Raw genomic sequence first — 55,997 nt, 5'->3', positions numbered from 1 at the left:
TGCCGAATTTGATTTATCCGCAGTTCGCCACCCACAACGCCCATACTCTGGCCGCTATCTATCAACTGGCGGGGCAAAACTACTATCCGGGTCAATACGAGTTCCAGTGTCTGCACGGCATGGGCGAGCCGCTCTACGAGCAGGTGGTCGGTAAAATCTCTGACGGCAAGCTGAACCGCCCTTGCCGCATCTACGCTCCGGTGGGCACCCACGAAACCTTGCTGGCTTATCTGGTGCGTCGCCTGCTGGAAAACGGCGCCAATACCTCCTTTGTGAACCGTATTGCCGATACATCGCTGCCGCTCGATGAACTGGTGGCCGACCCGGTGCTGGCGGTAGAGAAACTGGCGACACAAGAAGGCCATGTTGGCCTGCCGCATCCGAAAATCCCGCTGCCACGCTGGCTGTACGGACAGGGGCGTATCAACTCAGCAGGGCTGGATCTGGCCAATGAACATCGACTGGCCTCCCTCTCCTCTTCCCTGCTCAACAGCACGACGCAGAAATGGCAGGCCAAACCGTTGCTGGAAACCCCGGTAGCGGAAGGTGAAATGGAGCCCGTGCTCAACCCGGCAGAGCCGAAAGATGTTGTTGGCTATGTTCGGGAAGCCTCCGGCAGTGAAGTGGCGCGCGCGCTGGAAAGTGCGGTGAATAACGCGCCTATCTGGTTTGCCACCCCGCCCCAGGAGCGCGCGGCGATCCTCGAACGTGCGGCGGTACTGATGGAAGATCAGATGCAGACACTGCTCGGCATCCTGGTACGCGAAGCAGGCAAAACATTCAGCAATGCGATTGCCGAAGTCCGTGAAGCGGTCGATTTCCTGCGCTATTACGCAGGCCAGGTACGGGAAGATTTTGCTAACGAAACCCACCGCCCGCTGGGTCCGGTGGTCTGTATCAGCCCGTGGAACTTCCCACTGGCGATTTTCACCGGGCAAATCGCGGCGGCGCTGGCGGCCGGTAACACCGTGCTGGCAAAACCGGCAGAACAGACACCGCTGATTGCCGCACAGGGCGTCGCTATTCTGCGAGAAGCGGGCGTCCCGTCGGGTGTGCTGCAACTGCTACCAGGCCGGGGCGAAACCGTAGGCGCGCAGTTGACGTCAGATAACCGCGTACGCGGCGTGATGTTCACCGGTTCTACGGAAGTGGCAAGCCTGTTACAGCGCAATATTGCCACAAGACTGGATGCACAAGGGCGTCCGACGCCGCTTATCGCCGAAACAGGCGGGCTGAATGCAATGATTGTCGACTCTTCTGCGTTGACCGAGCAGGTGGTGGTCGATGTGCTCGCCTCGGCCTTTGATAGCGCCGGACAGCGCTGTTCGGCACTGCGCGTACTCTGCCTGCAGGAAGAGATTGCCGAACATACCCTCACCATGCTGCGCGGCGCGATGGCGGAATGTCGCATGGGAAATCCAGGACGCCTGACAACGGATATCGGTCCGGTGATTGACCGCGAAGCCAAAGAGAATATTGAGAAACATATTCAGGCAATGCGCGAGAAAGGTCGCCCGGTGTTCCAGACGGCCCATGAAAACACCCTTGATGCCCGTGAATGGCGAACCGGCACCTTTGTAATGCCAACGCTGATTGAGCTGGAGAGTGTGGACGAGCTGAAAAAAGAGGTCTTTGGTCCGGTGCTGCACGTGGTGCGCTACCGCCGCAACGATCTCGACAAACTGGTAAGTCAGATTAATGCCGCAGGTTATGGCCTGACGCTGGGTGTTCACACCCGCATTGATGAGACTATCGCTCAGGTGACCGGCAGCGCGCATGTCGGCAACCTGTACGTAAACCGCAACATGGTCGGCGCGGTCGTGGGTGTACAGCCCTTCGGCGGCGAGGGGCTATCTGGCACCGGGCCTAAAGCTGGCGGACCGCTGTACCTTTATCGCCTGCTCGCCAGCCGCCCGGAAACGGCCATCAAGCAGACGCTGTCGCGTCACGATGCCCGCTTCCCGCTTGATGCACAGCTTAAACCGAGCCTGATCCAGCCGCTGGATGCGCTGACACAATGGGCAGAGGATAAACCGGCATTGCAGGCTATTTGCCAGCGGTTTGGCGAACTGGCCCAGACCGGGATCCAGCGCGTACTCCCCGGCCCTACCGGTGAACGCAATACCTGGACGCTGCTGCCCCGCGAGTCGGTTCTTTGCATGGCCGACAACGCAGAAGATAGCCTGACACAGCTTGCGGCAGCCCTCGCCAGCGGCTGTCGGGTATTGTGGCCAGATGATGAGCTTCACCGCACCCTGCATAACGCGTTACCAGAGAGTGTCAGCGCCAGGATCACGCTGGCCGCGCTCGATAACCTGCTTTCACAGCCATTTGATGCGGTTATCTATCACGGTGACTCCGATCAGCTACGCGAGCTGTGCGGACATATCGCGACGCGCGATGGCGCCATCATCTCGGTACAGGGTTTTGCCCGTGGTGAGAGCAACATTTTGCTGGAGCGTTTATGGCTGGAGCGTTCGCTGAGTATCAACACCGCGGCCGCAGGCGGCAATGCCAGCCTGATGACCATCGGCTAAGGGCGCAAAACTCGCTGATAATGTACTGAATGTCGGGGCTACAATTCAGCGCGAAGCCGTAGTACCGTATGCCGGATATGCACAATGCTATCCGGCATTTTTTTATACGGAGAAAATATGAAACGTTTATTGATTGCAGGGGTGGTTTTGCTGGTCAGCGCCAGCGCACTGGCGGAGGACTGCGACAACGCTATCTCGCAGACAGAAATGAACATGTGTAGCGCCGATCAATACGACAAGGCGGACAAAAAGCTCAACCAGACCTGGCAGACGGCACTCAAACGTGCCACGCCACAACAGCGTGACTTACTGAAAAAAGCGCAGAAAAACTGGATTGCCCTGCGCGATGCCGACTGTGCGTTTATCGGCTCCGGCTCCGAACAAGGCAGCGCGCAGCCTATGGTCATCAACCAGTGCATGACCGATAAAACGAACGAGCGCGAAGCCTGGCTTTCGTCTCTCCTGCAGTGCGGTGAGGGTGATCTGAGCTGCCCTTTCCCGACCGCCAACTAACGCACGCGGATGCCTTCGGTCACCATCCGCTGCACGTTTTCTACCGTGCGCTGAAAAAAGGCCTCATCCTGTAATGTTGTGCCGGTCACCGCCTCTACCTGAGTGGCGAAATCGGCATAATGCTGGGTTGAGGCCCAAATCATAAAAATAAGATGATGCGGGTCGACAGGTGCCAGTTTGCCGCTGGCTACCCAACTGGCAATAATGGCCGATTTCTCTTCCACCAGCGCTTTCAGCGATCCTTGCAGCTCTTCTTTCAGCACCGGCGCGCCTTGCAGCATCTCCATGCAGAACAACCGTGACGCCTGCGGATTATCACGCGAAACTTCAAGCTTTAAGCGAATGTACTCCCCAATCGCCACCAGCGGGGTCAGGTCCTCACGAAACGCTTTTAACGGCGCCAGCCAGATAGCAAGGATGTGGCGCAACACGGCAAGGTAGAGCGCCTCTTTGGAAGGGTAATAGTAGAGAAGATTGGTTTTTGACACCCCCGCTCGCTCCGCCACCTTTTCAATGCGCGTACCGTGAATGCCATACAGGGAAAAGGTCTCAAGCGCCGCAGCCAGAATGGCCTCTTTTTTCTCGTTCACCGCCTGCGTCCGCTTGCCCGCTTTTTTCGCCATATCCTGCGCCATCTTTTTCTCCTTATTGATTTTTCTCAGCATATCAAATGGCGCGAGCCGACTCGACCCCTGCACAGCCATGGCGCAAGAGCGCCTGTTTTTTGTGCACTGTTTTTGACCATTTAGTCCACTTTTTTAATCTGCATTTCGTCAACTTTTGTTTAACACACTAATAACAATGCAGTTTTCAAAACTGGCATCTCCTTTGCTAAATCGTTGATGCGAGGCTCACAGGAGAGTGCAGGATGCAACGCCACGCCCGACGTTCAACCGACAACGCGAGGTACGAGATGAAAATTGGTGTTTTCGTTCCGATTGGCAACAACGGCTGGCTGATTTCCACCCATGCGCCGCAATACAAACCGACCTTTGAACTCAATAAGGCGATTGTGCAAAAGGCCGAGCATTATCACTTCGACTTTGCTCTGTCGATGATCAAGCTGCGGGGTTTTGGCGGCAAAACAGAATTCTGGGATCACAATCTGGAATCCTTCACCCTGATGGCCGGACTGGCTGCGGTGACATCGCGGATTCAGATCTACGCCACCGCCGCTACCTTAACGCTGCCGCCCGCCATCGTGGCGCGCATGGCCTCCACCATCGACTCCATTTCCGGCGGTCGTTTCGGCGTCAACCTGGTCACCGGCTGGCAAAAGCCGGAATACGACCAGATGGGCATCTGGCCCGGCGATGAGTACTTTTCACGCCGTTATGACTACCTGACCGAATATGTCCAGGTACTGCGCGATTTATGGGGCACCGGGAAAAGCGATTTCAAAGGTGAGTTTTTCACCATGAATGACTGTCGCGTCAGCCCGCAGCCGTCGCAGCCCATGAAAGTGATCTGCGCCGGGCAAAGCGATGCCGGGATGGCGTTTTCAGCGCAATACGCTGATTACAACTTCTGCTTCGGCAAAGGGGTCAACACCCCAACGGCATTTGCGCCTACCGCTGAAAGGATGCGCGAGGCGGCACAAAAAACCGGGCGCGACGTGGGCTCGTACGTGCTGTTTATGGTTATCGCCGATGAAACCGATGAAGCCGCACGCGCTAAATGGGAACACTACAAGGCAGGCGCGGATGACGAAGCGCTGGCGTGGCTGACCGAGCAAAGCCAGAAAGATACCCGCTCCGGCAGCGATACCAACGTGCGCCAGATGGCTGACCCCACCTCCGCCGTCAATATCAATATGGGAACGCTGGTCGGCTCGTATGCCACCGTCGCGCGTCTGCTTGATGAGGTGGCTACTGTTCCCGGTACCGATGGCGTGCTGCTGACATTTGATGATTTTCTGACTGGCATTGAGGCCTTCGGTGAGCGTATCCAGCCACTGATGAACTGCCGCAGCCAGATCCCTGCCCCTACCCGTGAGGTCGCCTGATGATAACGCTTGACGCCCGTCCCGATTCGCTGCGCTTCGACCCGGCGCAGAGCGCGCTGATTGTGGTAGATATGCAAAACGCCTATGCCACAAAAGGAGGATACCTCGACCTGGCGGGGTTTGATGTCTCCGCCACCGCGCCGGTGATAGAGAAGATTCAGACCGCCGTTGCCGCCGCGCGCGAAGCGGGCATGCTCATTATCTGGTTCCAGAATGGCTGGGATGAGCAGTATGTGGAAGCCGGCGGTCCGGGCTCGCCGAACTGGCACAAGTCCAACGCGCTTAAGACCATGCGCAAACGTCCTGAGTTACAGGGCAAGCTGCTGGCGAAAGGCGGCTGGGATTACCAGTTAGTGGATGAGCTGGTGCCGCAGGACGGCGATATTGTGCTGCCGAAGCCCCGCTACAGCGGCTTTTTCAACACCCCGCTGGACAGCATTTTGCGCAGCCGTGGCATCCGCCATCTGGTGTTTACCGGTATAGCCACCAATGTTTGCGTGGAGTCGACACTGCGCGACGGCTTTTTCCTCGAATATTTCGGCGTGGTTCTGGAAGACGCCACCCATCAGGCTGGCCCGGCTTTCGCACAACAGGCCGCGCTTTTTAACATCGAAACGTTCTTTGGCTGGGTCAGCGATGTCGGGACATTCTGCAACGCCCTTTCCCCTCAGCCTCGGGTCAAAATTGCATAAGGAGAACACCATGCCAAAGCAGGTCATTATTCCACCCGGAACCACCACCCCGATTGCGCCGTTTGTGCCAGGTACGCTGGCAGATGGCGTGGTCTATGTCTCCGGGACGCTACCCTTTGATAAGCAAAATAATGTGGTCTACCCCGGCGACCCAAAGGCGCAAACCCGTCACGTGCTGGAGACGATCCGCACCGTTATCGAAACGGCGGGCGGCTCGATGGAGGACGTGACGTTCAACAGTATTTTTATCACCGACTGGAAAAATTACGCCGCGATTAATGAAGTTTATGCGGAGTTCTTCCCCGGCGATAAACCCGCCCGTTTTTGTATCCAGTGCGGGTTGGTCAAGCCGGAGGCACTGGTCGAAATCGCCACCGTCGCGCATATCGCAAAGTGAGGTTTGCATGAAACTGATCCTCAGTGAACCGCCCTTTGCGGGCGCACCCGTGGTGGTGTTGATTGCCGGACTTGGCGGCAATGCCAGCTACTGGCTGGCGCAAACGGCGGCCCTGCAAACCCGGTATCAGGTGGTCAGCTACGATCAATGCGGCACCGGCAATAACCCGGCGACACTGCCGGATGGCTACCGTATCGCCGATATGGCCGCAGAACTGCTGAGCGCCCTGCAACAGGCGGGCATTGACCGTTTTTGCGTGGTTGGCCACGCGCTGGGAGCACTGGTCGGGTTACAAATGGCGCAGGATTACCCGCATAGCATTAGCGCGCTGGTCCTGGTCAATGGCTGGCTGCAACTGAGTGATCACACCCGCCGCTGTTTTCACGTCCGCGAGCGCTTATTGCAGGCCGGCGGCGCACAGGCATGGATTGAGGCGCAGCCGCTGTTTCTCTACCCCGCTGACTGGCTGGAGGAGCACGCGCCGCGCATGGAGGCGGAGGAAGCCCTCGCCCTCGCCCATTTTCAGGGCGAGCATAACCTGCTGCGACGCCTGAACGCCCTGAAACGCGCCGATTTTAGCGCCACGGCAGCGCAGATCCGCTGCCCTGTATTGATTATCTGTTCACGGGACGATCTGCTGGTGCCCTGGACCTGTTCGCAAACGCTACACGACGCGTTACCCCATAGTGAAATCCGGCTGATGGAACGCGGTGGGCACGCCTGTAATGTCACCGACAGTGACGCCTTTAATACCCTGTTACTCAGCGGGCTGGAAACCTTACTGCCCATTGCCGAAAAGGAGTTGTTATGAGTGAAGCCGTGAGCCAAAGCGCGCTGAATACCCTGTTTTATGACGCCCGCACCCACAACGGCTGGCAGGACAGACCGGTAAGCGATGCGACACTCGCCGAAATTTATGAACTGGTCAAAATGGGACCGACGTCGGCCAACTGTAGCCCGGCGCGTTTTGTGTTTATCCGCAGCGAGGAAGGCAAAGAGCGGCTGCGTCCGGCATTATCGAGTGGAAATCTGGCCAAAACGCTCAGCGCGCCCGTAACCGCAATTGTCGCCTGGGACGCCGAATTCTATGAGCGACTGCCGGAACTCTTTCCTCATGGCGACGCGCGAAGCTGGTTTACGTCAAGCCCGCAACTGGCAGAAGAGACCGCGTTTCGTAACAGCAGCATGCAGGCCGCTTATCTTATCGCTGCCTGTCGGGCCTTAGGGCTGGATACCGGACCGATGTCCGGCTTCGACCGCGCGCTGGTGGATAAGACATTTTTCAGCGATACCCCCTGGCGCAGTAATCTGCTGGTCAATATTGGCTATGGCGATGCCAGCAAGCTGTATGGCCGCCTGCCGCGACTGGCGTTCAACGACGCTTGCCAGCTTATTTGAGAGGTGATGATGGCGATTAATCAACAGACATTCCGCGACGCCATGGCCTGTGTAGGGGCAGCGGTCAATATTATCACCACCGATGGCGAAGCCGGCCAGGCGGGGTTTACCGCCAGTGCCGTGTGCAGCGTCACCGATTCACCGCCTACGCTTCTGGTCTGCCTGAATCGCGCGGCATCGGTCTGGCCGGTGTTTAATCATAACCGGGCGTTGTGCGTAAATACGCTGGCAGCAGGTCAGGAGGGACTATCGAACTTATTTGGCGGGAAGACGGCGATGGCGGAGCGCTTTGCCGCAGCGCAATGGCAAACCGGTGAAACCGGCTGCCCACGGCTGGAGGGGGCGCTGGCCTCATTTGACTGCCATATCAATCAGGTGGTGAGTGTGGGGACGCACGATATTCTTTTTTGCGAGATTAAAGCTATCATCCACCACCCTGCCCCGGAGGGCCTGGTGTGGTTTAATCGTCATTACCATACGCTGATGCGCCCGGCCTGCTGATCAGGACTCCGATTCAGCCGTCGTTTCCGGCGCTTTCATCGGCGCCGTTTTCTTTTTTAATTTCAGCTCGCTGACTAACACGCCGACGACAATAAACACGCCCCCCAGAATAGCCAGCAGCGGCAAGCGTTCTCCCGCCATACGGCCAAATATACCCGCCCACACCGGTTCCCCGGTATAAATAACCGTAGCGCGGGTTGGCGAGACGCTGCGCTGTGCCCAGTTCATGGTGACCTGAATAATCGCGCTGAAAATGCCCAGCCCCGCTGCCAGCCCCAGTAGCGCAGGCGAGATATCCGGAAGGGATTCTCCGGCCGGCGCCATGGCCGCGAACGCCACCAGCGAAGCTGTCAGCAGTTGCACAACGGTGACGCGACGCACATCCACTTTCCCGGCCCAGGCGCTAATCAAAATGATCTCAGCGGCAATCGCCACCGCGCCCACCAGCGTAATGATTTCGCCTTTCCCCAACGCCAGCATGTTGCCGTCCGGCCCGGCCAACAAAATCAGACCAATAAAAGCGAGCAGAATGCCAATGCAGGACATCAGCCCCGGTATACGTCCCAGACATAACCACTGCAACAACGGCACCAGCGGGACGTACATGGCGGTAATAAACGCCGATTTACTGCTGGGAATAGACTGTAGCCCCCAGGTTTGCAGGCTGTAGCCCAGCGCAATCGCCACACCGATGGCGACACCGGCCTTAACTTCAAGCCAGGTGATACCTTTGAGGACATTAAAGGAGAGTAACGCCACCGCCAGCGCGGCCGTCGCGAAACGCAGGCCGACAAAAAAGAACGGGCCGCTCATTGTGACTGCATATTGCACAGCAAGGAATGTCCCACCCCAGAACATGGTGATGAGGATCAGGAGCGCTTCCTGAGGTTTAACGGAGAACTGGAATCGCGAGGTACGCATGTTACAAACCGGTTAACGGAAACCGCCTAGTTTGCGACCTGCGGCCAGTTTCTTCAACTCAAAAAAAAACCGCCGGGCAAAACCCGGCGGCGAGCAGACGGCAACAGTCAAAAGGATTAACCGTTACCACAACACCTGAGTACTAGCTGCTGCGGCTACCGTGACTGCTTTTGCCCCCTTTCTTACCAGCTTCCGAGGCACGTTGTGGGTCATTTTTAAAATTACCCCCACTATGCTGGCCACCTTTACGACCTGCTTCTGATGCTCTTTCACGGTCTTCAGCGAAATTACCTGAACCACCACGATGGTTTGCCATTTCTGACCTCCGGTTGTGTGAAACATTAGACATCATACTGCATTCAGTAAAAGAGGATTCTTTCACCGCGCGGCGACACCATTGTACCGATGTCTTCGCCACGTGAAACTAAGCTTAGTAGAGCAAGGTTAATCAGCCAGTGAATCGTAATATCCTGCAACAGGAAATCGGGCAAATCGTTGATTTTTTAAGCAGCACAATGATAAGCCGCTCTTATGCTTTAAAAAAACGGCTGCGTTTAAAATGTGTCAAATTGCAACAGGCAAAGTATCTTTAATTAATGTGATAATAATCAAGGATATACATCCCCTCCACTGTCTCCCGCAGATATAAACGCAATGCCACGCCAACCGATACTGTTCAGCTATCCAGAGCGTGGTAAAGACAGCAAACGTTCCGGTGATACCGCAGATTAAGCACACCCTTTCAACCTAATGACTTAATCAAGACTTTAAATGACAACAAAAATAAGCAGTAAAAAGACTTGACCAAATAAAAGACAAGTCTAAAATGCACGACATAAAAAGACATATTAATGACTTTAAAAACGTAAAACTGTTTTCTCATGAACAAACATTCAACTGCCGATAAGCGCCATTTCGCTGACTTTCTTCGCGGCGCCAGTACTGAACGTTGCGCATGCTGAACGATTACAGGCGCAGGCACTCCGTAATAGTGCTGCGACAAAACCCTGGCGGATATCGCAACACAAAAATGAACACCGCCACCCTTTAATATGATTAGCAAGGCTATTGATTATAATGAATAAAAAGTTACTTTTACTTGTTCCGGTGGCTTTGCTGGCAGGATGCACAAGCGCTGCGCAACGTATGAATGATTGCGAGGCCCAGGGCATTTCACGCGATGCATGCTATGTCGCTGAACAGAACCGTCAAAACGGCATCAACGCCCAGGCGCAAGCGCAGGCGATGCGTAATGCTCAGGCGCTCTACCCTGTCGAACCGGCGGCGGGATATAAACATCATCGTGATTCAACGCAATTCGCCCAGGCGGCACATAAAAACCGGGACACTATTTCCTGCGACGATCTGCGGCGTTTTATCGACGCAGGCATAGCCCTCACCCCCGGTCAGCAAAAACAGATCCCCAACTGCCATATCAATACCGCACCTGCGACTCGGACCGTTAAAGGATATGGGGTCACCGTCAGGATCGATGGTCAGCAAGTTTATATTGATGATAAACCCGCAGCGCGGGATGAACATGGCGAAACAAGTGATGTTTATTCTCAGGGGTTTTATCAGGTGGTGTTGTACAAATCGGGTAAGGTTGCCCTTCTGAAAAATCGTGTGGTTCAGGGATATTTGCATTAAATCGTTCCCTGTACCTGGAGGCTGCTTTTTTGCAGCCTTTTTATTTGTCGGAATGCGCAAAAAAATAACCGGCATTTATCCATTCAGAGTATTGAAGAATGCGCGGCAAAACCAGAACCACAGTGACGAATCCCGCTTACGCCGAGTCATGTAAGACATTTAAAGCCTTTTGCGTCATCATCACCATATTGGTTGTTCTGAGCTGGTTATCCTGACTTTATAGATGTCTGCTAACAGAGATGAATGTGTGAAACAGAAAATCGCGAATGAGATTGCAGCCTTCATTAAACTCAAACCGCTAATCCGATACGATGCTGAACAAGGCCGCGTATTTTGGGCCGTCAGCCCGGGTAAACGCGTAAAAATCGGCGATGAAATAGGCGTATTGGTACATAACGGCTATCGACGCTTTCGATTCCAGAAGAACCTATATCGCACGCATCGCCTGATATGGTGGCTGGAGAAAGGCGTATTACCTGATTTGATTGACCACTGTTGTGCAATATTAAATGAGCGTGGCGAAAGAGATAACCGGATAGCCAATCTGCGCGAGTCTACTGGCGCAGCCAGTCAGGCTTACCGCCAGCATCGAAAAAGAAACAAATTAGGTGTGAAAGGGGTAACTCAGCGAGGTTCTCGTTTTCGGGCGCATATTCAGGTTAATGGCAAATTAAAAGCGCTGGGCACCTTTGACACCATTGAGGAAGCAGCCAGCGCTTACAACGAAGCTGCCAGCCAAAAGTGGCAGTAAAAATGTGTAATGAAAAGACGTTTGTTTGAGTTCCATTGTGGTGACTTTCTTTAATCTTGGCTCATCACTTTTTTGTGGAAAACGAGACGTAATCTTTTTTCACAATTTCCAGGCTTACCCTTCACTGGTCGAAAAGTAACATCTTTGTTATAGTGGCCTGGTAAACCTACAAGGAACTTATAAAATGGCACACATCTTTCTTGAAATTTCGGGTATTGACCCAGGCTTAAAAACGCCAGCCGATCTTAGTCATGTTTTGCGTGATTCAAAAGAGACAACCTACTCAATCACCCCTGAGTTGGTTCACTGGATTAAAGGCGCCATTGCTTTTCGCGATGGTCAGTTAATGCCCGATTTCAAAAACTGCTGTTTTGCGTTTGGTGATGGTAAAGAGTTCATCGAATTTGATGGCAAAGGCAAGATTAAGCCTCCTCTCACGAAGACACCTGACTGGTACCCGGAGCCAGGTGAGTTTATGCGTGAAACATGGCTTAAAAACAAAGAAATGCACGACCAGACGATTGTGCAGTTTATTAAAGAGTTCCTCGAAAGATTTACCGATGTCAACGAGCGAAGAGTTCACTGTGATCTGCTGTTTAATCTCCAACTGGATACCATTAACACCACAACGCCGGCCGTTAACACTCACCCCCCCGCAAGTAGAATCGGCAATAAAAACAGGTTATCGACTCAGCCAAAAGTGCATGACCTTAATTCTTTTGAAATGTTCAGCCAGTTCTTTTCACATCTCTCGGATGCCGTCCTCGCTAATCAATTCCCGACCATGCAAGTGTTAATCGGCCAGGATGACATCAGTAAAGCACCGACGCCGCTCAAAGGCGCAACAAGAACCTGGTTTAAAGCGATTACGGGTGAGTTACCGCCGAACAATAAAAAAGTTGCGGCTGGTCACGCTGACGTTTTTTGCGCACCCATTCAAACCACCTTATTGCAAATCAAAGAGTACGGTCTCGAAAAATTCTATGCCGAGCTTTCACAAGCCATTCAGAAAGCAGGCGATCTCACCTTAGACAAGTTCGAATTTCAAATGCCTAAGCAGTAGAAAAGTCATCAAAAAGACTCTATTGATGACTTAACAATGACAAATCAATGATAGCAAATTGACTTCATAAACACTTTAAGTAGAATTAACACATCGAAACCGCAAAGGTGGGAAACCTGCGCGGTGGCGGTAAGTAAACTAACTTGACATTGTGTTCGCCCCTTCATCCCCCGGTGTTGGGGCTTTTTTATTTCCGGGAGCAGCATCGGCAACGAAAGAGTGCGGCGTTTTAAATGCCGTTAACCGCAACCGCTACCCGCCCATGGGCAAATTGTTATCAATCAAGGAAATGACGTTCAAATTTGCACTCTGCCCACCAGGGCATACGCTTAAGTGAACGCGGCAAAATGCCGTCTGGTAACATCGAAACGAGGAGTGATGAAAATGGCTAAAGTGCTGGTGCTTTATTATTCCATGTATGGACACATCGAAACCATGGCCCATGCAATAGCAGAAGGTGCAGAGAAAGTGTCAGGCGCAGAGGTGGTTATCAAGCGTGTACCCGAAACCATGCCCGCAGAACTGTTTTTGAAAGCCGGCGGGAAAACACAGAATGCGCCAGTCGCCACACCGCAGGAGCTGGCCGAGTACGACGCCATTATCTTTGGTACCCCGACCCGCTTTGGCAATATGTCCGGCCAGATGCGCACTTTCCTTGACCAGACGGGCGGGCTGTGGGCCTCCGGCGCGCTTTACGGCAAACTGGCTAGCGTCTTTAGCTCTACCGGAACCGGCGGCGGCCAGGAGCACACCATTTCCTCCACATGGACTACGCTTGCACATCATGGCATGGTCATTGTGCCCATCGGTTACGCTGCGCAAGAGCTATTTGATGTTTCTCAGGTACACGGTGGCACTCCCTACGGCGCAACGACCATCGCCGGGGGCGACGGTTCGCGTCAGCCAAGCCCCGAAGAACTGGCGATTGCCCGTTACCAGGGTGAATATGTTGCCGGTCTGGCAGTCAAACTGAACGGCTAAACTTCCACAGGAGGAGATGAATGCCTAATCAAGATACAAAAGCCCATCACGTTGGGGAATGGGCCAGCTTACGCAACACCTCACCGGAAATTGCCGAAGCGATCTTCGAGGTTGCAGGTTACGACGAGGCGCTGGCCGAAAAAATTTGGGAAGAAGGCAGCGATGAGGTTCTGATTCGCGCCTTCGAAAAAACCGACAAAGATTCGCTCTTCTGGGGTGAACAAACGATTGAGCGTCAAAACGTTTGATAAGACTCTCCCCCGCCTGCGCGGGGGATTCTTTTATTTCGCCGCCGCGCTCACAACCGCATTGAATTTCTCCAGCGGACAAAATCCCTCACGGTCAATCGGACAGCCTTTCAGCGATAGCGTCACGCGTTGCGCCGGGGCTTTCAGGCTCAGCACCTCCGCATTACGCAACTGGATGCTGCTCTGGTAGACATACTCGATTTTCATCAACTCGCGTTTGCGCTCGCTGTCATACCAGCGCTGGAAGACGATCTTGCCGCCAATCGGTGTGCGTTCATACTGGTCATGAAGCTGATATGGCGCAAAATCAAGCGCGGTCAGCAGCGATGCGATGTTGGAATCATGGCCTACCAGCACGGTCACTTTCGGCGTGTTTGCCGCATCGGTCACTAGCGCTTTATCGATGTATTTCACCAGTGGTTTCGCCACATTGCGCGCCACATCAGGTGACGTAAACAGGGCATCCTGATAGCTATTTTTGATCTTCGAGAGCAAACGCCATTGCTGCTCGGTTTTGATCTCGCCCCACGCGACCTGATCCAACGGAAAGCCTTCGTAATACTGCAACGTGAAAGCATCTACCAGTGAATTGCCGATTTTCAGCGGCCCGGAAACCCCAGGCTCCTGTTGTACCGACGCGCTAAAGGTATCGGTGGCCGTCGCCAGTGAACAGTTCTGCTTATCTTTACAAGAAGGTGACTGGTCATAGCGGACAATTTTTTCCAGCAATTTATAGCTTTCACCCAGCGCATCGTGCTGATGTTGCGCCTCCATCGCTTTAATCGCCTGCTCGCCAAACTCGGCGGATCCATCCGTTATAACCGGGTTAAATGTCGGGTCCATCGCCCCCATTTTTTCCTGATGGTGAACAGGAATATCGCACCCTGGAAACGCGCCGGTGATAAAGAATTGCGCGGTCGCGACCGTACGTTGCAGGCTGTTTGCATAGGCATAAACGGTTCCCGGTGCCGGGCATTCGCCAGAGGTCACCAGTTTTTGCCCGGCCAGCCACTCACGCATGTAGTGGCCCATATAGACCTCAAGCACGCCACCTTTGGTAGTCAATTGCCCGCCCGGAACTTCCCATTCCGGCCACTTGTTGGGGGTGGATTGTTCCAACACGCTACCGTTGTTCGCCAACGGCGCACGTAAGTTATGGCGGCTCATAATCAGCACTTGTTCAAGCTGATAACCCTGCGGAACAGTGTCTGCCTGCGCGGTTGTGGTGAACGGTAGCAGCGCGGCAAGCGCGAGTGTCCATAGAGACTGTTTCATCCTGACTTCCTCATCCTGATAGTGGTGAACAGAAAGTGTGACACATTTGTAACGCTTTGCAGTGAATTAGGGCACAGAAGTGGCCTGCCACAACATCGCTTTCCCACGGGGCTCAGTAGTTTTATAATAAAACCATTAACCGGAGAGTGAATATGAAACGTACCCGTCTTGAAGCCAGCACCTGCCCCGTCGCCCGTTCCCTGGATGTGGTTGGGGACTGGTGGTCGTTATTGATCGTGCGTGATGCGCTGCGTGGCATGACACGCTTCGGTGAATTTCAAAAAAGTCTGGGTATCGCCAAAAATATGCTCACCACGCGCCTTAAGTTGCTGGTCGATGAAGATATCCTGCAATTGCAGCCCGCCTCCGATGGCAGCGCGTGGCAGGAATATGTGTTGACCGCAAAAGGCCGCGCTCTGCAAACCGTGCTGGTTGCCCTGTCGCAATGGGGCAATGAGCATCTTTTTGCCGGGGATGAGCAGGGTACGGTGCTCGTTGATGCCCGGCACCGCCAGCCGTTGCAAAAATTACAACTGCTGGCAGAAGATGGCCGCGTCCTGCAACCAGACGAGATCGCGCCCCGCTATCCTGATATCGATAAATCAACGCGTTAATAACCCACGTCGCCGGATCGCACATTTTGCCATGCTAAATGGTTGCATTATAAAACCAAATATCTCATGCTGGATTTGGTTTCATTATAAAACCTTTTATTCCCCTTTCGTTTTAACGAGGTATGAGAATGGCTACGCAACGCATTAGCGCGCTTATCACTGGCGCATCATCAGGCATTGGTGCGGTTTATGCCGACAGACTGGCGGCCCGCAATTACGATTTGGTGCTGGTGGCACGACGCGCTGACCGCCTGGAGGCGCTGTCCAGTGCGCTGGAAAAACGCTACGGCGTCAACGTGACGACACTGGTTGCCGACCTCAGCAAAACAGAGGGCATTGAGCGTATTGAAGAGACGTTACGGCAAAACAGTGCCATCGAGCTGCTGGTGAACAATGCCGGGGCCGCCAATCTCGCGCCGTTTCTCTCCTCAGATGCCGATTCACATGAAGCGCTCAATACACTCAACACCACGGCGCTGATGCGCCTGACGCTGGCGGCCCTGCCACGCTTTGTTGAACAAAACCGCGGGACCATCATCAACATCGCGTCTGTACTGGCCTTTCACGCCCGGGCAGGTAGCGCCGTATACAGCGCCACCAAAGCCTGGGTGCTGAATTTCACCCGTGGCTTGCAGGAGGAGTTTGCCGAAAGCGCAGTGCGTATTCAGGCAGTTTTGCCTGCCGCGACGGCGACAGAAATTTGGGGACACTCCGGCGTGACGCTGGACTCATTGCCCGCGGGGTCGGTAATGACCACCGAAAATCTGGTGGACGCGGCGCTGGCAGGCCTGGATCAGGGGGAACTAGTGACCATTCCACCCGTAGAAGACCTTGAGTTGTGGCAGCGTTGGGAAGAGGCGCGTCTGGCGCTGTTCAGCGCATCACGTAACGGTACGCCCGCCTCTCGCTACCCGATAGTTTGATATCCGGATCGCCAGTTGCAACCGCCACTGGCGAACGCTTCACGCTACTTCACGCCGTTGTATCCAGCGATACCCTCAGCACAGAACGGTGGGAATGGCGGCACCTGGATTTTATAAATCTGAGCGGAGCAGAACCTCTTTCGCTTCGCATCAAAAAAGCAGCGGCAGGAACAGATTAATGCCTGCACTTACCCCGACAAACAGCGCGGCCCATATGGCAGACGAAAAGAGGCAGATGCCATAAACTTTGCCCGGATTCAGGCGCAGCATTCCTGCCGCAAGCGGAACGAGATAGCGCAGCAAGGCGATAAAACGGGACGTAAACAGCACCACGGCGCTATTGCGCTGTAACTTGCTGCGAACGCGCAGCAATGTCTCCTCATGCCGGGATGTCACGCGATGAAAACGGTCGCTATGGGTCATCAGTAAGCCCAGATGGTAACTCACCAACGAACCGAGCGTTGCCCCTGCGGTGACCGCCAGCCACGCCATGATCGGCGGCAGGCTTAAGTGACTTGCGGAGAGCGCCGCGACCAGCATCACCGACGCCGGGGGAAGCACGGTGGAGATGAGCACCGTGGATTTGCTAAACGCCACCATAAACAGCAGCGCGAACATCTGCATCGGGTGCGATGCAAAATGGGCAAGCAGGCTGTTCAACCACTCCATATTCATTCCGGCGTCCGTGAGCATTTCGGGCATTCCCTTTTAGCGTATTGAACAGGGGATGTCTTAAATATTACCTCAACAAATCGGGTGAGGCGGAACAGGGCTCTGGCGATTTAAAGAGACCGCTAAGCGTAAAACAGGCAATCTCGCATCATGACTTTGTCAGTGATAATTCCCATTTTAGCGATGCCCTCGCGCAATACAGGGGGCTCGATTTTATTACGCTTAACGCAATGTGTTGTGTAGTAAAAGCGCGGGAATGAGTTCTCGCAAAATGAGACGGTGACGATATTCCGCATATGTATGTGTTGAAGATAACGACTGCCTGGCAGGAAGGGTATTGCGACAACCTAAGGCTGAGGGTTCAGACGCGACAGACTCGCCTGAACCAACTGCATTCACCTTAAAGGCTCAGACGCGCTGGCTGCGCAACATGGTGCAGAACGGGCAATTACAGCCGCTCACCGGTGTGGCAGCGCAACTCCCCAGGCTTAAACCAGGCATTCCCTGCGTAGTGATGGCCTGATCATAGATAGCAAATTCTGCCCCACGGATCTGCTGGCGGGAAAATTCAGCGGGATCTTTATCTTTCGCCTGAAACGCCATCGCACTACCAGAAACAACCGACAACGAAATCGCTAAAATCTGACTGATTTTCATAGGGTATTGCCCTCAAAAGGAAGACGTCATTTTGATAAGTCGCTACATGCCGGCAGACCGCAACCGCCATTAACTGTTATAAAATAACATTCCATAGCGCAATGCAACGTCAACAATGTGTCGAAATTTGCGCAGCAATCGGTTATGCGTCAAAGCCCGTGTTTATCGCCATACCGATAAACACCGGCGCTTTCTCCCACGAGTCGCAGTGCTCACATACACGACTCTCATCCTTTTGCGTAATCTGCCTGCGGTTAAAAACCGTAGCGGAACCAGGCGAAGAGGACATTGCCATTATTATAAGTACCTGGAATATAGGTAAATTGCACGCTGGCCTGTTTATAACTTGCAGAAAGCAGCGGCAGCACGACAGGCAGAGGAACATAATTGGCGAAATCTTGTCGCGCGGTCACCGCTGCCGTCAAACCAAGCCCCAGACGAAAATCACGGTTTTGATCCAGATACCAGCCCTTTTCCCAGCCGTAGCCGATAATGGGCTCCCATTTGTTGTGGGAGTCCTTAAACGCCATGGCATACAATGAGCTCCAGTTTCCATCGGCGTTATAGCGGGATACACCGAAACCGCCGCCCCACGGCCTCTCGTTATAGCGGTCCGTTTTTTCTTTGTCGTAGGTGAAGCGGTTATGCCAGGTGAGAAAAGGTAAATAGAGATCATAACTCTGTGGATGGTCCCAGGTTTCGGTCACATCTTGTTTAAACCCGTCCCACCATTGCGCTATCCGCTGTTCGCCGTAAATGGCCGCCTCTGCATCAGTCGGGACGAAAGCTGCCCACCCAATAGCCCAGCACACAATGAATAGCCTTAACATCTACCACCTCATAATACATTTGCCATCCTGAAATAAACGTCACTGTCTACTGTCAGGTCTTTATTTAATGGTGGTAAACACTACTGTCCCCACATTAAACAAAACATAAATTTTTGAAGCTTTCCTGAGAAGCAGATCACTCTTAATAAGCGTAGTAATCTCTAAACAAACGTGACGGCAATCGTCTGCAGAAACGGCATTTCCCGGATAAGGGGTCAACGGATGGCGAGGTAACCCGAAACTATAGCATGTTGTAACTATTTTTAAACTGTGTGTAAGCGGCAATGCAATATTGAGAGCGGGAATTATGGTCGACTCCCGCAGACGGCAAGCGTCTCCCCCATCGCACCGGTTACGGGTGATAGCGCAAGGTTTCAATTAACCGGGCAAAGGCCGGGGTATGCTGCCTGCGGCTGGGATAGTAAAGGTAATATCCCGGAAAGGGTTCGCACCATTCGTCCAGGACAGTGAGTAACTTCCCATCAGCGATATCTTGTTTGACGCAATCTTCCGGGACAAAGGCTAACCCCATACCAGACAAAGCGGCATCAAGACGGGAGGACAGGTTAGTAAACGTAAGCTGCCCTTCGACTTTGACGCGGAGTTGCTGACCGTTTTTTGAAAACTCCCAGGCATATAAGCCTCCCAGAGTCGGCAGGCGCAGATTGATGCAGTTGTGGTGCTGCAAATCATGGGGCGTTTGCGGTTTACCGTAGCGAGAACAATAGTCGGGCGAACCCACCACCACCATCCGCCAGTCCGGCCCGATACGCACCGCGACCATATCTCTGGCCACCTGCTCGCCCAGACGTACCCCCGCATCGAAACGCCCGCTGACGATGTCGGTCAGCGTGTTATCGATTACCAGCTCCACATGCACATCCGGATATGTCTGCAGAAAGGGTTTCAGCGCGGGCCAGACGGTAGATTGCAGCGCATGCTCACCGAGCGTAATGCGGATATTCCCGGCAATGTTCTCACTCATGCTGCTCAACATGATCAATTCGTTTTCTATATCCGCAAAGCGTGGCGCAATACTATTAATTAAAAGCTCACCGGCTTGCGTAGGCGCAACGCTGCGGGTAGTACGGGTTAACAGACGTATTTTCAGGCGCTCTTCAAGCCCACGAATTGAATGGCTCAATGCCGATTGAGATAATCCCAATTTTGCTGCTGCTCGAGTAAAACTGCGTTCACGGGCAACAACGATAAAGTAGAACAGATCGTTAAAATTATCTCTTAGCATCACAGCCCCGTTGCCAAATACTTTTAGTTAATCGTATTCAATACTACTACGCGTCACAAAGGAAACATATGTATAAATCTCATTGATAAAGATAAAAAAATAACGAAAAAGGCGAAGCCCCTGTCTAACAATTGTGTTAATCCACAGGAAGCGCCCTCTAAAATGAGGCTATATCATGAGTGTTTGAGATAAAAAATATTATTCTCTATTAATAATTACGAAAATTTAAATAATCGTATTATTGATACATCAAAAGGATAATACTACCCGTCCTTTAATTCCCCCATTATTAAACACATCGTTTCGTGAAGGGAATATTAATTGCCATATCATGACATGAAAAGCCACGCTCAGATGCAAACAATATCGGGAAACAGGTTAAAGGGGGGAGCATGCCCCGAAAAACCGGGGGCCACGATTTCTTACTGGATTGACGGCGAGAAAGGCAAAAGAGTCGGGGAAAAGTTGCGGATGGAAAAAGTCTCTCCATTATAATTCAATATATTACCTGGCGCCTCACGGCTCACTGTTTTGCAGATTATCGCGCCCCACCCCGCCAATAAACGGCAGCCGCAACCGCAACGGCGTGAAATCCAGCCCCATGCTCAGGCCAAGGACGTTAAGCTCAAATCCCTCTTCGGCACCAAGGGTGATGCCCGCGACACCCAGCAGCGACACCTGTATACCGCGCCCGGACGGGGGTAAACCGATGAGGTTACGCAGCGAGCGAAAATCTTTGCCCACCGCATTAGCGGGCATATCCAGTTTCAGAGCAGGCACGGCACGTCCGATATGAGCAACAAACGTATTGCTGTTTGGTCCGGGCCAGGCGTGATAGGTATCCGGCCACGGGTATGAGGCGATGGCCGCCTCAATCTGCGGGATCATCGCCTCGGCTTGCGCGCCACGGTGTTCAACAAGCAGACGGGGTTTCGCCCCGTACCAGTAGCCATCCGGCGCGTTGCGGTTACGTCGCACTTTTTCGCCGCCACCCCAACTGACAACCTCGTAGCGGTTGTATTCCGTGTCACCCGCACGCTTAAACACAATCCATGGATGCACGGCCACCACGCCTTTCCAGCCCCATGTCGGCGCGGCATAAACCTGAACAATCGCCAGTTGGGCATTTTGCCGGGCATCGGGTGCCATGCCAGAAGAATCACGCCTGGCGGCCCACCACCCTTCCTGCACCCGCGATTCACGTTGGTGCATCGCCTGAATGAGACTGGCAATAAGAGAGAGCAGAATGATGCAAAGAATACACAAACAAAGCGTTTTTATCGGGGTCATGGCGCCCTGCTATCAGAAGGGAATATCGACGCGTCCGGTGAGTATACCGTCGTTTTTGTATCGCAGTACGCCCTTAGCACATAACGCAAAAGCCCGTCTCTTCCCCGGACAGGCCTGAAAGTGTTCGCGCTTTCAGACCCCGATGACAACATCGCAAAACTAGCGCAACGTTCCTCTTGAACCTGAGCACACCAGTTGTCGACGTTTGATGTGGTACATCTCAACATCCGATTGCAGGAAGAAGCCCATTTCCCAGGGGTTTTTGCGGATAAATGCTTCCCGAATGGTCTCATAAAGTGGGCTATCTGGTGGCACCAGAGAGGCCTCGCCTTCCACAATGGTGTAGTTCCATTCAATCGCCCGCTCAAACGTATAGTGGGCACGTTCATCCATGGCAAAAAAACAATGTGGATTACGTTTTAGCAACCTGGATTTGAACATCTGCGGGAAGGTAATGAGGAAAATATCATCATCGACGGACGATAAAAACGCCAGCACCGTGGTGTGCGGCTGCTCGTTGGCCATCGTAATCAATACGCCAACTTTATTCACCGCATCTTTTGATTCAGGTTCAGGCATATTGCGCAGCGTGGTGAATGGCACAGGCAGTTCAGGCCTGTTGTCCGCCGGGAACTGATATCCCTCTTCCCGGATCTCAAGCACGACGCTCATTCCGTGAATCAACTGACATTCCCGTGGCGCGACAACCACCCAGTCTTCTTCCTGACTGATAACGCGGCCTTTATACGAGGCGCGATATACACTGATTTCCGCATCGAACTCATCAACGCCCGAACGGTTATCCAGATGCAGGGTAACGAAATCCCCTACCGAAAACGTATGTCCTTTTGGGAAGTAAACCCGCAGGCTGTTATCCGACTGAATAAAAACACCACAAACATGAATAACCACATTGTCCTGCTGGTAACCCGCCAATATGCCGAGCACCTGTTTACCAAGAAAGGTTGCCAGATTCATTAATACCTTTTCCCTGTTGATAGAGTTTCAGTGAAACTGTTATCGGCAACGGTTTGTTAAACCATAGTTTTTTGTTCAGTGGGCTCAACAGGCCGCAGTGGAAGGTCATACTCAGAAGGGAAAAAAATAAGGCCGGTTACCCGGCCTGAATATCACTTGTAATCGATAAAGTTCAGGATGGCCTCGTTGAACTCCTTCGGTGCCTGAATAAAGGCGAAGTGGCTGGTGTTCGGCAATATCAGTAAACCGGCTTTCGGGATCGTATTGGCGATATATTCCAGGTGCTCACGCACAATGGCTTCGTCATGATCGCCGTCGACAATCAGTACCCGGTTGGAGATTTTCTTAAGATCCTCATCGCTCCAGTTGGGCTGCGTTGCCCACATATGGCTTATCTGATCGACAAAGGCATCATACTGGTCCGGGGTTTTGGAAAGCTTGCGATATTCATTGCCCGCCCGCTCGATATAGCTCGCAAAGACCGGGTTCTTCTCGGTATCCGGTTTCACACCGCTGGTTTTGGTGTTAGGGGCAAAGGAAAAAATACGGTTCACTCGTGTGGGGTGGCGAATTGCCAGATCGATACCAATAATCCCCCCATCGCTCCAGCCGACAATATCCGCTTTCTGAATATTCAGATGATCGAGCAACGCCACCACATCATCACTCATTAAATCGTAGCTGTAAGGCCGTTCGTCGCGCGTACTGCGCCCATGTCCCCGACTGTCGACCACGATAACCTTATGATCTTTTGCCAGCGCGGCGACTTGCAGGCCCCAGTAATCGGAATTAGCCAGACCGCCGTGCAGTAATACCACCGGCTTCCCCTCTCCGGTCGTTGCGTAATAGAGTTGTATACCGTTGACGCTGGCATACGCCGGTTTCAGCGCGGCAACAGGAGCAGGCGTTCGCGGTAATTTTTTCCAGCGCTCCTCCCAGGCAATCGGGGACTTAGGCGTAACAGCCCAGGTCGCAGATGTGCTCAATGCCCCCATCACGCAGAGCAGCCCGGCGAGGATTAATGTTTTGTTTTTCTTCATAGCGATCGCTCCTGATTACGTTTAATGTGCCTCACCCAGCTCTCGGGTACGTTTCACCGCCGCCAGCACGCTGCGTTGCAGGCCTGCGGCAAAATCGCTGTTGTTAAGCTCATACAACCCATGGATCCCGACGCCTGCCGGCGAATTGTTAATATCCAGAAGCTGTCTTGGATGTTTCTGGCTTCGGCGCAGCATCTCTACCGCGCCCTGCAGATTTTCGAGCACCACTTCGCTTGCCTGCGCACGCGACAGACCGGCCAGAACGCCCGCGTCGGTAAACGACTCGATAAAGTAATAAATGTAGTTCGGCCCGGCAACACCGAAGCCGGTAAAGATGTCGATAAGCCGTTCCGGCAGATAGAGCACTTTGCCAAAGCCGTTGAGAAAAGGTTCCACCTGTTCGGCGCTCGCCAGCGCATTCAGAACCACCCCGCTGTAGCCAAACCCGGTGTCGGTAAGCGTATTGGGGATAACGCGGGCAATAGGTTTTCCCGTCCCCAACGCCGCTTCCAGTTGGCGCAATGTCACCCCGGCAATCAGAGAGACCACCGTCGTTGTGGCAGAAAGATGAGGCTGAATACGCGCAGCGACACTTGCTAAATCATCCTGCGGGCGGATCCCCAGAACCACCAGCGCAGCCTCGTGTAGCCGTTGCCCGTTCTGCCGCTCCGGCGCCAGACCATAACGTTCAGTGAGCAGTGCAATACGGTTTGGGTCGATATCCTCCAGCGAAATATCCTGCGAACGGAGTGTTCCCGCCGCCAGAGAGGCACGAATAATCGCCTCCGCCATTTGCCCGGCACCAATAAAATGGACTTTTGCCATGAGCCGCCTCTCCTTATTGAAAGCGATATTCGCCGTTACCTACATGAAAACGGTGGCCTTTCAGCGCCGGGTCAGAGACGTTAAAGACCAGTTCAACTAACCGATTAGCCGCACTCTGGCGAAAGATAAAGCGCTGTTCGCCCACCGCCAGCCCCTCCGGCGATTCGTTGAAACCAAACAACTTATGCCAGTGTGCTCGCACAGCCTGCGGATCCTGCACGTCAAAAATGGCACTCTGTAATGTCACTTCGCCTGCGGGATGTGGCCTGTCGAGCCCCTGAGCACGTAGTCGCGCCAGCCGGGCATTATCGTCCTCACCCCATTGCAAAATAAAAGGATAAGGCAGGCCGTTAAAATCCCCATCGATGGTGAAGATGCGCCAGCTAATCACATTGCCCTGCGGGTCGTTACGCTGGCCATCGACTATCGGCGAGACCTGTAATCCTTTGCTGCGCAATTGCGCATGCGTCTGGTCAATATCATCCGAGCGCAGCGCCACCCGATGCAGCGCCTGGTTTTCCGGCAACAGGTGCGCCGCATCGCGGGAGAGCAAAAAATCGGTCTGTGCCGACGCCAGTTCAGCCTGATCAGCGATGGCGAGAAATTCAATATAGGTCAGCCCAAAATAGCTGAGTGCATTCCATGTTCCCCAGCCAGGGTGACGCCCACCGGCAAGCGCGTTGAGCCTCTGCCCCGTAAAGATGGCAATGGCCTCTTGCGGCTGGTTAACAAACTGCACGGCATGGTCCCATTTTAATGTGGTCATGAAGCCCCCCTTGAATGATTATTCCCAGTCGGTGTTCACTTTGACGTTCTCTGCACCCGGCAGGCCGTAAACGTCTTCGTCATACCACTTGCGAGACAACGCGGCGAGCGTGCCATCTTTTTTGAGGGCTTCCAGCTCGGTGTCGATGGCTTTGATCAGTTTCGGGTCAGCACTCTTTTTGTAGAGATAGACGTTAGGGAACAGGCCGACAGACTCGGAGGCTTTCAGGTTCAGATTCAGCGCTTTGTTTAACGCCAGTAAGGCGCCAACCGGATAGATAGCCGCATCATATTCACCAGAAGCAACGGCTTTGAAAATGTCCGCCGCAGACTGCTCACCGTTCGGCTGTAGATTGATTTGCTGGCCTGGGTGCTTTTTGTTGTAGTTATCAATCACGGTATAACGCGCATCGGATGTATGAATCGGCACCAGTTTCTTCTTGCCGCTCGCCAGATCGGCCAGCGTATGAATGTCGTTTTCATTGTTACGCACAATTAAACGCAGGTCGCTGATGCCCGAAGGCTGGCCGGAGTAAGCGTATTGCGCCGCACGCTCTTTTGTCAGATAAAAATGGTCAGCCGCAAGGGTGTATGCGCCGGTGGACAGACCGACAATCATCGCATCGCGGGAGACCGCATTAAAATGGAACTTATAGTCGGTGAGCTTCTGATCAATGATTTTTAATAACTCACCGTCGTAACCGGTAATATTATTGTTATCGTCTACAAAGCTAAACGGGAACCCGTTTGCATTCACCACCACTTCAACAGTTTGCGCATCAGGGCTTTTTTCGACCGCTTGCGCCACCGTTATATTCATTGCCAGGAGCAGTGAACTTACCAACAACAGCTTATTTTTGAACATATTTCTTTCCCCAAAATGAGTGAGATGGAACCACTTTACGTGCATGGCTTTTCCACCGGTTACTGAGATACACCTCGATATGTCGCAATATCCAGGTAAGGACCAGACAGAGCGCAATATAAATAAGCAGAACGATGCAATAGGCCTCCACATAATGAAAACCGCGCGCTGCGGCGATATTCGCCTTAGCCATCACATCCACCACCGTAATGGTGTAAACCAGTGACGTATCCTTGATCAGGTCAATCAGAACGCTGGTGTAGTTGGGTAGCGCGGATACCGCCGCCTGCGGAAAAATGATGCGTCGAAACTGGGTAAAGCCGCTCAGCCCTATCGACCATGCGGCCTCGCGTTGCCCTTTTTCCACGGCATTCCACGCGGAGCGAAAAGTCTCGGCAAAGTAGGCGCTAAACACCACGGAAAAAGCAGTTACGGCGGCCACCAGCGGTGAGAGTTTGTAACTAAACGGCGTATCCTGCGGCCCGCCCCAAAGCCCGCTGGCAATCCACGGCCAGACATAAAAGACAAAATAGAGCATTACCAGCATGGGGATAGAGCGCCCGAAAGAGATAAACACCTGCACCAGATATTTCACGTAAGGCACATTACCAATCATCACCCAGGCAAAAACACCGCCTAATAACGTTGAAAATATTAACGATAAAAAAGTGATCAGTAACGTGACCGGTAGCGCGCTTAATATAAACGTGAAATTATCCCGCATAAAATCGAGGCTAAACATAGTCGTCTTTTACTCCAGTAAATATTGATACTTTTTCTCAATACGATTTGTGAGATAAAAGATAATCATGTTAAGCAACCAGTAGATGAGAATGACGCTAATAAACGCCGCGACCTGCTTTGCACCATAACTGTTTTGCGAGATTTTTTGTGCGCGACCAAAAATATCGACAATACCAATAATGTTTACCAGTGATGTCATCTTCACCAGATTGATTAGAAGGTTGCCGAAATTGGGAATAGCGATAATGAGCCCCTGCGGAAAAATAACGCGCGCAATACCCATGTGCCAGGGAATATTCAAACTGCGTATCGCCTCTTTTTGTCCGATATCCACGGCATTCCATGCCGAGCGCATCATTTCGGCAAAATAAGGGCTGATGCCGACGGAAATAGACAAGATGGCAAAAGTCATATCGCTGATCAGTAGCGCAGGAAGTTCCAGCGCTGAGAGAATCAGTTTCCCGCCGAAGAAAAAGAGCAGGATTAACAGCGCCAGCGGCGCACCGCGCAGCACATCGGTGTATGCTTTTGCCAGCCATCTCAATAACGATGAGCGACTAAACTGCAAGACAGTAGCGACCAGACCAAGTGCCAGACCGAGCAATAAAGAGGCCAGCGTGATCCCCAGGGTGATCGGCAGGTTTTCCAGTAATTTCGGCACAATCAATAGCAGATCGTCGGAACGCAACAACGGTTGTGGATTCATTACATTAGCCTCAGGCGTGGAAACGGAGCCGGGCAAGAAACGCCTGTGTGCGCGTGTGTAACGCCGCGCCAAAAATCTGCTCCGGCGGCCCCTGCTCCACGATTTCCCCGTTTTCCATAAACACCACTCTGGAAGCGACCTGGCGGGCGAATTCCATTTCATGAGTTACGATAATCATCGTTTGCCCGTTCGCGGCAATCTCCTGAATGAGTGTCAGAACCTCGCCGACTTTCTCCGGATCCAGCGCCGATGTGGGTTCATCCAGCAATAGCACCGCCGGGTTAATCGCCAGCGCACGGGCAATGCCAATACGCTGTTTTTGCCCGCCAGAAAGGTTGTTCGGATAGTGATCTTTTTTATGTAACAATCCGACCTGTTTTAGCAGGCGTTCAGCCGTCGCGACCGCCTCCTGACGCGGGCGCTTTTGCGCATAGATCAAGCCTTCGGTAATATTTTGCAAGGCGGTGAGATTATGAAACAGATTCCAGGATTGAAAGACCATCGCAGTTTTCGCGCGTATTTTTTCAATCTCTTTTTTTCCTGCTTTGGCGCAATCAACAATGGCGTCGTCAATTTTTATTTGTCCGCTGTCGGCGGGTTCCAGAAAATTCAGCGTGCGCAACAGTGTCGTTTTACCCGAGCCGCTTGGGCCAATAATGCAGATAATTTCCCCTGCGTTAATGGAAAGCGAAACCTCTTTTAGTATTTTTTCGCCAGTAAAACTTTTACTGATTTTCTCAATGGCAATCATCATTATATTTTCGCAGCGGGCTATCCCTGATAAATGCACAACGGCGGCATCTATTTCTTTAAAAAAACTATATTGCCGGTGGGTCTATAAAGACAAACAAGAAAAATACATATGCAAAGTTGAAAAACACATTTCCGAAATGGGAGTATTTGCGGAAATTGACCTATTTAAACTATTAACGGGAAATAAAGGTGGGGGAAAGGATGATCCGCTCTTTATCGTCGCGGATCATCCTTTATATTCTCTTTAACGGCTCACGCCTGCGGCCAGTAAGGTTCGCCAAGCGTCAGCATCAGGCGATTGGCCCATGCGAAAAACGCGGCTGATTGCACAAGATCCACAATCTCCAGGGTACTCAGCCCCTGTTCACGCAGTTGCACCACATCCTGCGCGCTGGCCTGTGCGGGCGTGCTGGAGAGACGTGCAACGAAATTGATCTGCGCCTGCCAGCGTGGAGACTGCCGTTGTGCCAAATCGCCACCGGGGGCGATATCCAACAGATGTTGCACCGCTTCCTGCTGTTTAGAAAGCTGGCTTGCTTTACGGGCATGTACCGAGGCGCAATAAATGCAGCCGTTGACCTTACTGGCGACAGTTGCCGCCAGTTCGCGCTCGGCGCGCGGCAATCCCGACGCGGTATAGAAAATCCCTTTATCCGTCAGCGTGCGCTGCTCAAGCACGGGGAGATTACGCCCCAGCAGACGGAAATAGTCCGACTCGCTATGGCCGAAACGGGCCAGGGTCGCCTGCTCGTCGGCGTTAAAATCAGGCAGCGCTTTTGCCGCAATCCACGGCTCCCAGCCGAGCTCCGCCTGGGTAAAGGCAACCGGCGCCCGTTTGCCCGTAAGCGTCTGTGGCTGCGTATGCCACTCCCCTGCCGTTACGGCTTGTGGCTGTGGGATGTCCACCTCATGGCCTGTCAGTAGACGATAGCCGCGTAATAAGCGGCTCTGGAAACTGATAAAGGCGGTTAATTGCGACAGGGTCACAATATCGTCCTCTGACCATCCGGCGTTCAGCAAGGTCTGTAAGTCAGCCGCCTGCGCGCTTACGGGATGTAGCGTGAGTGTCCTGGCATGGGCCAGCGCCGCGTTCAGCGCCGGGGTCACGTTCGGGACAGTAACGTCTTTGCCGCGTTGCTCGTAATAGCGGCGCAGTACGCTGTCCCGCAGCCAGTTGCTAATCTGCGCCGCCAGCCAGAATCGCACGGCGAGCGACAGCTTTCCCTGTACAGCCCGGGCGGAAAAAAGCGCCTCATAGCTGCCCTGAGTATGGCGCGTTGCCGCTTCCCGCGTCTGGCGAGCGGCGGCCAGTTCACTGTCCGGCGCAATCCCGGCCAGGCTGTCGAGCAGGTCGTGAGCGTGTAACGCCGTCTCTTTTTCCGGAATCAAAGGGTCATGCAACGTCATAAAATCTCCTGTTGTTGAGTACGGTGCGTCATGCCGGGAATGGCGTCGATCAGCTCCCGCGTGTAAGGATCACGGGAGTGGCTAAAAATGTGTTCTACCGGGCCGGTCTCCACCTGCTTTCCGTGGTGGAGCACGCTCACGGTGTCGGCAATTTGCCGCACCACGGAGAGATCGTGGGAGATAAACAGATAGGTCAGGCCGAGCTCGCGCTGGAGCGTATCGAGCAGGCGCAGGATTTGCGCCTGTACCGTCACATCAAGGGCGGAAACCGCTTCGTCGAGTACCAGCACCTGGGGTTCCAGAATGAGCGCTCGCGCAATGGCCACGCGCTGGCGCTGGCCGCCGGAGAGTTCATGCGGTTTACGGGTCAGTAGCTCGTGCGGTAGCGCCACGCGTTCAAACATCTCATGGACTTTCTGCGCGCGCGTTGCCCGATCGAAGCGGCCAAAGTTGCGCAGAGGCTCCTCCACAATGTCGAACAGACGCTGCGCTGGATCGAGTGAACTGAACGGATTCTGATAGACCAGTTGAATTTTTTGCCGGAACTGACGCAGCGGCTCTCCTTTCAGGCGGGTGATGTCTGTCCCCTCGATCAGAATCTGTCCGCTGGTGGGGCGATGAAAGCCAAGCAGGCTGCGCGCCGTTGTGGTTTTCCCCGACCCCGACTCCCCCACGATGGCATGTGTGGTGCCGCGTTCAACGCTAAACGATAAATTATCCACCGCACGGAACAGCGTTTTGTTGTCGGTGGAGAGCGGATAGGTCTGGACCAGATTATCCACCCGAATCACTGTGTCACCGCCGCTTGTCCGTGGCACGCGCGGCGTGGGATTGAGCGACGGCACATCCGCCAGCAGCGCTCTCGCATACTGGCTGCGGGGTGCCTGCAACACCGCCTGAATGGGGCCTTGCTCCTGCACATGTCCACGCTGGAAGACCACCAGCCTGTCGGCGCGTTCTGCCGCCACGCCTAAATCATGGGTCACAAACAGCACAGCCGTGCCGCTTTCACGCCGCAGTTCATCCAGTAAATCGAGCACGCGCTTTTGTACCGTCACGTCCAGTGCGCTGGTCGGCTCATCGGCAACAATCAGCGCAGGTTTCAATGCAATGGCAATCGCAATCAAGACCCGCTGCTTCATACCGCCCGAAAGCTGATACGGATATTGCTGCGCACGTAGCTCGGGTTGCGTCAGCCCAACGCGGGCCAGGAGCGCCAGAGTTTGCTGGCGAATCACCTGACGGGGCGCGCGCTGGTGCAAACGCAGGATCTCATCAACCTGCGCGCCGATGGTTTTGACCGGATTGAGCGAGCTGGTGGGATCCTGGGGAATCAGACTGATACGCGCACCGCGAATGCCGTCCAGTTGCTTTTGCGACCAGCGGCTGATATCGGTGCCGTTCAGGCGAATCGCCCCCCGGGTCAGGCGACCGTTTTCACTGAGCAAGCCAATGACCGCCTGTGCCGTGGTGGTCTTGCCGGAACCGGACTCCCCGACCAGCGCCACCACTTCACCGGGGTTGATCTGAAATGACACCCCTTCAACCACCGTGCGATCGCCTTCGGCGGTGCGGTAACGGATGGTGACATCCTCCAGCTCCAGTACCGGTACGGTAGCGCTGCTCTGTTGCAGACTCAGGTTCAGGCTCATGATTGCCCCCTACGTAATGATAGGCTGACACGGTTGGCCGCCAGCACCACCAGCACGACGACAATCCCCGGGAAGGCAGTCAGCCACCAGGCCGTTGAAAGGTAATTCCGGCCCTCGGCGATCAGCAATCCCCACTCTGGCGTGGGCGGCGGTGCGCCATACCCCAGGAAACTGAGGGTAGAAATAGCCAGAATCGCACTGCCGAATTGCAGGGCGGCAAAGGCAAAGACGGTACTCAGGGCGTTAGGCACGATATGGCGTAATAGAACACTGAAAAAAGTGCCGCCGCTGCCCCATGCCGCTTCGACGAAATCGCTGTGGCGCACGCGCAGAGTTTCACCCCGCACCAGCCGCGTAAAACTGGCAATCGAGGTGATCCCCACCGCGATGGCGGCGTTCACCGTGCCGAAGCCCAGCAGAATGATGACGCTCAGCGCCAGCAGCAGCCCGGGAATAGCGAGCAGAATATCGATAACGCGCATGATCAGGCTATCGAACCAGCCCCCAATCGCCCCGGCCAATAACCCCAGCAGGCTACCGAGCGCCAGCCCAAGACCAACCGCAATAAGCGCGCCGGAAAGTGAATGCACGGCACCATAGACAATGCGGGTATACAGGTCGCGGCCCAACTGGTCGGTGCCAAGCAGATAGCCGTTGCCGGGGGCAAGACGCTGTGCGCCCGCCACGCCGTCTGTTGGGTTGAAATGGGTAAACCAGGCGGGAAACAGCGCCCAGAGCACAACCGTCAGCAAAACCAACCAGGCGGCAAGCAAGCCCGGACGCAGCGTCATACGGGGCACGCGAGCGCGTTTGTATAATGACGGGAAGCTGAGCTTCCCCTGAGGAACGACCGTCATGAGGTGACTCCTGTACTGTTTTTCAGGCGGGGATCGAGCAAGGGATACAGCAGATCGATGGCGAGGTTAATCACCACAAAAGCGCTGGCGGAAATCACCACGATGGCCTGTAACACGCTACTGTCCTGGGTGTTGACCGCTTCCTGGGTGAGTTGCCCCAGGCCACTGCGACCAAATACGGTTTCGGTTATCAACGCGCCGGCGATAAGTTCGCCCAATAACAGCCCCGCCACGGTCAGCGTGGGCAACAGCGCATTGCCCAACACATGGCGCCACAATACCCCCGCCCGGCTGGCCCCTTTCGCGCGTGCCACGGCGACAAACGGCTGGGTTTGTACCTGGTCAATACTGCGCATCAAAATTTGCGCCAGCGGCGCGGAAATCGGTAACGCCAGCGTCAATGTGGGCAGGATCAGGCCCTGCCATGGGCCTGGGTTAATAACCGGGATCCACCCCAACTGGAAAGAAAAAATCTGGATTAACACGATACCGAGCCAGAAAGTCGGCACCGAAATAAACAGTGATGGCAGCGATTGCAGCGCCGCACGCAGCCCGCTAAACGGCGACAGAAATGAGAGTGCTGCCAGCACAAAGGCCAGGATCGTGGCGACGATCAGCCCTAACAGCGCCAGCAGGAGCGTGGAAGGAAGATTCTCACTTAGTAAATCACTGACCGGTACGCCGGTCTGGACGGAAAGGCCGAAATCCCCATGTAACAGGCTGACCACCGCGTGGACATATTGCGTCAGCACCGGTGTGTCAGCACCATAGCTCAGGCGCAACTGGGCAATTTGGTCGGCGCTCAGCCCGAGATCCGGATTCTGGAACTTGATCAATATTGCGTCGCCCGGGAGTGCCTGTAACAGCACAAATGAGAGCGTAAAGGCGGCCCATAACACTATCAGCGCCTGACCAAAACGTACCGTCAGATATCTGCCCATGGCTTGTCCTCTTTCACGGTGCCCCTCGCCCGCTGACGAGGGGAAACCCGTGCGTTATTTATCTAACCAGGTGTTGTAAAAACTCGGGCGCCCTACGGCTTCGAAGCTCAGCCCTTTGGTGGACGGCGCACCGGCATAGACCTGCGGCTCTTCAAAGATGGGGATGACGTAGGCTTTATCGATGAGGTATTGCTGCACCTCATTGACCAGCGCAATACGCTTATCCTGTGAGGTGGCGGAGGCGATACCACTGAGCAATGCGTTCAGATGGTCGTCCTCAAACTGCTTCACTTTGTCGCTGGCGCCCCCTTTTTGCAGCAGCACATTGCGCAGCGTCGGGAAGTACTGGCTTTTCAGAACATCCGGATCCGTGCGGCCCACCATGCTCGGATATACGCCCGTTTTAGCCGGGTCAAGGTTATCGAGGGTTTTACTGCCCGCATCCCCCGCCAGGACGTTGAGTTTGACGCCCACTTTGGCCCACTGCTGCGCCACCAGTTGCAGTGTCTCTTTGTTCTGCGGCTGTGGCGGCGATTCGTACGCCGTCAGCGTCAGGGATTGCCCGTCTTTCTGTCGCACGCCGTCCGGGCCGCTTTTCCAGCCTGCCTCATCGAGCAGACGCGCCGCCTGGGCCGGGTCAAATTTCAGCTTGTCGGAAAGATCCACATAGCCCACCGCCGTTTTGGCTAACACTGATGTGGCCTGCGGGTAATTTGCGGAGAAGAGCGTCTGGACAATCTCTTTGGTATTGGTGGCATGCAGCAGCGCCTCACGCACCTTTTGATCCGCCACCAGTGGGTTATCAGGGCGGAAGTTAACACTGTTGTTCACCCCACGCGTCGGGGAGGCATAAACGGCAAAACCTTTGTCGGAGACGCGCTTCTCGTCGTAGGCCTGAATCTGGCGAATCGCATCGGCCTGGCCGGAAAGTAACGCGCCAATACGGACGCTATCTTCCGGCGTCACCAGCACGTTAATGCCGTCCAGATAAGGACGCCCCTGATGGGCAAAACTCGGCGGCGCCCAGTTATAGTCCTTACGCGCCACCAGTTTAACTTCGCGGCCCGGACGGTCGCTCTCCACCACAAACGGACCGGATCCAATAATGCTGCGCGCGCTGCCGAGCTGGTTAAAGTTTTTCTCCAGGGTCGAGAGCGAGACCAGTCCGGAGCCAATGGCGGAGGTGCCCTGCAGGAAACCCGGCGACGGAGATTTGAAAAAGAACTTCACCGTTAGCGGATCGATCACTTCGCTTTTCAGGTAGTTGTTGATGACCTCGGACACCGGCTGGTTGAGGACTTTATTGCCCAGACCATAGGTATCGAAATTTTTCGCTACGGCGTTGGCATCAAGCGGAGTGCCGTCCGAAAAGGTGACGCCAGGACGAAGTTTAAAGGTGTACTCGGTGTAATCCGCGTTGGTGGTCCAGGATTGCGCAATCCACGGTTCAATTTGCAGGGTTTTCGGGTTTTGCCAGGTCAGCTTGTCGGTTATCTGGTTGAGGATTCCGCCGTTAGGGTAAAACCCGCCCGCAGGCGGATAGAGGTTAGTGTGCGCCTGTTGTTCCAGATAGATTAGCGTGCCGCCGTTTTTGGGCGCGTTTTCTGCGGCCACTGAAGCGGCGCTGATCCCTGCCAGGGCCATCGTGGCAAAAAGGCGAAATCGGTATGTGGAGAGCAAAATCGACATTGTTATTTTTCCTGTAGTTATCGTTTAAGCGTCGTGCTGAGCGCGGCCGGATGCCCCCATACAGGCGGCTAGCCGTCCGAAACCTGATTTGATATTTTCACAGCGATGGGTAAACCGCAAAGAACAATACTGATAATGAATATGCGTAAATTTGTTAGCGAGATGTGACACCAAATCGGCAGCAGCGCAGAGTCCAGGCCAGACTGGATTCAGCAAATAAAGGGCAATCGCTATCAGGCGGCAAGGCGCAGGTTGGGGCAATCTGGTGGCGGGGAAATGCCAACAGTGCCCCAACCTGCGCCTCAAGGAAATTAGCGTTCTCGCCAGGCATAGGGCGCGGCAGGCTGCCACTCATCACCCAGCAGTTCGGGATCATCGTAATGGATAATGGCCTGATAATGGTGTTCACGATCTTCAAAATAAAGCTGCCCGGAAATATGTTGTGCCAGGGTACGTGCGCCCTGGCTGATTCCAGGAATAAGGCCGACGACATGACCGTTGCTTAACAGCGCCGGGTGGCTAAAACAGTGCACCCTCGCCAGCGAAGAGGGGCTGTCACTGTGTTTTGCCTGAAACGCGAAATCAGCCCCCAGATAGGGATAACTCGCCAGTTGCGCGTTCTGCTTATCAGCAGGAGGCTGCCAGGCATCGCCCCAGGTTTTGACCTGATCCACCAGCGCATGAAATTCCGGACGGGCATGCCAGTCCAGAGCATACCCGGTGGCAAGGATCAGGAAATCTACCGGCACTTCGCCCTGCGGGGTATGAACAACGATGCCCTCCTGGCGGGTTTCGACCCGCTCAACCGGGGCGTTAAAATTGAACCAGGCGTTGGGATGACGCGACACGCGCAGCGTGCTGCCGTGCGGCGGCGGCGTCTGGACGGTCGCGATATGCTGGGCCAGCCGCCATTTCCACTCATCCGGCAGGTTAAAATAGCCTGATTCAAAACCCGGGTTGCCTGCCCCTTTTGACAGGTTCACGCGGGGAAAATCAGGACGACGGATCAGCAGTTCAACCCCCGCAGCACCCGCTTCCAGCGCCGTGGCCGAAACATCCATCGCGGTGGCGCTACCGCCAACCACCGCAACCCGACGACCTGCAAGAGCGGCAAAATCAATCGCCTCTTCTGAGTGTGCCCAATACTGCTTTGGTACATCACTGACAAAATCCGGAATAGCAGGTCCGCCAAACGCATCCATTCCGATGGCCAGGATCACTTTGCGCGCGCTCACCCGCCGGATCTCACCCTGGTGCGAAAAGGTCAGTTCTACACGCTGTGGGTCGTGCAGATTCAGACCTGTCAGGGCGTGATCGTTACGCACATCCAGCGCCAGCACCTGGCGGTACCAGCGCAGATACGCGGCCCATTGCAGACGGGGGATCTTGTCCAGCGTATTCCAGGCCTCAAGGCCAAATTGTGCTTCATACCAGGCGCGAAAGGTCAGAGAGGGAATATCAAGCGCCGGCCCGGTAAGGTGTTTAGGCGAGCGCAGCGTTTCCATGCGCGCGGTTGTTGCCCAGGGACCTTCAAAATCTTTGGGCGCTTTGTCATACAGCACGGCGTCAATACCCTGCAGGCGCAGTGCGAACGCCGCCGCCAGGCCCGCCATGCCTGCGCCAATGATCACCACGTTCTGCGCCTGTGCGTCAGATTGTTGTGGCAACCAGCGTTTTGCAGGCAACGCCAGCCATTCCAAATCCTGTTTGATTCGGGCTTCCAGCGCGGCAAGCCCCTGCTCTGCCCTTTCGGATGGTGTAATGGGCGAAATCGAAGAAAGTGACATCGTCGTTATCCTTTTGTGTCAATGCATTCAGTCATTTGCTGAGTGATAGCACTTCGATACCAGGGGAACTACGATTTAATATTGCTAGCCTAATGCAGACTTTTTCTATAGGAGACCGGGATTGGGTTTGACTGGCGAAAGCACATGAGGCAGGTAATTTGGATTACGCGGAGGGCTGTAAACAGAAGCGGAGATTCAGGGGAAAGGAGACGAAGAGGAAGTGAGGTATATGAGCAGGCGTTTTCCGGCGAAAGCGCAGAGATTCAAACGCTGATCCCTTGCGGATCGACGGCAGGTGATACGCCCGTAACGAGCAGCATGTTTAATTTTCGAAAAGTGTAAAACCACTCAGTAAGCCCTGACATGAGGGCAATATCATCATAGTGAAACTGAAATTCCTGCACTCCAGGGTATTGCCGCCCCCGCATTTCGGCAATTAACTCTCTTCTGCTTGCGCACAGTTTCGTCCTGATAACTTTGCTTCATACAGTGCTTTGTCGGCACTTTTTTTAAGCATTTCGGCTTCCCACTTCTGACCATCAGAGACGATGGTTGCACAACCTGCGCTGATGGTGACGACTTTTTCCGGGAGGTCTGTCGAGATGTGCGCAATTGCCGCCGCTCTGATACTCACAACCACATGATCAGCAAATTGTTTTACTTGCGAGGCATCAGCCTCAGACAAAATGATGGCAAATTCCTCACCACCGTAGCGGGCAACCAGATCACCCTGCCGATGAACGAGAGAACCCAGTATGCTGCCAACTTTTTTGAGGCAAGCATCACCTGCCACATGACCATAGGTGTCGTTATAACGTTTAAAAAAATCGATATCTATCATGATAAGAGAAACAGGCAGCCTGCTTTTTTGCGAGTGAATCAGGCTTCTTTCCAGAAACTCATCAAATTGTCTGCGATTGGCAAGGCCAGTCAGCCCATCAAGCAGTGCCAGCAACTGGAGGGTATGATTAATGGTCGTCAGTTCGTCCCGCACTAAGGCCAGCTCAGCCTGATTTCGCGCATTTGTGTTAATCTGACGCAGCACAAACAAGCCAAGAATAAGCATCATGAAGAGCATGGCGATATTAAGCAGTGCATCGGCTATGTTTTCTTGCAGCCAGGTCGTACGAATTCGGTCCTTGTCATAACCGGCGGTCACAATTAATGGATACCGTTCCAGGCGAGCATATCCAAAAATCCGCTCCACGCCGTCGAGTAATGAAACCCAGGTGGCACTTCCACTTTCAGACGCTTTAAGTGCGAAAGTAAAAAGAGGACTGTTAGACAAATTCTTATTGATAGCCGAGTCCGGTAAAGGGCGAACATAGAGAGTAGAACTATCAGCCAGAATAAGCCCGAGGGCATCTTTTGGACCGATAATAAAATAACTATAGAAGTGTCTGAAATAATCGACTTTGATTGTAGCCAGCGCTACCCCCGCAAAATCACCATTCGTATCATTCAGTCGCATTGACACCGGAATCACCAGATCGCCAGTGGAACGACTTCGTATCACGTGACCAATATGAATGCCTTGCTCAGTATGCTGCTGATGCCATATAAAATATTCACGATCGGCATTGTTAGCTTTTGCGGGTATATAATTCCCTGTGGTGACGACCCAATTCCCCCTGGCGTCGTATATAAACAGGCCATGCAGTTGTGTAAGTTTATCGTGTAGTTCTTTCAGGTGCCGGGCAAAGGGGGGCGTATTTGCGTAGTCTATACCATAAAAATTTAATTGCCGCACCACCTCAGAAAGCGTGATATCTACCTGTAAAAAGGTATCTTCTGCCTGGCGAGCCAGCGACACAGAAAGGTTTCGTGCATCGTTTTCACTTTCCGCGAGTTCATTTTGCCAGGACTGCCACATAGTCCAACTGTTTATCGCTGCTACGGCTACGCTGATGATAAAAAGAAACAAAGCCATACTTCTTCCCAATGAAGTATGTAATACTGTAGAAAAAAAAGAGCGCTGTTTTCCTGACATTCCCCTTGCCTCCGTGCCAATTTTTAGAAAATTAAGCCGTACTACATAGACGTTAAAAAATACAGAACTATCAAAGCGGCATAGTGTTTAATAAGTGGAAAATCTGTATGGGTATTGATTATATCACTTAGCTGGAATGACGGTGACGAAATAGCCTTCAGTAGCGTTGACGATATAATATATATCCTCAAATATTTCGTTTATTCATCATGACACCCGTTATCGTCAGCCCTACCATTTTTAGTGGGTGTTATTTGCTAACGCCAGCTCGCTCGTTACCTGGAATAGCAACTCACCTAACCTGCTCATAGATTTAGCCTTTATCCAGTAGCCGGGGCATCCGGAGTTCTCATTTTGCTCCGACAAAACCTGAGTTTATTGCCGTAGATTTGCGAAAGATCTGTGTCAGCCGGTAAAACCAGATGCTGCTCTCTGACTTCAGAAAGAAAATCCCACTTGCACTGGAAGAGAGAGAAGAATAAATTTAAGACTTTTCTGAAACTGCCGTTGTTAAATGTTTAATTCAAACAGGGAGAAGTCATGGCAATTACCGAGTCCGAAAGATTGATTCAGATCAGCGATGAAATCGTCAGGAGAGCAGAAATAATCTGCAAAATCACCAACCCATCGAAGTCTACCGGGGATAGGGATAAAAAAATGGTAGCGGATATGAAAAGACATGCCGCGCTGGTGGAACAAGCGATTAAATCCCTCCGTAAATAACCTTGATTTGAGCATTTACTGAGATCTTCTGTTTATCGCTCTCGCAGGGCTTTAACCCTGCGGCAAAGACCACCTGTGTGTCCGTCGCGCAGGAAAGCCTGCTTATATTCCAGGCGATGTATCGATGGCATTGAGAATCATGGTAGCCGACACATGCCTGAGCAGATTCACAAATTTGCTCAGGTGTGATTTACCGTGTAACTCATTTCCCAAACTGAGCCTGCAAAACGGGCAGATCTGAGAGAGGAAGGCGCAACTCCCCAAAACGCTAACCCATTGCTGGAACAGAACAAGGCAGGAAGCCGGAAAGGAACTATCCAGCGGATTTAAAACGGAGAGGCATGTGGGGTGTATGACCGAAAAATTCAGGTCGCGCCGACGAGCGAACTGCCAACGTTGAAGTGTTCAAATTTGATGAGATTTCTAAGAGCCAAAAACAAAGGGCTTACCAAATGGTAAGCCCTTGTTTAATCTGGTGGAAGCGCAGAGGTTAGGAGTCTGAAGACCCTACGGGCCGCCGGTTTTTTATTCTATGGGAAAGGTAATTATACCGCCGCATTTCACCTAAAAGGCCTGAGAACGTAGGCATATATCAACTTTTGGATCTGGTTATACGGCGTCACGGAACGCGACAAAAACATTATTTCTGCGCGATATAGTCACCTCCCCAAATTACCGAATATAAATATAATTTTTATTCAGCAACAGAACAACGCTACTTGTGACTATCGATTTTTTGCACTGATTACGTGTTGATTATTCTGCTGCTGGTTCCTCGGATTTTTTTGGTTCCATTGCAGCAATACGAGCAGTCAGTTTTTCGACATGTTCCAGCAGGTACTGGAGAACGGGCGGGACGAATCCCATCAACATTCCTGTCTGGTCTACCGTTTTAACATCCTCGACCCCCTCAAACTCTCCGGGTACAACACTGATAAAACGCTCGTTAACCTCGTCGGCAATGACCCCACTACTCAGCTTCCCATATGTAAATTCATAGGTGTACGTTGCCCAGGATTTCACCTCCGCAATAGCAACTTCGCGTGTGATGGGTTGAATGTTTCGCTTGATTCGTCGGTCTGATAACGGCGCGTAATTTTTACCCAGGAATGTCTTTAAATCCGATGAACCAGAATGCGCCCATTGTGCCCCACTAATATTCCCATCCGTATAATAAGCGGCATTACCTGCTGAAATAATATTTGGAACCACCATCCTCCCATCTGCCAGGAAACGGAAATAGTTAATCTGCGTACCACCATTCACGGTAATGTACGAATATGAACCCCATGCCGGATCATATCTATGATTAAATGAGCTCCAGTGAGGGGTTAAATACCCAGAATAGCCAGAGACAAACGCAGGGGCCGATAACGCCGTATCGGTGGATGTCGAACCCACGGTACTGTTGATGTTCCCTGTTAGATATCCGCCGGTTTTCCCGTTAATTGTATTCAGCCGCGAATCATTACCCTGGCAAAACGATCCGGGGGTGGTGCCGAATGGATTTGCTAATCCCGTTCCCCCCTGGGATTGACTGAGAGGTGTTGTTAACCCTGACAGACTGGTGATATCTGAGTTAGCCCCTTTTTTTGCCAGCGACTTCTGACCGGGCACCGTGATAGCAGCACCGTTAGTCGTGATAGTGACGTCACCCGCCCCGTTCATCACGTCGGCGAAACCGCTCATATTTTTTTGATACAGCGTTAGCGTCTCAGCGATGTTTTGAGCCAGGCCGTCAACGCTCAGACTATCGCTCAGCAGGATGACGTAAGCAGTACCCGCAGCAATTGCCGGGTTTGCCGCTGGCGTCACAGTGAGCTGGGTTGCGCTGTTGATTGCTGTTATCTGGAATACCTGCGGGGAAGCAGACAGGGAAATTAACGTGCACCCAACGCGGATAAGCGACCCTGCTGCTGTAAAATTCGTACCGGTACCCGTCAGAGTGTTTCCGACAATAGCAATAGTGCCAGTTGTGTAATTCATATTTTCTCCAGGCATAAAAAAACCCGCGGAGCGGGTTTCATATTCATTTGAGGATTGGGGATTAGTTAGTCTGTACGAATGCGCCGGAACCGCGCGCAACCATCATCGTAGGGGTATGAACCTGTGTCAGACCATAGGTAGCACCAACGGGTACCTGAGACTGAATTCTGCAACTGATTGTGTTCGCAGTAATACGGGCGCTATGCATTACTGTCACCATCGTGGATGCGGATTTCGTTGTCATGATGGAAAATGTCTTGGTACTCGATCCGATTGCCAGCGTTACGTTTGCAACCGCTGTATCATTGGGATTGGATTGGACATTACGCAGGGAAATCATCGCCATAATTGTGATGTGTTTCTCACGCCCGCCAGAATCACTGTCTGAATACGTAAACGTTCGCTGGGAAAAACTGTCCTCAACGCCATCCGCGAAAACCTGCGCGTTAGCCACGTCACCAATAAAGGCATCGGCCTGAACGGTGCCTTTAAACGAGCCGCTGGTCGCATTGATTTTCCCGGAAAACTCCCCATTCGTCGCATAAACAGTTCCGCGCACCGTTACATTGTTGAGTTCGGCATTGCCACTTTTTGGCAAATTCCACCCGATACCATTCGGGCCAGAAACGAAATTATCAGACTTCAATGAATCGCTGATTTTCCCGAACTGAATGCTGGCATCACGGAAAAATGCATCGTTAATGAAAGTCTGGCCGTTCTGAATAACAAACGGCAGCGTGATGGCTGAACCAGCCTGGCTCATAACAGCGAAGCGGTCAGCAAGGAAAATAACCTGTGACTGCATGCCTGAAGGAGTGTTCTGCACACCCAGCCCCATCCCTGCCGCGTACTGCACACCGTTGGCATCCACGCCGACCTTAATCGAGTACATCGCGTTCAGGTTGCCGTTGATATCCGCTACTGCCTGGGCGTTCGTGGTAATTGCCGCGGCCTGGCCGTTTACCGTGACGCTCAGTGAGTTGATTTTCGTTGCAGAGGTCTGCGTAAAATCAGACATCGTTTTCGCAAAATCAGTGATATTGGCATTGCCACCAGCCGTGGCATCCAGGGTTTTCAGCGACTCAGCAACGGCGCGACTTGCATCCACCATCACGTTATCAACGCGCTGGATACCGGCACTGTTTGCGCCGTACTGAGCACTGAGCGTCATCTGGGTGTTAACCTGCGCCAGCGTCTCCTGAATCAGCGCCACCGCCGTGTTTTGCACCCCACCAGCCGCGTTAGCCGTTTTCCCTGACAGTTCGTCGAAACGGGACGCGGTAGAACTGTCGAGCGTGGACACCGCCTGTGTGAGCTGCGTTACGTTAGCGGCATTGTCCTGCGTCTGCGCCGTCAGCGTATCAACCGCTGTGGCGCGGGCCTCTGTCTCGTCAGCCAGCACCTGCGTGAGCTGCGTTACCTGTGCAGCGTTCTGGTCGGTTTTCGCCTCCAGTCGCGTCACGTCCGTAACACGGGCCTGTGTTTCAGTTGCAATCACCTCCCGCAACTGCGTGAACGATGCCGAGTTTGCGCCGTTCTGCGCCGACTGCCTCACCACCACATCAGCGATGGCCAGGGCATTACCAATGATGGCCTCTGCCGTCTGCCGGTTCGCGCCCACTGCCGCCGCCAGTTGGTCGGCGTTTTGCCTGACCGCCTCTGCCAGTTCAGCAACTTTTTCACTGCTCTCCACGGCATTTTCTATCAGGTCTTTGAACAGTTCGGTGTCCTTGATCTGCTCAAGCACGGCATCAGTGATGTCAGACACATCAACACTGGCCTGCCCTCTCACCCAGTCGGTGTAACCCGACTCGTTCCCGGTCCTGTCCACCAGTTGCGCGCGGTACCAGAAAATCTGCCCCGCCTTGAGGCCCATCTGCTGATATTTGCGCAGCGGATAAGGCACGTCTGCCAGTAAAACCGCATCATCAGTCGTACCCGTGGCGCTGTACTGAATTTCCGTTTTCAGCGTGTCGTCCGTGTTTGCAGGGAATCCCCAGTTCAGTTCAATGCCGAAAACCACATTGTCCGATGCCGTGAAACCGACAGGTTTCGGCGGGTTTCCCGTTTTCCCGGTCAGTGTTGTCTCGGTTGAATATCCCCAGCCGGAGGAAATTTCAGCCGCGTTAATAGCCCGTACCCGCGCAAGATAACGTCCGGTATAGATGGCTGGCACCTCAAACGACGCGGTAGAGCTGCGGGGCACGTTAACCCAGTCGCCATCGTTACGCCGCCACTGGGCCTCGTACGAAATAGCATTTGGTGCCTGGTCCCAACTGACGCGCATTGTCTCCAGGCTGATCCCCTGATTCACAACGGCATAGCTGGAAATGACGATATTCGAAGGCACGGCCTGATTACCCGGCGGGATCACGCTGATTGGACGCTCGTCAATTACCGCTCCGGTATCAATGCGTGCATATTTATCCGGATCATGTGCTGCCCCCACGATGGTGAATGTGCCGTCGTCATTTTCCGTAACACTGACGACGCGGTATTGCTGGGCATAAAGCGAATCTGACTCAACCACCCACACCGCCTGGGCTTCTGGCATTGTAGTGAACACCGTCGAAACGGTCACTTTATTACCGCTGACAGCCTGAATGGTGCGGCTCTGTGATGCGCCTGTCGGGAGGTTCACCATGATGCGATCACCCGCCACGGCATCCGGCACGCGGTCGAGCGTCAGTACCCGACCGCTTACCGCGCTGATGCGGCCGCCAGTCACTTTTCCGGCCAGGTCCCTATCACTGATCGCAATAATGTATCCCGGTTGCGGAATATTCCCGTCAAGACCAACAGAGAACGTTACAACGCGGTCTTTGTTATTGGTCAGAATGCCCCAGCGCCCCTTACGGTTTGCCTCCGATTGTCGGGTGCAGCCAATAGCCGTCAGTTCAAGTTGGTTAAAACCAAAGCGACGCACCAGATCCTGTTCAAACACGGGTTCCATAGCATCGGAATACGCATTCGCAGGGTCTGAATATGAAACCAGCGCAGTGGTATAGCGGGTTTTGGAGGTATTGCTGCTGTAAGTGAATTTACCGTCAACGGCATTTGCGTTCGTGTAGCTGTAATCGACGTCACGCGGCATATCAGCCAGGGCAACAATCTGATTGCCGCCCCAGTACGTCATCCCCCGGAAAATAGCCGCAAAGTCGCGCAGGACGGTATAAGCGTCGTTACGATCCTGGACGTAAACGTTGCAGGTATAGCGTGGTTCAGTTCCTCCACCGCCTTTACCGTCAGGGACCAGTTGATCGCAGTACTGTGCAACCTGGTACAGCATCCATTTATCGATGTTAGCTGCCGTCAGCCTGTCACCCAGGCCAAATCTGTCACTCACCACCAGATCATAAAAAATCCATGCCGGATTATCCGTCCACGCCCACTTAAACGCCCCTGACCATGTACCGCTGTAGGTGCGTGTTTCAGGGTCGTAGGTATCAGGGACGCGGATAACGCGCCCGCGCGGCTCGCAGGATATCTGCGGAATGGAGCCATTAAACTGGCTGGAGTCAAATTCAACGTATAGCAACGCCGTGTTTGGATAGCGCAATTTAGCGTCGATCACTTCCGTGTAGCTTTGCAGCGTCATTGCGTCGCCGATTTTTGCGCTGTTCGCGTCCGCACTGATTTTACGCAGGCGAACCGTCCACGTTGTAGCACCGGCTGGCAGATTGATGCGATGGCTGCGCTCGTAACCTGACGTATTTTTCCCGTTAACTGAGGCACTGATTACCGTCTGAAATGCGCCGCCATTCGTCTGCAGATCAATCGCATAATTAATGGTGTAACCCACCAGGTCTCCATCATTTTCCTGCCGGAAAATGGACGGCCATTTAAGACGCAGACGAACTGCAGAAAGTTGAGTATTGGTCAGTGTTCGGGTCCACGGCGACTTACTTGAAACAACCACGCCGCCAAGACTGATTTCGTTTTCGCCGCCAGGCATTCCCTGAATGTAGGTTTGCACCTGAGTACCGGAGCGAAATTCCCAGGTTACACCTCTGAAATTTGACGAACCATCAGCATTCAGCAGCGGTGTACCATCCAGAAAAATAGATTGCCCGGTGAGATCGCCTGAAAATTCACCCTCACCCAGCGCCAGCAGGATTTTTGCTTTCGCGACCGACTGGAGATCGTCGGGCTGTTCTGTCGGCGTGCGGGGAGATGAAGAGCCGCCCTTTCGCCCCTGAATTTTCTTATTTGCCATATTTCGCCCATAAAAAAACCGCCTGGAGGCGGTTATTCAAGTAAGATTGATTTACTGCTGGTCTTCAATATAAATCCCGGCAGAAATAATTGCGCCACCGATACGGCGCTTACCGTACAACAGAGGCACCGGATAACCCTGCGATGTCGTATTGGTTACGCCACCAAATGCATATGACGGTTTATTGTCTACTGATTGTGTTTTTGCCAAACCGGTAGGCTGAGGGGATAACAATTGAATGATACCGCCGAGTGTCATAGATACCCCCATAGCGGCAACAGCCCCCCAGCCACCAGCAAAAGCGACTCCGCTTATACCAATTGCTGCACCTCCAGTTGCAAAAGCAGCGATTGTAACCAATGCAACACCGAGGATAGTCTGGAGTACCCCTCCACGCTTACTGCCTATAATAACAGGCACTATACGAATGACCTCTCCGGTAACCGGAAATCCCAGATCATCTATTCCGATATTTTTTTTGCCTTTGAAAACCGCGTAAGTAAGCCCACGACGCTTACTGGAAATCATAAATTTTTCAAAGCCAGAAATAGTTGCTGCTAAAGCTCTGGTGGCTTCATGTGTATTTCTTATTAACCGATGATGAACCTTGCCGAAGGTTTTACCAAGAACACCAAACAGTTCTATACGAGTCATTATTTCTTTCATAAGCCACCAATAAAAAACCTGCCATAGCAGGTTTAGTGAAATCATAAGCATCTTTTAATGCTGTCTATTCGGTCATTTACTCTATAAAAAAACAAAGCACTTTGATGATAAAAGTTAATCCTTGTCATACTGTTATCTATGAACACATCAGCCATCTCACTTTGCGTTTCAGAGTAAACAGTTTTTCCATTATTAAGATTAATGTTATCTTGAATAAATACATTACCATAACGAAATACTTTTACTTGCCAGTCGGCCAATATACAACTGGATACTTCATTCACTGATTTGTTCGTAGCAAATGTAATATCCGGCTTTTTATTTCGTAAGTCTTGCATATTTACACAACCGGAAAGGGTGAATATGGCAATCAATCCTATTAATATTTTCATGGATGCATTCCTTATAAATAATCATGCATCATGATAGCAGATTTATATGCCTCAAGAGAATGACAGTTCTGTCTTGCCAATACCCCCCATAGGGAACACGATTGCTAAGCATTCCGTACATATGATGCAATATCATGTTTCCTTCCAACAGAATAGCGGCGTGATTCCATTTGTTGGCCTGCACCTGCATGATCACAACATCACCCGGCTGTGTGGCACCAGTCACTTCCCTGAACCCGCATTTATGCCAGTTATCCTGATATAAATTGTCGGGGTACTGGTCCTCCCACCACGCATAATCAACACGGTAATCCGGCAATTCGATATCGTAGGTTTGCCGATAATAGGACATCACCAGCCCCCAACAATCGTAAATACCGAGGACGAATGGACGTTCCAGCAACGGCAGTTCTCCGCGAGGCTGAATAGTGCGCAAATCCCCCTCCGGCCAGCTCACGATGTGCCAGGGTAAAAGCATTGCATCACACTGCGCTTTATCCAGTTCGCTGGGCTGTGTTGTCGCGTCGGGGTGGCTATGCACGATAGCCGTTACCGTTCCCCAGTCCTCGGCTGCGGCGTAGTCTTTCGGGCAAAGGACAAAATTGTCCTCCGGCACCACGGCAAGATTCCGACACGGGAAATACCGCTCAATGCGGCTTTTCTGCGCCACGACACCACAACACTCACGGGGATATTCACTAGCGGCATGCGCCATGATGGCATTTATGGTTTTCTGACGCATATCAGCTCCTGATGAGTGACGTGCCGGGGAATCCACCAAAGGAAAGTTCGTTATTTTCCCCGAACCGTAACTTGCAGGCCGTTAGCGTGCCGTTGCACTGGTCTAATGAAGGATCAGTTACCGGGTTGTTGTTTTTGTCGAAGTAGTTCGTACCTGCATAGTCACAGCCATCACCGCTGCGGTACTTACCACGAATACACCAGGAGCAGAGAGAATGAAGCTGGCGCGTCGGGATCATTAATCCCTGCAGATCCATCGGGCTGGTTAGCCGAAACTCGATAGCCTCTGACGTTTCTGTATTCTTCCCGTCGATATACCAGACCTGCAATGTTTCCTGAGTGGGATCTGCAGTTGGATTACCGGATGGGAAATTTCGCGCATCAAGGTACTGTGCCAGCGTGTCGTGTATCGTGACCGTCGCTTTCAACAGGTCGTCATATGCAAGGCAAAGCGCCGTGATGGAACCGTCAAGGTTTGCAACTGTCAGTTTTGGCGTGGCGCCACTACCGGTTGTCGATTTTTCCAGTCCGTCAATCTGGCAGGGCCACGCCGAATACTCGATACCCTGCCACCAGATGGATTTAGCCGGAAGTTTTGACTCATCCCCACTAGCAGCGACTATTTCCGCTTCTGCATGGGGAATATTGTGATTATGAAACCTCAAAACCTCGCCAACGCCAAACGCGGTACCGTCCACCTCAAACAACCGAACGGTGTTACCCGGTTCCAGTTTCTGATAATCATTGTTTAGATTCATGGTGCAAACGCCTGTTCAAAGGTCACGGAAAGGGTGTATTTTTTGTTGCCCAGTGGCGTGGGCTTATAGCCCGCACAACGGTATAAGCCCAACGGTTCAAGGGGTGGCGTCCACTGAAATGCTTTCACCCCGCCATGCCTGTCCAGAAAAGCTTTTATCGCAGCGATATAGGCTTCGTTCCCCGTAAACTCCAGATTCCACTGTTGCGAGCGCGGATTAGGTCCATCGCCGGAAACCTGCGCATAACCATCCCCAAACTGTGCTTTGCGTGTTCGGAAATTGACTTCCTGCTCCGGGTTGATGCGCGGGCACCAGGTAAATGTTTCGATAGCCATTAACGACCTCCTTTAGCCAGATTCCATACGGCACCGCCTGGGGAAATATCACGCGCCATCAGCTCGCGATAACGGCGCTCAACATAACTACCAATCTCCTTGCCAAATTGTTCTGTCATACCGCCACCAGTCTGAACGCTGGTATTACCATTGCCTTCAATGGTGATATAAACCTGCGGCGAACCGCCTGCCGTCTGAACGTTATTTACATCTGAACTAACAGCACGAACGCCAAGAGAGCCATCAGAGGCTCTGGTCAGTGGCATAATGGCTTCTGGTCCTGCCTCTCCGAAAACTCCCGCGCCTTTGGCAAATGCGAATTTTTTCGGGGTGCTGTAAACACCATTGCTGTATGCACTGAGTGACGGTGAGTCGTACACACCACCCAGGGCATTTGCGAGATGAGGCGTAGGTACGGAGAAACTTTGTCCTGTAACAACCGTGCTGGATGTTGAAGACATAACCGAAGATGTGCTGCCACCGATAAACCCGGCTATTCCGCTGAAAAGAGAACCAAGCAGACCAGAAGAACCTGATGCACCAGAAGTGCCGAGTGCATTAACCACTGCCATCTGCAGCGCGACTTTTTCAAGGATTTGCAGAATCGAAATACCCCAGGATTTCCAGGAGACCTTATTCCCCTCCAGCATTGACGTAACGTTACTGAATGCACCATTTAGCGATGATTTAACGCCATCCGACACGGTCCCGGAAATATTCGACATTTCCTCAAGCCAGGTGTTGTACCCCCGAGAAACACCGTTACGCCAGTCGCCTTCTGACTTCTCAATAGCCTTGTACTTCTTATTAAGCGAAGTCAGCGCTGCATCTTGCTTGGTGCGGGCTTCGTTGGAATTATTACCGCCAGCCTTTTCGAAGGTTTGCTTTATCTGATATTCTTCGCCATAACGTTGCCGCTGCCTGTCGCTCAATCCAGCGGTATCCATCGTTGTATTAGCTTCATCGTCAAATTTCTGCACAGCTTCGGTAAGTTGTTTCAGCACCTCAACTTGATCGTTCGATTCCTTCACGCCAACTACACGCCGCGTCCAGCGGGCTGACTCAGAGTTATCCGGCTCAGAACGCACCTTATCCTGCGGGTCAAAACCACCCTGCTTATTGGTAGCAACACCAGCCAGCCCCGTCGCCGTAGTTTTGGCGCTGACAAGCTCGGTATTCAGTGCGGCAATCGATCGCTGTGTTTCCCTGGTGACGGCTGCCGCCTGCTTACCGCCCTGCTCGATTATTTTGGAATAATCCAGCCCCATCCGTGAGGCGCGAGCGATTTCGCTCTGAAACGAGCCGGAGTCAGCGGAGACTTTGATGATCACTTCACGCAGCGTAGCCATATTTCCCCCCTAAAAAAGCCCGCGCTCAGCGGGCATCAAAGATCAGACATCCATTTTTCAAGCTCAGAATCTCCTTCCCCATCCTCTTCCTCCCCTCCCCATTTCAGCAGCAGGTCAGCTATATTCGCTTTACCGCGCTGGGCATTGAATACCGATGCCGATATCTGAGCTGCCTGAACGTCACCACGCCAGTCGCCAATGGGGCTCAGACGGTCATAGGCAATCCACATTTTCAGCTCGCTGGCGGTTATTGTGCTGCGAAGTTCGTGAAGGGTGCGCCCCAATCGGAGTGCCAGAGCCATGAGGAAAAAGGTGAAGGGTTGTTTTACTTTTTTTCGGCCTGATCCTGATCAATGCTCAGCGACATCGCAACACCAAGAAGGCGTCTGTGAACCTGTCCGTAAATTTCGGCGACAACACCAACATCATCGTCAGAAAAAACCCGCTTCCCGTCTTGATCCAGAAGCACATCAACGAAAAGAATCGCATCTGCTTCTTTATTCCGGATAAACGCCTGTGTTTCTGTCAGCTTCACAGGCTCTTCATCTTCCGTGACTGTTGGGGCGATAAAATCCCTGACTCGTGCCCATGCTTCGCCAGAGGGTTCGCGAAGAATGACTTTTGCGTTATCCCATTCAGGAACAGTGATGCTTTTAGTGCGGAAAGCCAAATTAGATGCCAGAGCTAGCTCACGTAAATTCAACATTTTTATACTCTCTGCGTTTCAATTAAAGGAAAAGCGCCCGAAGGCGCTTAAGAACCAGATGCTGGCGCGGTGATGCGTTTTGGCTTGCCTTTCACGCGCAGCGAATAGGTTGCGCTAACAACCTGAGATGTCGCTGCAGACCAACTGCTTTGACGAACCTCTACCAGCACATAAAAGCCATTACCGGAGGGAAAAACGACTTTCAGCGCACGCAGCTCGTCATTCTCATACGCAGTCTGCAGCGATAGTTGCGCTTCTTCGTCGCCTACCCAGTTACGGGAAATGGACATTTCTGCCGGCGCCGCCAGCCCATTGATCTGTTCCTGCTCGGTTGAGCAAAGCGTGGTGACATCGATGTCACTTTTCTGGCCACCTGTATAGCTGATCTCTTTCGTGGCACATTCAGCTTCAAGGAATGTCACGCCTGCCGTCGGAAAACCGGCAGCAGCGAAATCGGCTTCGGTAACCGGGGCATTAGAGATACCAATTTTCGTACCCTTTGTTTTTTCATATTTACTGGTCATATTTTCTCCAGACGTAAAAAAACCCGCCAGTGCGGGTTAGTAGATTGATGATGCATGACGATTCAGACAATCACAGTTGCCTCGAGCGAGGCGCGATGAAGACGGGTCTCAGGTTCATATAGCTGCAACTTTTTGATATGTTCCAACCCAAGAACAGACAGACTGGCAAGTGCCTGATCACGGATTTCACGTGCCTCATTCACATCCAGCGAATAAACATCCACCCGAATCGAAACGGTTGATTCAGCCTGCCCACAAAGCATATCGGTCACTGTAACAGTAGGCAGCGAGAAGATAACCCAGGGTGGATTTACTGTAGGCTCCTTCTGCGCATTCAGCGGTACCACATAGGGATAAACCTGACCGTTCGCTAGTGCACCGATCAGGGCATAAATTGTTGCCTCCGTCATTTTGATAGCCCCTCATTAATGTCTCTGTTCATCCAGCCAGGAACAGTTCGTGCCGCCTCTTTCTGCATGAATCAAACGCAGGCCGCACAAAGGGGTGCGGGGGAATGCTCGACGTACCTAACTCAACGAAACGCCACTAAAACGCGTCGCGCCGGTTGCTGGCTTTCATTTTGTTGTTGCAGTTTTCGGTTGCAGGGCTAAGCCCGCGGGGAGTCAGGATAAGTCAGGTATTTTTCAGCGTGAGCAGATAAAGACAAAAGGCAGATAAATGCAAAAATACATTTTTTCATTACGTTTCCTTAGATCTGAATGATGCTGGCCGTGACCTCTTTTAGTGAGGTGGGAATTCTGTTTCAGCAGCGCAGTGACTACGCCAGGAATTGTTATGAATCAGGATGTCTTTCTTTGTGTTCGGGTCCATTACCCGGATGTCTTCTAAAGTCAGGTAGACTGGCTTTACCCAGTCGCAGGCAGTGTCGATAACGTCAACTTTTGCGGGTCCAGTTGTCGCGCAGCTCCCGATCAATATCGTCATCAGGCATATGGTTAACAGTCTGCTGTACATCGCTGGCCTCTTTGATGACTTCAACCCGGCGTTTAGTGGCGGCGATAGCAGCGGCAGCGGTCTGCTCTTGCACGTTGGCCTGCGCCTCTGCCTTACCCTGACTCTTTCCGATACGGTGTGCACCAAACAGAAGAAGGGCCAGAGTGATAATGCCGCCGATAATGGCTTCCAGGGCGCCCATCACTTCGGGTCCGAAGCTGCAGGCTGTTTTACCAGGCGACCAACGATGCCGCACACCGCCACAACCGCAGTGATTGCACCCATCCAGCTCGCAGGGATCATTGCTTTGACGTCATCGGGTAATTGTGACCAGATAACGGGAATTGTCCCGGCGACAGCAAGAGCCTGAACGCTGAATAACTTCCAGCTTTGTTTCCAGTTTTCGATAACCATCATTCCCCCAATGCGCATATTGCGCGGTTGTAACGGTCAAGGCGATCACCGATGCCGTTCTGACCGCCGTTAATAATTTGCGTGACCCGGCCCACGTCGCCGGGATATTTCAGGCAGCCGTGAGTGACGTAAAACCACGCGGCGGATCGCGCGGCGTTTACCTCCTGTTCCAGTTGTTCAGGAGAGGTAACAAGGTCGATTTTCAACGCGATACCACAGCGCCGGTAATTGTTCAGGAAGGTAATGCCAATCAGTCCACGTCCCCGATATTTCCAGCCATCACCGGGAGCGGTGTTACCAAAACGCTTGCTGTAAACCAGGTTGGCAATCGCGCGCTGACGCTCAACGGGTAAAACTTTCTCATCAGGCTTGCGTCCGAGTGCCTGAGCCTGCTGCGGGGTGATACGCCCCGCACGGACAAAACCCGCAAGACCTGAAACGCTGTAGTTAAAATTTTCCACCAGCGCGCTAAAGCTGGTGCTTTCATGTCCGGCCTGGGCAATAAACATCGCCTGGTCGATTGTGCTGGTAATGCCAAACTCGGCCATCGCGTCGTTAAGTGGCTGGAGCCAGCGCGAAGCTGAACCGGCGTCAATGGGGACCGCCTTTTGGAACTGATTGAGATTCATTGAACTTTTACTCCGGTAAAACGCTCCCAGAAATACGTCAGGGCGACCGATCCCATCGAGCCGCTAATTCCGGCAGTAGCCAGAATCATGTAAATACTCAGGCCACTTTCAATGCTAATTAACCCACCAATGACACCGGTGAAACCTGAGACGACCATTTGAGCTAACGCGTTTACCCAACTCCATGCTGCTTTGTTTTGTCTGATATCGATCAGATAGCGAACCAGGCCGCCCCAGCCGGCAATGACCAGCAGAACAATCCAGGTAACCCCGGCAATACCCTCTTTATCGTGCATACACTTAGCCATAGATTCACCTCCGATTGAGTCGGGGTGTTATATGAGAGAGATCTGGCCTTCGGGCTCTTTCGTAAAAAGTGAAGGTTGCGTGTGATTCCCGAGGCCAGAAATGAAAAAGGCCCGCCGAAGCGAGCCTTTGTTTACGTTAATATTTTTTACGCTGCGCTCAGCTCAAGGGTTTGCCCGAGAGCCACCAGCGCGTTTTGGAAGGTGGCGATTGTTGTTGAATGGTGTAAGTGCAGAATACGCATTACATCCTGCGGTCGCGCATCAATCATTCAGGCCAGTTCAGGGTTTGTAACCCGACGTTGAACAATGGTATTCAATGCACAAAAACAACAGTTCACAAAAACAACAATGCACAAAAACAACAAACCCCGCCAGAAGGCAGGGTTTTATAATTTATTTCTTTCGGGCGTTAATACCCATTATTTAAATCATACAGGACACGTTTATGCAAAGTCAACAGTGTCATGCAAAAAGTTATCGTCATTTATCCGGGCGCATTAATAAGAGGTCACCTTCTCGAATTCTGACGCAGCATGTTTTTCTTCTTTATGAAGCGTATCCACCAGCCTTTCAAAGAACGGCTTCCAGTTGCGTGACCATGACGACTGATGAAGGTCTGGTAAATACGTCAGGATGGCACGATGGACCGTTGCGGAAGAAACTGTCGAAAATCCATGGCCATTGCAACGCTTGCATGTCTTGAATACGGGAGCCCCTTTTTCTTTCGTCGCCTTACGGTCGAGTATCTCGCCTTTACCGCCACAGCGACATCGGGCGCTTAGTAGGCCTTTGCCCTCGCAGGCTTCGCATTTGACCGGGAAAATCTCCGTTACCTCTGTCCATTTTTCCCAGTCGGACGGATGAACCGCGCGGGATCGGCTGGCCCAGTAAGGCGCCTTTCCCCACGGATAAGAGACTTTACGTGTAACCTGCGTCCTGGTCGTCTTTCCGGTACCGTTGCAACTAGAGCAGGTTGCGTCAGTTGCCGCCGAGCGTGAGTAATCCGCGAAAGCGAATTGAGCCAGCAACAACATACAATGACTGAATTGCCCGCCAGCCGCCTTTCGGACATTCTTCGGTGCAATCTCCATTGCGTGCCGTACCAGCATCTGCACCGCCAGTTGCTCATCAGATTTGCTAACGCCAGCTTTACCCAAAAAAGCGGCAAGTCCAAAGCGTGCCCGTGTGCTGGTGGTACCCATGGCAGCTTTAACATCAGTACCAGTAAGACGATCCGGAGAAGTCCCTTTTATGCTGTCGCTAATCTGCATACCCTGAGGGCTAAAATGTTTGAGTGATGATTCCAGTTTCATTTTAAAAACCCCTTCTCTCCAGATTTACTGAGTGCGAAAAATCCCCTCGGCGTGCCGAAGGTTTCTGCGATGCAATAATGCGCCGGAGCGCCGGTACTGGGATTGAATTTACAGAGACGAGGAGTGCGGACGATGAGTGCGCGCCCGCACACGTGGTTAGTGAGATCGACTTTTTTCATGCGGCGTAATCCAGCAACTGAGCGGCGGCGTTTTCAGCGGCCTGCGGTGTGGGAAATGCCCGAAACGCGTCGAAGGATTTCACCAGACTGCTATTTCTGGCGCGTATCCCGGCTTGTTCGCGAAGATATCGCTCTGCTAATTGCAGAAGGGTTTTCTCATGCCCGGCATGGTGTGCGACGAGCTGTACATAACCTCGAATCAGCGTCTTATCGGCCGAAAAAATTGCACCGCCGCCAGGCTGCCAGTAATCAAAGCCCAGATTAAGGAGCGCAAAGAATTTCCGGTGAAACGCCGGATTACGCGCTTGCCTGAAATCAGCATACAAAACAGCACCCGGTTTAACCTTTGAATTGATAAAGGCCCGTGTGTCGGGTGTAGCGGGAATGAATACCCCGCCAGTAGATTTGATAAAGCTATACTGCGCCATCGGTTCTCCCGTTAACGCAGCAATTGTTCAGTAAGTGGTGACTGGTTGTTCAGGCCAGCCCACATTTATAGCTTAACGCACCCGTTTTTAGTGATCGTGTAACCAGCCATTTTTGCTATTTCAATCAGAGCATTAAGTGATGCCACATGTTCATTTTCGTGCACCTGGCGCACGCTGCAGATAACACCGTTTTTACACGTTATAAGGACACGTCCATCCGCTGGGAGTTGCTCTGTTACCTCCTCAATTTCAATCACGTGTCACCTCAGAATACTGTATATAATAACAGTATTTATACTCTCCAATCATCCGTAGTGCAAATACTTAGGATCACTATTTCAGGAAAATTTACAAAATTTCCTTTTATTACCAAAAGGTTAACAAACCACCTGTAATGGCGGTTTTATCATGATTTTCTGACAGGTTATGACATCAGGCTGCGATTTCTTTAGCAGAACATACCTCAGGCAAAGCGGTTGTAACCTGTGGCGCAGCAAACGGCGGCGGTGCCGGAACCAACACGGAGCGGCTGCGCGCGCGTGCACCGGCCTTCATATGCCACACAATGACATGAGTCCAGTCGCAACCGTCGTCGGCGTATTTGGTGCGGTCAACATAGATAATAGCGGTCATGGTCTTTCCTCGGTTTGGTCAACGGCGCTGGTCAGGCGCGGTTAAAAGGCTTCTTTGCTGTACTTCTGGTCGTAACGGTGTGGCTTTTTAGGACGGCTTGCCTCCAGTTGAATGCGGGTTTTCTCTCTTGCGCAATGCTGATCAATGGGCAGGAAATGCCCGTTACGGAATTCCTGATAAATTACTGTCCCGGCTGCGCTAAAGCGGGATTTTCCAAGGATGACCTCAGCAACGTTAGTTGGTGGCTTATCCAGGTTGTAAACGTCCTCGCGGTATAAAAACAGAATGCTGTCAGCGTCCTGCTCGATAGAGCCAGAATCGCGAAGATCAGACATGACCGGACGGCGCTGTGCCGCCGGGCGCGTGTCCACGGCGCGGGATAACTGGCTCAGGGCAAATACCGGGGTATGCAGGCGCATCGCCATGGTTTTCAGGCTTCGGGAAATGTGCGCGACGGCGAGATCGTGACGCTCGGCTTTGGGCTTTTTAATCAGGCCCATGTAATCGACCATGATCATGGACAGATGCGGATAACGCCGTTTATGGGTTTCGGCGATAGCCCGGATTTGCTCAACGGTGA

The 55,997-nt window shown here is 52.7% G+C and carries 61 protein-coding genes and 1 pseudogene (2 of these 62 running past the window's edge); 17 read left to right on the top strand and 45 right to left on the bottom strand.

Going from position 1 to position 55,997, the window contains the following annotated elements; genetic code table 11:
* Together putA and ABIB59_RS05885 are read left to right on the top strand one after the other, a co-directional pair.
* Positions 1–2,537, top strand: partial view of a trifunctional transcriptional regulator/proline dehydrogenase/L-glutamate gamma-semialdehyde dehydrogenase gene (putA, locus tag ABIB59_RS05890; protein ID WP_039078657.1) — the 3' portion only. 1,426 nt of this gene lie to the left of the window's left edge; the window shows 2,537 of its 3,963 coding nt (coding positions 1,427–3,963); its start codon lies beyond the left edge, outside the window; its stop codon occupies positions 2,535–2,537.
* A gap of 117 nt (positions 2,538–2,654) precedes the next feature.
* On the top strand, positions 2,655–3,050 hold the full coding sequence (locus ABIB59_RS05885) for a lysozyme inhibitor LprI family protein (protein WP_039078656.1): 396 nt from the start codon (positions 2,655–2,657) through the stop codon (positions 3,048–3,050).
* Here ABIB59_RS05885 and rutR read toward each other — a convergent pair.
* Positions 3,047–3,685, bottom strand: coding sequence for an HTH-type transcriptional regulator RutR (gene rutR / locus ABIB59_RS05880; RefSeq protein ID WP_354034424.1), 639 nt, complete (start codon positions 3,683–3,685; stop codon positions 3,047–3,049). The genes ABIB59_RS05885 and rutR overlap by 4 nt on opposite strands.
* 278 nt (positions 3,686–3,963) lie before the next feature.
* Between rutR and rutA the strand changes: the two genes are divergently transcribed.
* From rutA to rutF, 6 genes are read left to right on the top strand one after another with little or no spacing between them, the layout of a single operon-like run.
* Complete coding sequence (rutA, locus tag ABIB59_RS05875; RefSeq protein ID WP_039078775.1) at positions 3,964–5,055, top strand: pyrimidine utilization protein A; 1,092 nt, start codon at positions 3,964–3,966, stop codon at positions 5,053–5,055.
* Positions 5,055–5,747 (top strand): pyrimidine utilization protein B, encoded by a 693-nt coding sequence (rutB, locus tag ABIB59_RS05870; protein ID WP_071194645.1) that lies wholly within the window; start codon positions 5,055–5,057, stop codon positions 5,745–5,747. Before rutA ends, rutB begins: the two co-directional genes overlap by 1 nt.
* A gap of 10 nt (positions 5,748–5,757) precedes the next feature.
* Positions 5,758–6,144, top strand: a complete 387-nt coding sequence (gene rutC, locus ABIB59_RS05865; protein ID WP_039078653.1) for a pyrimidine utilization protein C — start codon at positions 5,758–5,760, stop codon at positions 6,142–6,144.
* 7 nt (positions 6,145–6,151) lie between these two features.
* Positions 6,152–6,955, top strand: a complete 804-nt coding sequence (gene rutD, locus ABIB59_RS05860) for a pyrimidine utilization protein D (RefSeq protein WP_071194646.1) — start codon at positions 6,152–6,154, stop codon at positions 6,953–6,955.
* Positions 6,952–7,542 carry a malonic semialdehyde reductase gene (locus ABIB59_RS05855; protein WP_039078651.1) on the top strand — a complete coding sequence of 197 codons (591 nt, stop codon included), beginning with the start codon at positions 6,952–6,954 and terminating at the stop codon, positions 7,540–7,542. Before rutD ends, ABIB59_RS05855 begins: the two co-directional genes overlap by 4 nt.
* A 9-nt stretch (positions 7,543–7,551) precedes the next feature.
* The gene (gene rutF, locus ABIB59_RS05850) at positions 7,552–8,043 is read left to right on the top strand and encodes an NADH-dependent FMN reductase RutF (protein WP_369944952.1); all 492 of its coding nucleotides are present in this window, start codon (positions 7,552–7,554) and stop codon (positions 8,041–8,043) included.
* On the opposite strand, the gene ABIB59_RS05845 is transcribed toward rutF, so the two are convergent.
* Positions 8,044–8,964 carry a DMT family transporter gene (locus tag ABIB59_RS05845; protein WP_354034420.1) on the bottom strand — a complete coding sequence of 307 codons (921 nt, stop codon included), beginning with the start codon at positions 8,962–8,964 and terminating at the stop codon, positions 8,044–8,046.
* Positions 8,965–9,106: 142 nt separating this feature from the next.
* Entirely contained in the window at positions 9,107–9,280 is a 174-nt protein-coding gene (locus ABIB59_RS05840; RefSeq protein WP_071845896.1) for a con-10 family general stress protein, read from the bottom strand.
* Positions 9,281–10,041: 761 nt separating this feature from the next.
* Between ABIB59_RS05840 and ABIB59_RS05835 the strand changes: the two genes are divergently transcribed.
* From ABIB59_RS05835 to ABIB59_RS05815, 5 genes are all read left to right on the top strand, one after another.
* Positions 10,042–10,614, top strand: a complete 573-nt coding sequence (locus ABIB59_RS05835; protein ID WP_354034419.1) for a hypothetical protein — start codon at positions 10,042–10,044, stop codon at positions 10,612–10,614.
* A gap of 247 nt (positions 10,615–10,861) precedes the next feature.
* Positions 10,862–11,365 (top strand): AP2 domain-containing protein, encoded by a 504-nt coding sequence (locus ABIB59_RS05830; protein ID WP_052249232.1) that lies wholly within the window; start codon positions 10,862–10,864, stop codon positions 11,363–11,365.
* Between the two features lie 184 nt (positions 11,366–11,549).
* Positions 11,550–12,428: a hypothetical protein gene (locus ABIB59_RS05825; protein ID WP_354034417.1), complete on the top strand. Its 879-nt coding sequence runs from the start codon at positions 11,550–11,552 to the stop codon at positions 12,426–12,428.
* A gap of 384 nt (positions 12,429–12,812) precedes the next feature.
* Positions 12,813–13,409, top strand: a complete 597-nt coding sequence (wrbA, locus tag ABIB59_RS05820) for an NAD(P)H:quinone oxidoreductase (RefSeq protein WP_039078646.1) — start codon at positions 12,813–12,815, stop codon at positions 13,407–13,409.
* Positions 13,410–13,429: 20 nt separating this feature from the next.
* Positions 13,430–13,657, top strand: a complete 228-nt coding sequence (locus ABIB59_RS05815) for a YccJ family protein (RefSeq protein WP_039078645.1) — start codon at positions 13,430–13,432, stop codon at positions 13,655–13,657.
* A gap of 33 nt (positions 13,658–13,690) precedes the next feature.
* Here ABIB59_RS05815 and agp read toward each other — a convergent pair whose 3' ends face one another.
* A complete protein-coding gene (gene agp, locus ABIB59_RS05810; RefSeq protein WP_354034414.1) occupies positions 13,691–14,932 on the bottom strand; it encodes a bifunctional glucose-1-phosphatase/inositol phosphatase in 1,242 nt (413 codons plus the stop codon).
* A 152-nt stretch (positions 14,933–15,084) separates the two neighbouring features.
* Between agp and ABIB59_RS05805 the strand changes: the two genes are divergently transcribed.
* Both ABIB59_RS05805 and ABIB59_RS05800 read left to right on the top strand, forming a co-directional pair.
* Positions 15,085–15,546: a winged helix-turn-helix transcriptional regulator gene (locus ABIB59_RS05805; protein ID WP_039078643.1), complete on the top strand. Its 462-nt coding sequence runs from the start codon at positions 15,085–15,087 to the stop codon at positions 15,544–15,546.
* 128 nt (positions 15,547–15,674) lie between these two features.
* The gene (locus ABIB59_RS05800) at positions 15,675–16,469 is read left to right on the top strand and encodes an SDR family NAD(P)-dependent oxidoreductase (protein WP_317086009.1); all 795 of its coding nucleotides are present in this window, start codon (positions 15,675–15,677) and stop codon (positions 16,467–16,469) included.
* 150 nt (positions 16,470–16,619) lie between these two features.
* Here ABIB59_RS05800 and ABIB59_RS05795 read toward each other — a convergent pair whose 3' ends face one another.
* The 13 genes from ABIB59_RS05795 to ABIB59_RS05735 form a co-directional block, all read right to left on the bottom strand.
* Complete coding sequence (locus ABIB59_RS05795) at positions 16,620–17,138, bottom strand: DedA family protein (RefSeq protein WP_354034947.1); 519 nt, start codon at positions 17,136–17,138, stop codon at positions 16,620–16,622.
* A gap of 411 nt (positions 17,139–17,549) precedes the next feature.
* On the bottom strand, positions 17,550–17,798 hold the full coding sequence (locus ABIB59_RS05790) for a hypothetical protein (RefSeq protein WP_039078641.1): 249 nt from the start codon (positions 17,796–17,798) through the stop codon (positions 17,550–17,552).
* A 254-nt stretch (positions 17,799–18,052) separates the two neighbouring features.
* Positions 18,053–18,628: a lipid IV(A) palmitoyltransferase PagP gene (gene pagP / locus ABIB59_RS05785; protein WP_039078640.1), complete on the bottom strand. Its 576-nt coding sequence runs from the start codon at positions 18,626–18,628 to the stop codon at positions 18,053–18,055.
* A 352-nt stretch (positions 18,629–18,980) separates the two neighbouring features.
* Positions 18,981–19,874, bottom strand: a complete 894-nt coding sequence (locus ABIB59_RS05780; RefSeq protein ID WP_354034411.1) for a LysR family transcriptional regulator — start codon at positions 19,872–19,874, stop codon at positions 18,981–18,983.
* A gap of 516 nt (positions 19,875–20,390) precedes the next feature.
* Positions 20,391–21,164, bottom strand: coding sequence for a DUF3750 domain-containing protein (locus ABIB59_RS05775; protein ID WP_193795674.1), 774 nt, complete (start codon positions 21,162–21,164; stop codon positions 20,391–20,393).
* 159 nt (positions 21,165–21,323) lie between these two features.
* Complete coding sequence (locus ABIB59_RS05770) at positions 21,324–22,142, bottom strand: hypothetical protein (protein WP_107223023.1); 819 nt, start codon at positions 22,140–22,142, stop codon at positions 21,324–21,326.
* Positions 22,143–22,294: 152 nt separating this feature from the next.
* Positions 22,295–23,182, bottom strand: a complete 888-nt coding sequence (locus tag ABIB59_RS05765) for an alpha/beta fold hydrolase (RefSeq protein ID WP_107223024.1) — start codon at positions 23,180–23,182, stop codon at positions 22,295–22,297.
* 21 nt (positions 23,183–23,203) lie between these two features.
* Positions 23,204–24,007, bottom strand: a complete 804-nt coding sequence (locus ABIB59_RS05760) for a pyrroline-5-carboxylate reductase family protein (RefSeq protein WP_108701661.1) — start codon at positions 24,005–24,007, stop codon at positions 23,204–23,206.
* A 13-nt stretch (positions 24,008–24,020) separates the two neighbouring features.
* Entirely contained in the window at positions 24,021–24,773 is a 753-nt protein-coding gene (locus ABIB59_RS05755; protein ID WP_354034407.1) for a VOC family protein, read from the bottom strand.
* An 18-nt stretch (positions 24,774–24,791) separates the two neighbouring features.
* Positions 24,792–25,637 (bottom strand): transporter substrate-binding domain-containing protein, encoded by an 846-nt coding sequence (locus ABIB59_RS05750; RefSeq protein WP_354034405.1) that lies wholly within the window; start codon positions 25,635–25,637, stop codon positions 24,792–24,794.
* A complete protein-coding gene (locus tag ABIB59_RS05745; RefSeq protein WP_039078634.1) occupies positions 25,624–26,379 on the bottom strand; it encodes an amino acid ABC transporter permease in 756 nt (251 codons plus the stop codon). The genes ABIB59_RS05750 and ABIB59_RS05745 overlap by 14 nt, the downstream gene beginning before the upstream one ends.
* A gap of 9 nt (positions 26,380–26,388) precedes the next feature.
* Positions 26,389–27,087 (bottom strand): ABC transporter permease subunit, encoded by a 699-nt coding sequence (locus ABIB59_RS05740; protein ID WP_039078633.1) that lies wholly within the window; start codon positions 27,085–27,087, stop codon positions 26,389–26,391.
* 10 nt (positions 27,088–27,097) lie between these two features.
* Positions 27,098–27,838, bottom strand: coding sequence for an amino acid ABC transporter ATP-binding protein (locus tag ABIB59_RS05735; protein ID WP_354034945.1), 741 nt, complete (start codon positions 27,836–27,838; stop codon positions 27,098–27,100).
* Between ABIB59_RS05735 and ABIB59_RS05730 the strand changes: the two genes are divergently transcribed.
* A complete protein-coding gene (locus ABIB59_RS05730) occupies positions 27,828–28,088 on the top strand; it encodes a hypothetical protein (RefSeq protein ID WP_079496770.1) in 261 nt (86 codons plus the stop codon). The genes ABIB59_RS05735 and ABIB59_RS05730 overlap by 11 nt on opposite strands.
* Positions 28,089–28,092: 4 nt before the next feature.
* On the opposite strand, the gene ABIB59_RS05725 is transcribed toward ABIB59_RS05730, so the two are convergent.
* From ABIB59_RS05725 to ABIB59_RS05695, 7 genes are all read right to left on the bottom strand, one after another.
* Positions 28,093–29,247, bottom strand: a complete 1,155-nt coding sequence (locus tag ABIB59_RS05725; protein WP_354034402.1) for an alkylhydroperoxidase domain protein — start codon at positions 29,245–29,247, stop codon at positions 28,093–28,095.
* Positions 29,244–30,899: a dipeptide ABC transporter ATP-binding protein gene (locus tag ABIB59_RS05720; protein WP_317077891.1), complete on the bottom strand. Its 1,656-nt coding sequence runs from the start codon at positions 30,897–30,899 to the stop codon at positions 29,244–29,246. The genes ABIB59_RS05725 and ABIB59_RS05720 overlap by 4 nt, the downstream gene beginning before the upstream one ends.
* On the bottom strand, positions 30,896–31,756 hold the full coding sequence (locus tag ABIB59_RS05715; RefSeq protein WP_354034400.1) for an ABC transporter permease: 861 nt from the start codon (positions 31,754–31,756) through the stop codon (positions 30,896–30,898). The genes ABIB59_RS05720 and ABIB59_RS05715 overlap by 4 nt, the downstream gene beginning before the upstream one ends.
* Positions 31,753–32,697 carry an ABC transporter permease gene (locus tag ABIB59_RS05710; RefSeq protein WP_103245722.1) on the bottom strand — a complete coding sequence of 315 codons (945 nt, stop codon included), beginning with the start codon at positions 32,695–32,697 and terminating at the stop codon, positions 31,753–31,755. The genes ABIB59_RS05715 and ABIB59_RS05710 overlap by 4 nt, the downstream gene beginning before the upstream one ends.
* A 54-nt stretch (positions 32,698–32,751) precedes the next feature.
* Positions 32,752–34,386: a TIGR04028 family ABC transporter substrate-binding protein gene (locus ABIB59_RS05705; RefSeq protein ID WP_502910482.1), complete on the bottom strand. Its 1,635-nt coding sequence runs from the start codon at positions 34,384–34,386 to the stop codon at positions 32,752–32,754.
* A 311-nt stretch (positions 34,387–34,697) separates the two neighbouring features.
* Positions 34,698–36,173 (bottom strand): NAD(P)-binding domain-containing protein, encoded by a 1,476-nt coding sequence (locus tag ABIB59_RS05700; RefSeq protein WP_354034398.1) that lies wholly within the window; start codon positions 36,171–36,173, stop codon positions 34,698–34,700.
* Positions 36,174–36,609: 436 nt separating this feature from the next.
* Entirely contained in the window at positions 36,610–38,163 is a 1,554-nt protein-coding gene (locus ABIB59_RS05695; protein WP_354034396.1) for a sensor domain-containing diguanylate cyclase, read from the bottom strand.
* A 540-nt stretch (positions 38,164–38,703) separates the two neighbouring features.
* Between ABIB59_RS05695 and ABIB59_RS05690 the strand changes: the two genes are divergently transcribed.
* Positions 38,704–38,886, top strand: coding sequence for a hypothetical protein (locus tag ABIB59_RS05690; RefSeq protein WP_039078626.1), 183 nt, complete (start codon positions 38,704–38,706; stop codon positions 38,884–38,886).
* 756 nt (positions 38,887–39,642) lie between these two features.
* Here ABIB59_RS05690 and ABIB59_RS05685 read toward each other — a convergent pair.
* From ABIB59_RS05685 to ABIB59_RS05585, 21 genes and pseudogenes are all read right to left on the bottom strand, one after another.
* Positions 39,643–40,872 carry a tail fiber domain-containing protein gene (locus ABIB59_RS05685; protein WP_354034394.1) on the bottom strand — a complete coding sequence of 410 codons (1,230 nt, stop codon included), beginning with the start codon at positions 40,870–40,872 and terminating at the stop codon, positions 39,643–39,645.
* Positions 40,873–40,933: 61 nt separating this feature from the next.
* Complete coding sequence (locus ABIB59_RS05680) at positions 40,934–45,088, bottom strand: TipJ family phage tail tip protein (protein WP_354034392.1); 4,155 nt, start codon at positions 45,086–45,088, stop codon at positions 40,934–40,936.
* Between the two features lie 51 nt (positions 45,089–45,139).
* Entirely contained in the window at positions 45,140–45,754 is a 615-nt protein-coding gene (locus tag ABIB59_RS05675) for a tail assembly protein (RefSeq protein ID WP_354034942.1), read from the bottom strand.
* Positions 45,755–45,795: 41 nt separating this feature from the next.
* Positions 45,796–46,146, bottom strand: coding sequence for a hypothetical protein (locus ABIB59_RS05670; protein WP_334748337.1), 351 nt, complete (start codon positions 46,144–46,146; stop codon positions 45,796–45,798).
* A gap of 28 nt (positions 46,147–46,174) precedes the next feature.
* The gene (locus tag ABIB59_RS05665) at positions 46,175–46,888 is read right to left on the bottom strand and encodes a C40 family peptidase (RefSeq protein ID WP_354034390.1); all 714 of its coding nucleotides are present in this window, start codon (positions 46,886–46,888) and stop codon (positions 46,175–46,177) included.
* Between the two features lies 1 nt (position 46,889).
* Positions 46,890–47,645, bottom strand: a complete 756-nt coding sequence (locus tag ABIB59_RS05660) for a phage minor tail protein L (RefSeq protein ID WP_354034388.1) — start codon at positions 47,643–47,645, stop codon at positions 46,890–46,892.
* Complete coding sequence (locus ABIB59_RS05655; protein ID WP_354034387.1) at positions 47,642–47,980, bottom strand: phage tail protein; 339 nt, start codon at positions 47,978–47,980, stop codon at positions 47,642–47,644. Before ABIB59_RS05655 ends, ABIB59_RS05660 begins: the two co-directional genes overlap by 4 nt.
* Positions 47,980–49,011, bottom strand: a pseudogene (locus tag ABIB59_RS05650) (phage tail tape measure protein); the annotation flags it as partial. The gene ABIB59_RS05655 and the pseudogene ABIB59_RS05650, both read right to left, overlap by 1 nt.
* 353 nt (positions 49,012–49,364) lie before the next feature.
* Positions 49,365–49,631, bottom strand: a complete 267-nt coding sequence (locus tag ABIB59_RS05645; protein ID WP_354034383.1) for a phage tail assembly protein T — start codon at positions 49,629–49,631, stop codon at positions 49,365–49,367.
* A 23-nt stretch (positions 49,632–49,654) separates the two neighbouring features.
* Complete coding sequence (locus tag ABIB59_RS05640; protein ID WP_354034381.1) at positions 49,655–50,035, bottom strand: phage tail assembly chaperone; 381 nt, start codon at positions 50,033–50,035, stop codon at positions 49,655–49,657.
* A 47-nt stretch (positions 50,036–50,082) separates the two neighbouring features.
* Positions 50,083–50,559, bottom strand: coding sequence for a phage tail tube protein (locus tag ABIB59_RS05635; RefSeq protein WP_354034379.1), 477 nt, complete (start codon positions 50,557–50,559; stop codon positions 50,083–50,085).
* A 62-nt stretch (positions 50,560–50,621) separates the two neighbouring features.
* Positions 50,622–50,969 (bottom strand): tail completion protein gp17, encoded by a 348-nt coding sequence (gene gp17 / locus ABIB59_RS05630; protein ID WP_354034377.1) that lies wholly within the window; start codon positions 50,967–50,969, stop codon positions 50,622–50,624.
* A gap of 485 nt (positions 50,970–51,454) precedes the next feature.
* On the bottom strand, positions 51,455–51,715 hold the full coding sequence (locus ABIB59_RS05625) for a hypothetical protein (RefSeq protein WP_354034940.1): 261 nt from the start codon (positions 51,713–51,715) through the stop codon (positions 51,455–51,457).
* Positions 51,715–51,930 carry a DUF7940 domain-containing protein gene (locus tag ABIB59_RS05620; RefSeq protein ID WP_079496788.1) on the bottom strand — a complete coding sequence of 72 codons (216 nt, stop codon included), beginning with the start codon at positions 51,928–51,930 and terminating at the stop codon, positions 51,715–51,717. The genes ABIB59_RS05625 and ABIB59_RS05620 overlap by 1 nt, the downstream gene beginning before the upstream one ends.
* Positions 51,927–52,556, bottom strand: coding sequence for a glycoside hydrolase family 19 protein (locus ABIB59_RS05615; protein WP_107224529.1), 630 nt, complete (start codon positions 52,554–52,556; stop codon positions 51,927–51,929). Before ABIB59_RS05615 ends, ABIB59_RS05620 begins: the two co-directional genes overlap by 4 nt.
* Entirely contained in the window at positions 52,553–52,852 is a 300-nt protein-coding gene (locus tag ABIB59_RS05610; protein WP_143348910.1) for a phage holin family protein, read from the bottom strand. Before ABIB59_RS05610 ends, ABIB59_RS05615 begins: the two co-directional genes overlap by 4 nt.
* Before the next feature lie 509 nt (positions 52,853–53,361).
* A complete protein-coding gene (locus tag ABIB59_RS05605) occupies positions 53,362–54,177 on the bottom strand; it encodes an antitermination protein (RefSeq protein ID WP_039078607.1) in 816 nt (271 codons plus the stop codon).
* Entirely contained in the window at positions 54,174–54,356 is a 183-nt protein-coding gene (locus ABIB59_RS05600; protein ID WP_354034374.1) for a hypothetical protein, read from the bottom strand. The genes ABIB59_RS05605 and ABIB59_RS05600 overlap by 4 nt, the downstream gene beginning before the upstream one ends.
* On the bottom strand, positions 54,353–54,784 hold the full coding sequence (locus tag ABIB59_RS05595; protein ID WP_222555765.1) for a DUF1367 family protein: 432 nt from the start codon (positions 54,782–54,784) through the stop codon (positions 54,353–54,355). Before ABIB59_RS05595 ends, ABIB59_RS05600 begins: the two co-directional genes overlap by 4 nt.
* A 432-nt stretch (positions 54,785–55,216) precedes the next feature.
* A complete protein-coding gene (locus ABIB59_RS05590) occupies positions 55,217–55,417 on the bottom strand; it encodes a hypothetical protein (RefSeq protein WP_039078606.1) in 201 nt (66 codons plus the stop codon).
* 41 nt (positions 55,418–55,458) lie between these two features.
* Positions 55,459–55,997, bottom strand: the final stretch of a protein-coding gene (locus ABIB59_RS05585; RefSeq protein WP_079496792.1) for a replicative DNA helicase. The gene runs 850 nt beyond the window's last position; 539 of the gene's 1,389 nt are visible here — the last part of the coding sequence; its start codon lies beyond the right edge, outside the window; the stop codon is at positions 55,459–55,461.

Source organism: Citrobacter sp. UYEF32 (assembly GCF_040546205.1).
GTDB lineage: Bacteria > Pseudomonadota > Gammaproteobacteria > Enterobacterales > Enterobacteriaceae > Phytobacter > Phytobacter diazotrophicus.
Note: the sequence above shows the minus strand (reverse complement) of the source record. Positions and strands in the feature narration are given on the sequence as shown.

Bases quoted from the DNA above. Each gene is read 5' to 3' on its own strand.
- ABIB59_RS05885 (WP_039078656.1), top strand. From the start codon at position 2,655: ATGAAACGTTTATTGATTGCAGGGGTGGTTTTGCTGGTCAGCGCCAGC.
- rutR (WP_354034424.1), bottom strand. From the start codon at position 3,685: ATGGCGCAGGATATGGCGAAAAAAGCGGGCAAGCGGACGCAGGCGGTG.
- rutA (WP_039078775.1), top strand. From the start codon at position 3,964: ATGAAAATTGGTGTTTTCGTTCCGATTGGCAACAACGGCTGGCTGATT.
- rutB (WP_071194645.1), top strand. From the start codon at position 5,055: ATGATAACGCTTGACGCCCGTCCCGATTCGCTGCGCTTCGACCCGGCG.
- rutC (WP_039078653.1), top strand. From the start codon at position 5,758: ATGCCAAAGCAGGTCATTATTCCACCCGGAACCACCACCCCGATTGCG.
- rutD (WP_071194646.1), top strand. From the start codon at position 6,152: ATGAAACTGATCCTCAGTGAACCGCCCTTTGCGGGCGCACCCGTGGTG.
- ABIB59_RS05855 (WP_039078651.1), top strand. From the start codon at position 6,952: ATGAGTGAAGCCGTGAGCCAAAGCGCGCTGAATACCCTGTTTTATGAC.
- rutF (WP_369944952.1), top strand. From the start codon at position 7,552: ATGGCGATTAATCAACAGACATTCCGCGACGCCATGGCCTGTGTAGGG.
- ABIB59_RS05845 (WP_354034420.1), bottom strand. From the start codon at position 8,964: ATGCGTACCTCGCGATTCCAGTTCTCCGTTAAACCTCAGGAAGCGCTC.
- ABIB59_RS05840 (WP_071845896.1), bottom strand. From the start codon at position 9,280: ATGGCAAACCATCGTGGTGGTTCAGGTAATTTCGCTGAAGACCGTGAA.
- ABIB59_RS05835 (WP_354034419.1), top strand. From the start codon at position 10,042: ATGAATAAAAAGTTACTTTTACTTGTTCCGGTGGCTTTGCTGGCAGGA.
- ABIB59_RS05825 (WP_354034417.1), top strand. From the start codon at position 11,550: ATGGCACACATCTTTCTTGAAATTTCGGGTATTGACCCAGGCTTAAAA.
- wrbA (WP_039078646.1), top strand. From the start codon at position 12,813: ATGGCTAAAGTGCTGGTGCTTTATTATTCCATGTATGGACACATCGAA.
- ABIB59_RS05815 (WP_039078645.1), top strand. From the start codon at position 13,430: ATGCCTAATCAAGATACAAAAGCCCATCACGTTGGGGAATGGGCCAGC.
- agp (WP_354034414.1), bottom strand. From the start codon at position 14,932: ATGAAACAGTCTCTATGGACACTCGCGCTTGCCGCGCTGCTACCGTTC.
- ABIB59_RS05805 (WP_039078643.1), top strand. From the start codon at position 15,085: ATGAAACGTACCCGTCTTGAAGCCAGCACCTGCCCCGTCGCCCGTTCC.
- ABIB59_RS05800 (WP_317086009.1), top strand. From the start codon at position 15,675: ATGGCTACGCAACGCATTAGCGCGCTTATCACTGGCGCATCATCAGGC.
- ABIB59_RS05795 (WP_354034947.1), bottom strand. From the start codon at position 17,138: ATGGAGTGGTTGAACAGCCTGCTTGCCCATTTTGCATCGCACCCGATG.
- ABIB59_RS05790 (WP_039078641.1), bottom strand. From the start codon at position 17,798: ATGAAAATCAGTCAGATTTTAGCGATTTCGTTGTCGGTTGTTTCTGGT.
- pagP (WP_039078640.1), bottom strand. From the start codon at position 18,628: ATGTTAAGGCTATTCATTGTGTGCTGGGCTATTGGGTGGGCAGCTTTC.
- ABIB59_RS05780 (WP_354034411.1), bottom strand. From the start codon at position 19,874: ATGCTAAGAGATAATTTTAACGATCTGTTCTACTTTATCGTTGTTGCC.
- ABIB59_RS05775 (WP_193795674.1), bottom strand. From the start codon at position 21,164: ATGACCCCGATAAAAACGCTTTGTTTGTGTATTCTTTGCATCATTCTG.
- ABIB59_RS05770 (WP_107223023.1), bottom strand. From the start codon at position 22,142: ATGAATCTGGCAACCTTTCTTGGTAAACAGGTGCTCGGCATATTGGCG.
- ABIB59_RS05765 (WP_107223024.1), bottom strand. From the start codon at position 23,182: ATGAAGAAAAACAAAACATTAATCCTCGCCGGGCTGCTCTGCGTGATG.
- ABIB59_RS05760 (WP_108701661.1), bottom strand. From the start codon at position 24,007: ATGGCAAAAGTCCATTTTATTGGTGCCGGGCAAATGGCGGAGGCGATT.
- ABIB59_RS05755 (WP_354034407.1), bottom strand. From the start codon at position 24,773: ATGACCACATTAAAATGGGACCATGCCGTGCAGTTTGTTAACCAGCCG.
- ABIB59_RS05750 (WP_354034405.1), bottom strand. From the start codon at position 25,637: ATGTTCAAAAATAAGCTGTTGTTGGTAAGTTCACTGCTCCTGGCAATG.
- ABIB59_RS05745 (WP_039078634.1), bottom strand. From the start codon at position 26,379: ATGTTTAGCCTCGATTTTATGCGGGATAATTTCACGTTTATATTAAGC.
- ABIB59_RS05740 (WP_039078633.1), bottom strand. From the start codon at position 27,087: ATGAATCCACAACCGTTGTTGCGTTCCGACGATCTGCTATTGATTGTG.
- ABIB59_RS05730 (WP_079496770.1), top strand. From the start codon at position 27,828: ATGGCAATCATCATTATATTTTCGCAGCGGGCTATCCCTGATAAATGC.
- ABIB59_RS05735 (WP_354034945.1), bottom strand. From the start codon at position 27,838: ATGATTGCCATTGAGAAAATCAGTAAAAGTTTTACTGGCGAAAAAATA.
- ABIB59_RS05725 (WP_354034402.1), bottom strand. From the start codon at position 29,247: ATGACGTTGCATGACCCTTTGATTCCGGAAAAAGAGACGGCGTTACAC.
- ABIB59_RS05720 (WP_317077891.1), bottom strand. From the start codon at position 30,899: ATGAGCCTGAACCTGAGTCTGCAACAGAGCAGCGCTACCGTACCGGTA.
- ABIB59_RS05715 (WP_354034400.1), bottom strand. From the start codon at position 31,756: ATGACGGTCGTTCCTCAGGGGAAGCTCAGCTTCCCGTCATTATACAAA.
- ABIB59_RS05710 (WP_103245722.1), bottom strand. From the start codon at position 32,697: ATGGGCAGATATCTGACGGTACGTTTTGGTCAGGCGCTGATAGTGTTA.
- ABIB59_RS05705 (WP_502910482.1), bottom strand. From the start codon at position 34,386: ATGTCGATTTTGCTCTCCACATACCGATTTCGCCTTTTTGCCACGATG.
- ABIB59_RS05700 (WP_354034398.1), bottom strand. From the start codon at position 36,173: ATGTCACTTTCTTCGATTTCGCCCATTACACCATCCGAAAGGGCAGAG.
- ABIB59_RS05695 (WP_354034396.1), bottom strand. From the start codon at position 38,163: ATGTCAGGAAAACAGCGCTCTTTTTTTTCTACAGTATTACATACTTCA.
- ABIB59_RS05690 (WP_039078626.1), top strand. From the start codon at position 38,704: ATGGCAATTACCGAGTCCGAAAGATTGATTCAGATCAGCGATGAAATC.
- ABIB59_RS05685 (WP_354034394.1), bottom strand. From the start codon at position 40,872: ATGAATTACACAACTGGCACTATTGCTATTGTCGGAAACACTCTGACG.
- ABIB59_RS05680 (WP_354034392.1), bottom strand. From the start codon at position 45,088: ATGGCAAATAAGAAAATTCAGGGGCGAAAGGGCGGCTCTTCATCTCCC.
- ABIB59_RS05675 (WP_354034942.1), bottom strand. From the start codon at position 45,754: ATGAAAGAAATAATGACTCGTATAGAACTGTTTGGTGTTCTTGGTAAA.
- ABIB59_RS05670 (WP_334748337.1), bottom strand. From the start codon at position 46,146: ATGAAAATATTAATAGGATTGATTGCCATATTCACCCTTTCCGGTTGT.
- ABIB59_RS05665 (WP_354034390.1), bottom strand. From the start codon at position 46,888: ATGCGTCAGAAAACCATAAATGCCATCATGGCGCATGCCGCTAGTGAA.
- ABIB59_RS05660 (WP_354034388.1), bottom strand. From the start codon at position 47,645: ATGAATCTAAACAATGATTATCAGAAACTGGAACCGGGTAACACCGTT.
- ABIB59_RS05655 (WP_354034387.1), bottom strand. From the start codon at position 47,980: ATGGCTATCGAAACATTTACCTGGTGCCCGCGCATCAACCCGGAGCAG.
- ABIB59_RS05645 (WP_354034383.1), bottom strand. From the start codon at position 49,631: ATGGCTCTGGCACTCCGATTGGGGCGCACCCTTCACGAACTTCGCAGC.
- ABIB59_RS05640 (WP_354034381.1), bottom strand. From the start codon at position 50,035: ATGTTGAATTTACGTGAGCTAGCTCTGGCATCTAATTTGGCTTTCCGC.
- ABIB59_RS05635 (WP_354034379.1), bottom strand. From the start codon at position 50,559: ATGACCAGTAAATATGAAAAAACAAAGGGTACGAAAATTGGTATCTCT.
- gp17 (WP_354034377.1), bottom strand. From the start codon at position 50,969: ATGACGGAGGCAACAATTTATGCCCTGATCGGTGCACTAGCGAACGGT.
- ABIB59_RS05625 (WP_354034940.1), bottom strand. From the start codon at position 51,715: ATGGGCGCCCTGGAAGCCATTATCGGCGGCATTATCACTCTGGCCCTT.
- ABIB59_RS05620 (WP_079496788.1), bottom strand. From the start codon at position 51,930: ATGATGGTTATCGAAAACTGGAAACAAAGCTGGAAGTTATTCAGCGTT.
- ABIB59_RS05615 (WP_107224529.1), bottom strand. From the start codon at position 52,556: ATGAATCTCAATCAGTTCCAAAAGGCGGTCCCCATTGACGCCGGTTCA.
- ABIB59_RS05610 (WP_143348910.1), bottom strand. From the start codon at position 52,852: ATGCACGATAAAGAGGGTATTGCCGGGGTTACCTGGATTGTTCTGCTG.
- ABIB59_RS05605 (WP_039078607.1), bottom strand. From the start codon at position 54,177: ATGAAACTGGAATCATCACTCAAACATTTTAGCCCTCAGGGTATGCAG.
- ABIB59_RS05600 (WP_354034374.1), bottom strand. From the start codon at position 54,356: ATGAAAAAAGTCGATCTCACTAACCACGTGTGCGGGCGCGCACTCATC.
- ABIB59_RS05595 (WP_222555765.1), bottom strand. From the start codon at position 54,784: ATGGCGCAGTATAGCTTTATCAAATCTACTGGCGGGGTATTCATTCCC.
- ABIB59_RS05590 (WP_039078606.1), bottom strand. From the start codon at position 55,417: ATGACCGCTATTATCTATGTTGACCGCACCAAATACGCCGACGACGGT.